Raw genomic sequence first — 51,224 nt, 5'->3', positions numbered from 1 at the left:
AAGCCTACAAGCCTACAAATAGCTTATTCCCTAAATATCAACCTTGCAAATTTATTTTGGGAGGTTGTTAATGAAATCTGAGCAACTAATACAAAATGAATTGTTTTCTCATAGCGTTCATATTCTTGATAAATATGAATGTTTTAGCTTAGGTTCAACTACGATCTCAAGCTTAATGAAGTCAAAATACATAAAAAAATTTTCAATAAGTAGAAATTTATTAAGAAAAAAACCTGATGTATTGATTATTGATAACCATAAAAATATCGTTATATATTGTGAACAAAAGCATCCTAATAAATTCAAAACAAATAAAGACATATCAAATGCAATAAATCAAGAAATTGATGTAGCTAAAGCTGTTAATGCTCTGATTTATGTAGTAAATGATGGAGATAGATTTATTTGGGTTAACCCAAATACTGGTAATCCTATATTAGATGAAGATGGGAATATCGTTGATTTACAAATAAAGCCAAAAGAAAACGCCAAACAAATAGCTAAATTAATAAATGATATTAGCCAATCTATTAGTAATGATAATGATAAGATATTAAAAAAGGAAGAGTTAGATCCAACCGATTTAGCAGTAAAGATAAATAGAATTTTAGTTAACCTAACATTTGCATCATCAAAGAAGTCACTCTATACATTTGTTGAATTATTCTTATTTAAATACTTGTCTGATATTGGTGTATTAAAAGGAGAAAACTCTTTTTCTTATATATCTAAAATGTACTCTAATGAATATAAAAGAGAGAATCCAGTTACAACTGATGCTGATGTTTTAGGAAAATATATTGATGGAGCAAGGGAGACTATGAAAACTTTGTTTCCAGAAGGTGAGGATGGGACCAGTATTATTAATGGACAAGTATTTCATGTTGAACGAGGTGATTATAATGAATACATCAGTATTGATGATACTGATAAAATATTTAAACAAGTTATTGAAGAATTTGAACGCTATGAAAAAAATAATGGGAAATTTTTAAGGATATCAAATGACTTTAAATCAAAACTATTTGAAACATTTATGAAAAATTCAAATGAAACTTCTAATATGGGGCAGTTTTTTACTCCATTAAAGATTGTTAATGAAATGGTTTCAATGGTCGATATAAAGGAAGGTATGAAAATCTGTGATCCTGCTTGTGGTGTTGGAAAGTTTCTTCTCGAAGCTGTTGAAACAAAAATACAAGATCTTTACAGTTATCATGATGGTGAACTGAAAAGTAAGATAGAACTTTATGGCTTTGATAAAATGATGTCAGATAAAGATGATTTAACTATTATTTTAGCTAAAGCCAACATGCTTATTTATTTTTCGCAACTATTTCAAGATAATAACTCATTACAAGATGTTAAAAATATTGCTAATGAATTATTGAACAAAACTTTTAATTTACATAAAACTATGTTAGGTACTTTATCAAATCTTGAAGAAAATAAATACGATCTAATATTAGCAAACCCTCCATATTTTCAGTCCAAACCAATGATGGATTCAGCTAAAGAGACTGATAAATATAAATTAAACGGAGGAGGAGTTGAAAGTTTATTTTTAGAATGGATAATGAAGTCTTTATCACATAACGGGGTCGCATCAGTTGTATTACCGGATGGAATATTCTCTAATTATATAAATCATAATCTAAAGAAATATATGTTAAATAATTTCTTTATAGAAAATATTATTTCACTACCTGTTGGTGCATTCTTTAATACACCTAAAAAAACATATATTCTTACTATAAGAAAGAAAACACATCAAGAAATAAATGAACATGCAAAACAAGATTATCCAGTTTTTACATATATAGCTAACTCTATTGGTGAAAGTCTAGATTCTTATAGGTTTGATATAGACGATAATGACTTAAAAGAAGCCGCTATAAAATATAACTTTTTTAAAAACTTTAATAAAAAAGAGCTTATTGAGCCAATTAAATCTTATATTGAAGATGATCGTAAACTAAAATTGATACCAATTGATGAGTTTGACCCTGACAAGTCTTGGATAATCGAAAATTGGTGGACAGAAGAAGAAAAAGTTGAAATTGGTTTAAAAAAAGCTAAAACTTTTGTAAGTCCTACAGAGTTTCAAGATCTATTATCAGATATGATCTCAACTCTAAAAGATTTTAAGGAAGAAATTGAATGGCTAAATTAAACTATAAAAGTATAACGCTAGAAAAACTATTTGATTGTAAAAGAGGAAATAGCAAATATACTAAAACATATTGTAATCAGCATAGTGGTGATTACGAAGTTTTCACTGGAACAACAATTGGGCATTTTGGATTTATTGATTCTTATGATTATGACTGTGAAAACTTAACATATTCAACAGATGGGGAATACGCAGGTACTTTGAAAGTATTACATGGTAAACATAATGTTGGGGGACATAGAGCAATTCTAATACCTAAAGTTGAAAATTTGGTATTAGAGTATTTTAAATATATTCTTCAACCAATATTTTTTCTCCATAAAAAGAAAGGTGATGTCCCATCATTATCGTGGAGAAATATTAAAGGATTATTAATTGAAGTTCCTATTGATGATAATGGGAACTACGATATTGAATCACAAAATCTAATTATTAGTAAATATAAGTCTATAGAGATTAAAAAGAAAGAGCTTGAAGATAGACAAAATTATATCAATAGAATTGATGTGAAAATACCTCATTCTGATAAATATAATTATATAAATGAACCCATCCATAAACTTTTTTATGTAACTAGAGGAAATAGTCTATATACAAAGAATTATTGTAAGCAAAATGCAGGGGAATACCCTATTTATTCTGCCGCAAATGATGAGCCTTTAGGGTATATGAATACTTACGACTATGATGGTCGTTATGTTTCAATATCAATAAATGGTATTGCTGGAGTTACAAAAATAATAGAGGGGTGTTTTTCTATAAATGCAGATAGAGTAATTTTAACACCTAAAACATTTGATATCGATTTAGATTACGTTGTATATATTTTAGAGCCAATATTAAGAAATCTATCAAAAGGTAGAAAAGGCATTAATAATAAAAATGAGTTTTCAAAATTAACACCACGAATGATCGATAATGTTAAGATTTCAATACCTATAGATAGTAATGGTGACTATTGTTTAGATGAAATGAGAGAGGTTTCCAAAAAGCATTTGAATATATTAGAAATAAAAAAACAATTAAATGATAAAGTTAGTGAGCTTTTATCTACTGAAATTAGTTTTTAATGTCTTGAATTTACTAAAGGACGAGAATCTACTAAATTATATAATTAGTCAAAGAATACAATTTTATTCAATCACCAATTAATACACATTAACAGGTGTGTAGCGAATGTTTAGGTGGCAGAAAATTTCATCTTGTAAATTTCCTGTTTTAACAATCGCAATTTCACTCATTTTAAATGAGCCTTCCACAAGTTCCTTGTGGGTAACGGTATTCGAGGCATAAACGCTTTGAGCCGACCTGAAATTCAGGTGGGCTATTTTTTATGTCTAGCGTTTGGCTTTGAGTACCTTGTACACACAAGGAATACTTATGGCGCAGCATTATCTGCTTTCAAGCAAATCTAAAAATTTAAATCTCAAACAAATCTTTCGTTTAAGTGAAGACGAAGCCTTGCAACTTTTAAAAGCCAACTGTCGGGAAGATCCTGATAAAATCCTCCAAAGTAGTACGTCTAAATTATAGAATAAGCCACTTAAGATAATCACTCAATGTGTTTAAAATATCAGCAATTAAACTTATCGAAAAATTTCTCTTGACAGAACTAAGACCTTTTTTGAACTGGTCACATTCAAAAACACAAAAAAATTCAAAAAACACTTGACAAAAGAAAGTGCTTGACAAATACCAGTATTTATTATACCTTTTTGCTCACAGAGAATAGTCCCTTCATTATGACTTTGTTTTTTAAGCCTAAAAAGGCTTGGAGATTTCAGAGTTTTAATGAAGGGATTTTTGTTTCTATGGCACAACATTTTCGGTTATCAGCGGCAGCACGCCAGCTATCTGTAGATAGCTTGGCGAGTTTGTCTGATACCGAGATTTTTCAGCTATTGAAACAAGCTCGTTGGGGTAATGTAGATGAAATGAATGATGTTATTTGTCCGCATTGCCATACTCGCCACCACGCCTATTTCATTTCTACTCGTAAACAATGGCAGTGCAAACATTGCCAGCATCGTTTTTCTATTACAGCAGGTACAATTTTTCAAGGTGCAAAACTTTCCTTGCGTAAAATTGTATTGGCAATTTTCTATTTTGTGACTGAAAGCAAGGGATTATCCGCTATTACGTTATCACATAAGCTCAACGTGCAATATAAAACGGCATGGGTACTGTTGCATAAATTTAGGGAAAGTTTAGAAAAAGCCAAAGATTTAACGCTGTTAAATGGTGAAGTACATATCGACGGTGCTTATGTGAATTACTACATTCGCCCTAAAAATTTCTGTCATAAACGTATTGATAGACGGAAGAAACACTATCAGCGTGTGGATAAGTCTTGTGTATTGGTATTCCGCCAACGTGCGGCGAATCAAACCGTGATGAAAGGGGCTGATAGAAGTATTGTCGCCCTAATTAAAGAGGAAAATACGCAAGATATACTTGATTTAACGCAACGCTTAGTCAAGCCGAACAGCACCATTCATGCTGACGAAAACCCTGTTTATGACAGTCTCGCCTTTCATTATGATTTATGGCGAGTAAACCATTCACTGGAATACTGCTCGATTGACGGTATCACGAATAACCTTGCCGAATCCTTTTTTGCACGGTTACGGCGCGCAATTACAGGTATCTACCACAAAATGAACAATAAATATCTGATGTTCTATGCCAATGAAATAGCGTGGCGAGAAGATAATCGCCGAAAAAGTGTAAAAGAGAAATTTGAGCAATTACTAAAATGTTGCTTAAACACCTTGCCATCACGAGATTTTACAGGGTACTGGCAAGGTAACAAAAAAGCCGAAGCATTGTTTGGCGTAGCAAGCCTGACAGCTTCAAACGATTCACACTACCTAAATGCAGCCTAATAAGGAAATTAATATGGAGATATTTCTTTTTATTTATATGTTAGGGATTAGCTTTATCTATCAGCGATTAAGACGATTGCTGATTATCCACTATATGCTTTCAGTCTTGATTATTTTGCTTGTGAGCAAAGGGTTAGAATATTTCTACCCTAGTGTGGAGAGTATTCAGTTTATTGCTGATGTAAATACCTTTTTTATATCTCTTGATGTAACGGTACTGTTTATTAGTGCTGTGTATCGCTTTAGTTATCTCAAAACGAAGGTTATTAATCAAGCCCAACTTGATTCATTGTCCTTAATGCCAACGTTCGCTCTCTTTCCTAGAATACTGTTACATCCATCAGCAAGAGATATTCACGATGATTTTTGGCAACGGTATAAAAACCTGAAATAGCCACTATTTTTACTGCAACAAAAAGGAATACAAATGACTGAAAAAAGAATCAATACAGACCTAACAAAAATGTCTTACGAGCAGTTTCAAGCGTTTATGCAAGGGATTGCTTTGCTTTATTCTAACGTGAGCTTTGAGCGTAATTACATGTCTTTATTTAGTGACTTAAGCTCAATGGCGAAACATGTTGAACGACTACCTTCGGATTTCTTTACTTTTTATGGGGCGTATGAAATTGCGGATAATCAAGTTGTGCTTGCTGTGTTTAGAATTAACCTCTCTGAATCAGAGAGCGATGAAAGTCCAAATATCTCAGATATTGAAGTGAGTTTTGCAGAAGATGAACGTAATCTACGATGCTTGGTTCGAATCAGAAAATATCTCACCCAATCGGATTTTGTAGCAAGGGCAAATGTTGCCTATCCACCAGTAATGGAAGATTTGTTATGGGGAAAAGATTCTGTCAGTAAAAAAACATCTAAAAAGACATCTTCTACTGAAATGGAAAATCCTGTTTGGGATTTCGATGACGATGTTTCTTTTTAAGTGAGTTATATTTTTCAATATCCTTTAAATCAGAAAGCCTTTAACTTATCATCAAGCTAAAGGCTTTCTTTTCAACGGTTAATTATTCAAGTTTTGGTTTTGTGCAACTGCTACATAATACCGTGTACTATAAGGCTTTAGCCCACTTTTTACCAACACTTTTGTCTACTATGCCTGGAAAATTATAAGATTAAGTGTTGAAGATGGCGGAACGGACGGGACTCGAACCCGCGACCCCCTGCGTGACAGGCAGGTATTCTAACCAGCTGAACTACCGCTCCGCAAAAAATGACTAAATTAAATGGCGGAACGGACGGGACTCGAACCCGCGACCCCCTGCGTGACAGGCAGGTATTCTAACCAGCTGAACTACCGCTCCGCATTTGTGGTGCGCATAATAATATCGTTGAGAGATCTCGTCAACCTCTTTTTATGAAATTTAGTTTAATTGATGAATTGATAAGCTAAAGAGCAAAATTTACGACAATTTCTTGCGACAAAAATGTCTTAATGGCGAATTTTTACCATTTTAGAAAGGTGGCATTTTTTGATTTTTCAGAAAGTAACTTTGCTTAAAGCAGAATCATTTGAAAATAAACAGCTAAAAAGATGAGTAAAATTATCTTTTTATCCAATTTTCAGCAATTAGCAAACATAATCAATAACAGATATTTTCACCTTTATCCGTATTCAGTGTTTTACTCAAATTTATAGTGACTTTTACTATTTATTATCAGATATGTGAAATACTGATTAGAACACTTCGTTTTCAAGCCTTTGATTTTTTTCGGTAATACTTTTCTATTACGCTGTTTTTAAATTTTACACCGATGTTTCATAAACGATATGAGCAGTTGTTTTATCATTTTTACCACTATCAATATCATTAAGTAAAAAATAAAATCTACATTTGGTCGAAACCAAAAAATCACATCCAATTTAACTGCTTCAAAATTACAATTCCAATAGCAGAACTTATAATCGCACCGATAGTTGTAATACCAACAATATTTGCGGCGGTTTTGGCATTGCCCCCCATACTACGTACCATTGGATAACTGGCAACAGCAACTGGAGTGGCACTCATTAAAAAAATTACACCTAAACTGATGTTATCTAAATTAAATAATCGTGCAAAAATTACCATTGCTAATGGAGCGAAAAAAATACGCCCAATACTGGATTGAAAAGCAATTTTTGAAGAAGTATCCATTCCTTTTAAATCCAAGCTAGCTCCAGTGCAAAGTAGTGCTAAGGGTAATGTCATTCGAGAGAGATAATCGCCAGTGCTGATTAGAGATTTAGGAATAGTGAAACCAAGTTTGCTAACGATTAAAGCCAACACAATTGAGATAACCAGTGGGTTTTTCGCAATTTGGCGTAGGATATGTACTATGTTTGTTTTTCCGTTGGTAGCGAGTGAACGGCTTAGTGTAATTACGGCTAAAATATTATATAAAATAGTAATTACAGCAGTATAAACTGAAGCCGTGGCTATGCCGGAAGATCCATAAGCATTGGCACAGAGTGATAACCCGATAATGCCACTATTACCACGGAAAACGCCTTGCACGAAAGTGCCTCGTTCACGTTTATCTTCAATATATTTAGCAGCGTAAAATTCGGATAGTAAGAAAATAATGATACATCCTAGGTAACCAACAGACACCATTTTGAGCTGTGCAGCATAATCAGTGGGATGTTGCACAATACTGAGGAAGAGCAGTGCAGGTAAGGTGATGTTGAAAACTAATTTTGATCCCTGTTGACTGAATTGTTCGTTGATCATTCCGATACGACGCAGATAGATACCTAAAAATAGCATTAAAATATTTGGTAAAGTCACGCCGATAGAAAATGATATGGATGATAGAAATCCCTCCATTTTTACCTCACTTGTCGGGTTAATATAGCAACGAGGAGTTAGCTCATTGTGAGTAAAAAAAGTGTGCTGATGAAATTGATCAGCACACGTTGCCATTATTTTATGTTTCGTGAGAAACGTTAATTGAAAGGGAATTAACCTAAAATTTCTGCCAATTTTGCGCTGACGGTGTCAACGGTTAATGTACCATCAAGACGGAAATAAGCTGTTTGGCCGGCATCCGCTTCTTTTTTATAATAATCAACTAATGGTTGAGTAGTTGAATGATACACTTTTAAACGATCTAATACGGTTTCAGGTTTATCATCAGCACGGATAATTAAATCTTCACCGGTTATATCGTCTTTACCTTCTACTTTTGGTGGATTGTAAACAATATGGTAACTGCGTCCTGACGGCTGATGTATACGACGACCGCTCATACGTTCAACGATCACTTCGTCTGGCACGTCAAATTCCAATACAAAATCAATAGTAATGCCGGCTGATTTTAAAGCATCTGCTTGTGGAATAGTGCGTGGAAAACCGTCTAATAGGAAACCTTTAGCACAATCAGGCTGTGCTACACGATCTTTAACCAATGCGATGATTAAATCATCCGGCACTAATTTACCAGCATCCATTAAGACCTTCGCCTGTTTACCTAAATCAGAGCCTGCTTTAATTGCTGCACGCAACATATCTCCGGTTGATATTTGTGGAATACCGTATTTATTCATAATAAATTGGGCTTGTGTGCCTTTGCCTGCGCCGGGTGCGCCTAAAAGAATAATTTTCATAGATACCTCTTGTTGTCAAAAATATGAATACCTTACCTGTATGTGGTAGTAAACACAAGCTAAATTAAAAATTTATTGCTCAGTTGTTGTTGCTTTGTAAGGAGCAACCCAAAGCAAGCATAACATCCCTGGAATCGCCAACACGAAACAGAGTAGATAAAAATGATAATAACCTAATTGCTCAATCAGCCAACCAGCACTTGAACCTAATAATGTACGAGGCAGTGCTGCCAAACTGGTGAATAACGCCAATTGAGTGACAGTATAAAGAGGGTTGGTTTCTCTTGCCATAAAGGCAACAAAAGCAGCAGTACCTAAGCCGATGCCAATATATTCGCCACCGACTACCAAAGCTAACGCAAGTAATTCAAAATGTCCGATTTGTTGGAATTGTCCAAAATGTGCCAACCAAGCGAATCCTAAAATAGTTATAATTTGAACTAGTCCGAACCACCATAATGCTTTATTAATGCCAAATTTTAACATTAAAATCCCACCTACAATGCTTGCGATCAACATTGGCCATAAACCGGCGTTTTTAGCGATTAAAGCAATATCCAAACTACTGTATCCCATATCAATATAAAAAGGAGTCAATAGTGCAGTTGCCATAGTGTCGCCGAGTTTATATAGACACATAAACGACAAGACTAAAATCAGCTGTTTTGCTCCTTTGCGTTGGTAAAATTCGGTAAAAGGCTCAATGACAGTCTGTTTTAACGTTTTTGGTGGTGTTGCTTTTAGTAACGGTTCTTGTGCGATAAAAAGCGTTGCTAGTAAACCGGGAAACATAAAGAATGCAGTGATGATGAAGACACTATGCCAGCTGTAATAAGCACTTAAAAAAATAGAAAGTGAAGCTGGCACCAATCCGGCAAGACGATAGGCATTAACGTGGATGGAATTGCCTAAACCTAATTCATTATCGCTTAAAATTTCACGCCGATAGGCATCTAGTACAATATCTTGTGTAGCGGAGAAGAATGCCACAATGATGGAAAGGATAGCGATTGTTTTTAAATCTTGTTGAGGGGTTAGACAAGAAAATGCCAGTAGAGTAATCAGTAACAGTAATTGAAATAGAAAAATCCAACCACGTCTCCGACCTAATAGCGGTAAAGCATATCGATCCAGCAGTGGAGACCAAAGAAATTTCCAAGTATAGGGTAAGTTAATTAAGGTGAACAAACCGATAGTCTTCAGATCAATCTGTTCACTACGTAGCCAATAGGGAATCAGGCTGACTAAAATATAGAGCGGTAAACCGGAACTAAAACCGGTAAATACGCAAATTAGCATATTACGACTAAAAATTTGCTTAGAAACGGAAGTATTTACCGGCATAAATTGTTCCTGATTACTCTTTATATCCGTTCGGATTATTTTTTTGCCAATTCCAAGTGTCACGCATCATTTGTTCCAAATCACGCTCAGTTTTCCAACCAAGTTCTTTTAATGCTAATGATGGATCAGAATAGCAAACGGCAATATCGCCTGGACGGCGGTCAGTTAGACGATATGGGATCTTAATATTATTTACCTTTTCAAAGGCGTGTACCATATCTAATACGGAATAACCGGTTCCTGTACCTAAATTATATATATGCAGACCAGCATCATTTTCGTGACGATTCAGTGCCTTAAGATGCCCGACTGCTAAATCAACCACGTGAATATAATCACGCACACCAGTGCCATCGTGGGTTGGATAGTCACTACCAAAGACGGAAAGTTGTTGTAATTTACCAATTGCCACTTGGCTGATATACGGCAAAAGATTATTTGGAATACCATTAGGATCTTCACCGATTAAACCACTTTCGTGCGCACCGACCGGATTGAAATAACGCAAGATGGTCATACTGAATTGTGGAATAGCTTTCACTACATCCATAATGATACGTTCCACCATAAATTTTGATGTGCCGTAAGGATTGGTTGTGCCTCCAACATTGCATTGTTCTGTAATAGGGATAATTTCCGGATCACCATAAACAGTGGCTGAGGAACTGAATACAAAATTGAAAACACCGGCTTGACGCATTTCATCAAGCAGCGTCAACGAGCCTTCAACATTATTACGATAATACTCAATCGGTTTGACCACGCTTTCGCCTACCGCTTTTAAGCCGGCAAAATGGATCACGGATTCAATTTTATGGTCGGCAAAAATGCGTTTTAATAAGGCACGATCCAACACATCGCCTTGATAAAATGTTACCGCTTTGCCGGTGATCTGTTTAACACGATCCAAAGATTTAGCTGAGGCGTTGGAAAGGTTATCCAACACCACCACTTCACGATTGGCATTGAGTAGTTCGACAACAGTGTGCGAGCCGATATAACCGGCACCGCCTGTAACCAAAACCGCCATTGTTACCTCCTTCGGTAAATTAATTTAATATTTTACGGTTAAGCCGAATTGTTCCAACTGAGCCTTAATTTTTTCCAATGACTCTTTTGTTGGCGGCTTAACATCTTCCAATTCATATTTTAAGCCGAGCGTTTCCCATTTATGTTTACCCAACTGGTGATAAGGGAGCAGTTCGACTTTTTCGATATTCTTCATATCTTTAATAAATTCGCCCAATAACTGCACCGAGTGTTCATCATCGGTGTAACCCGGCACGACCACATAACGAATCCAAGTTTTTTGGTTACGTTTTTGCAGATATTTAGCAAATTCCAACGTGCGTTTATTGGAAACGCCGATTAAATCCTGATGAATGCTGTCATCAAGCTGTTTTAAATCAAGCAGAACAAGGTCGGTTACATCGAGCAATTCATCGATCACCTGATCATAATGACGCACAAAACCGTTGGTATCTAAGCAAGTGTGGATACCCTCTTTTTTACAAGCACGAAACCAGTCACGAATAAATTCTGGTTGCAAAATAGATTCACCGCCGGAAGCGGTAACACCACCGCCGGAGGCATTCATAAAGTGGCGATAAGTCACCACCTCTTTCATTAACTCTTCAACGGTAATTTCCTTACCGCTATGCAAATCCCACGTGTCACGATTATGACAATATTTACAGCGCATTAAACAGCCCTGAGTGAATAAAATAAAACGAATTCCAGGGCCATCAACCGTACCGCATGACTCAAAAGAATGGATTCTTCCAACTGCTGACATTTTACCTGCCTTTATAATTATAGTATCTTCAAAAATTTTTTAATTTTAACTGAATTTGTTGTAAATGTCAGGCAGCGTTAATTACTGCTTTTTTGCGTTAAATCATCTGTTTGCATTAAATTGTATAACAATAGAAATTTTGTTCACTTACTTGGGTATAACTTTCCATTTAGTGGTTATAAATCTTACTTCTGTGGATAACTTTGTGGAAAAATTTAGATAAATTTGTGAAATGTGGTGGATGTATATTTTTTCTAATTGATTTTAAATAAAATTTTAACTATGACAGTTTTTGAGATTTTGTCTAATTTTTTATAAAATCACACATTGCTATTTCCAAAAGATTAATCTTTGGGTCATAAAAGTTTTAAAAAGCTGTTAAATTTAAAAAAATCAATACTGTTTTTTTATCCATATTGTGAGTTATTCAGAGAAACTGTGGATAAAATTGTGATTGAATGGCAGGAATTATGCGTATAATTAAATTAGCGTTGTTTTTTTAAACAGTGTGAAAAATAAATTTACTGATAAATCATTAGCTTAAAAATAATTGCCTAAAAAATAGTAAATTGGAAAACTCGAGTTTATTTTTTAATCAAATATTAAGGAGTCATCTTGAACGCCCCACTTACGGAATCACAATTAATGCAACGAGCTTATCAGCTTGCTGGCAGAACATTTGTTGATATTGCCGAGCAATTACATATTGTCGTACCACAAGATTTAAAACGAGATAAAGGTTGGGTAGGTAATTTAATAGAGTGTGCTTTGGGTGCATCTGCTGGCAGTAAGCCGGAACAGGATTTTGCCCATCTCGGTATTGAATTGAAGACTGTGCCGATTAATCGTTTTGGGGAGCCGTTAGAAACGACTTTCGTAAGTTTGGCACCGTTGATAGATAATAATGGCATTGTGTGGGAGTGTTCGCACGTGCGTTATAAATTGTCAAAAGTGTTGTGGATCCCAGTTGAGGGTGAACGAGGGATTCCATTGGCTCAGCGTCGTGTTGGACAGCCGATTTTATGGCAGCCGAGTGCAGAAGAAGAGGAGCAGTTAAAACAGGATTGGGAGGAGTTAATGGATTTAATTGTGTTAGGAGATGTAAAGAAAATCAATGCGCGTATAGGGGAGGTAATGCAGTTGCGTCCGAAAGGTAATAATAATCGAGCGATTACTAAAGCTATCGGACAACAGGGACAGATTATTGATGCGTTGCCATTAGGTTTTTATTTGCGAAAAAATTTTACTGCCAATATTTTGCGTAATTTTCAAAATAGAAGCTATTCCCTTTCACATCGTTAACTTTTATAGTATCGCCCTCTTGTCGCAGTGAAATAGGTGGCGAGAGTTTGATTAACTTTTAATTTGGAGCATTTATGTTGGAGTGGATCAGTAGCCCGGAAGCGTGGGTTGCTCTTTTTACCTTAACGGCGTTAGAAATTGTATTGGGTATTGATAACATTATTTTTATCAGTATTTTGGTGGGGCGTTTGCCTGTACATCAGCGCCAATCCGGACGAGTTTTAGGGTTAGGTTTGGCGATGGGAACACGTATTTTGTTATTGCTTTCATTAGCGTGGATTATGCGTTTAACCGAACCGCTTTTTTCCGTGATGGGGTATGCAATTTCTGGACGAGATTTGATTTTATTGATTGGTGGTTTGTTCCTATTGGTAAAAAGTACTTTGGAAATTCATCATAATATGGAAGAGAGTGCCAGTACAGAAGAAAAACCAGTGAAAACAGTGAATTTTATTGGTGTTTTAATCCAGATTGCATTGCTTGATATTGTGTTTTCACTCGATTCAGTGATTACTGCGGTGGGAATGGCTAATGATGTTGAAGTGATGATTTTAGCGATTATTTTGGCGGTTGGTGTGATGATGATTGCGGCAAAACCGATAGGAGATTTTGTAGAAGAACATCCGACATTAAAAATTTTGGCATTGTCGTTCTTAATTTTGATCGGTGTTTCTTTAATTGGCGAAGGTTTGTCGTTCCATATTCCGAAAGGTTATATTTATTTCGCTATGGGTTTTTCGGTTTGTGTTGAAATGATCAACCTAAGAATGCGTAAACATTTGAGCAAAAAGGGGTAAGGAGAAAAAAGCATACACTTGATCTGATAGTGTATGCTTTAAATCTAAATAGGTTATTTCTGATATTCAACAATCGGCGAAGTCAGCGGTTTGTCGTCAAAATAGGCTTCGGAGTGATAGCTAAGACGACCATCGACAAACCAAGAAATCACTTGCGGATAATAACGCTGTTCATACTGTTTGACTCGATTGCAGAGCGAATCTTCATCATCTGTCGCCAAAATCGGCACTTTGCACTGAAATACTACCTGCCCGCCGTCCATCTCTTCATTGACAAAATGAATACTGAAACCGTGTTCACTGTCGTGATTTTCCAATGCACGTTGATAGGTGTGTAAGCCGGGATATTTAGGCAACAGAGAAGGATGAATATTGAGAATTTTTCCTTCAAAACGTTGTGTGAAAGTGGCAGTTAAAATTTTCATATAACCGGCAAGCACAATCAGATCAACTTGATATTGTTCTAAAATATCGGCAATCGCCATATCCATTTGTTGATTATCAGCATAAGATTTACGTAAAAAAGTATGCGTCGGGATATTGGCGTTTTTAGCACGTTGCAGACCATAAACATCCGCTTTATTGCTGATTACGGTAACAATATCGGCATTAAGTCTACCGGCATTACAGGCGTTGATAATCGCCTGTAATGTTTGTCCTTCGCCTGAAATCAGAACGGCAATTCTTTTTTTATTTGATAACATTAGCGGATAATTACCTGTTTTTTGTCTTGTTCATCAAGGTGTCCAATTTGCCCGATAACCCACGCTTTTTCGCCGGTTTGAGCGAGTAGAGCAAGTGCGGTTTCAACATCTTCTTGCGGTAGTGCGATCACCATTCCGACACCACAGTTGAAAGTGCGATACATTTCGTGAGTATCGACATTACCGTTTTGTTGTAACCATTTGAAGATTGCCGGCCATTGCCAACTCTGTTCATTAATAACGGCACGAACGTGATCCGGCAAAACTCTAGGGATGTTTTCCCAGAAACCGCCACCAGTAAGATGAGCAATAGCGTGTACATCAACACGTTTAATTAATTGCAAAATAGATTTCACATAAATTTTTGTTGGAGCGAGCAGATGTTCTGCTAACGGTTTGCCCTCTAAAAGAGTTTCGGAGGCAGAAACTTTTGCCACTTCAAGAATTTTACGAATTAATGAATAACCATTAGAGTGTGGACCGGAAGAGGCTAACGCAATTAATGCGTCACCGACACGAACTTCGCTGCCGTCAATAATTTCATTTTTTTCTACCACACCGACACAGAAACCGGCAAGGTCATAATCGTTAGCGTGATACATTCCCGGCATTTCGGCAGTTTCACCGCCGATTAATGCACAACCGGATTGTTCACAACCATCGGCAATACCTTTGATCACATCACTGGCAACATCGACATCCAATTTACCGGTGGCGTAGTAATCCAGGAAGAAAAGCGGCTCAGCACCTTGAACAATTAAGTCATTGACACACATCGCAACCAAGTCGATACCGATAGAATTATGTTTGTGCAGATCAATCGCTAAACGTAATTTTGTGCCGACACCGTCTGTTCCGGACACCAAAATCGGCTCTTTATATTTGGCAGGAATAGCACACAATGCGCCAAAGCCGCCCAATCCGCCAATCACTTCAGGGCGACGAGTGCGTTTAACGTGAGGTTTGATACGATCAACTAATTCATTACCGGCATTAATATCGACACCAGCATCTTTGTAACTTAAAGTTTGTTTGTCCACTTTTGCTCCTTTGCAGGGTTTATAGATGATTTCGGGCGCAGATTGTACCACGATTACGCAATCGTTTGCGATATTGATCAAGGGGAAAACGGAGAAATATTTTGAGGTAGATTAGGTTATTGTCATATTTTTCCGTTATTCGCTGGCTATTTTCAGTGTGAAAGTATAAAATCGTGCGATTTTTTTAAATTTTAGAGGACAGCAAAATGAAGATCGTTGAAGTGAAACATCCGCTTGTAAAACATAAACTCGGCTTAATGCGAGCGGCTGATGTCAGTACTAAACAATTTCGTGAATTGGCTACAGAAGTGGGCAGCTTGTTGACTTATGAAGCAACCGCCGATTTAGAAACTGAAGTGGTAACGATTGAAGGTTGGTGCGGTCCGGTACAGGTGGATCGTATTAAAGGTAAGAAAGTGACAGTTGTGCCGATTTTACGTGCCGGTCTTGGAATGATGGAAGGCGTTTTAGAACATATTCCAAGTGCGAGAATCAGTGTTGTTGGAATGTATCGTAATGAAGAAACTTTAGAACCAGTGCCTTATTTCCAAAAATTGGCGCCGGATATGGAGGAGCGTTTGGCGATTATTGTCGATCCAATGCTGGCAACTGGTGGGTCAATGATTGCAACTATCGATTTATTGAAAAAGGCGCAATGTCCAAAAATTAAAGTGTTAGTGTTAGTCGCTGCGCCGGAAGGTATTCGTGCGTTACAGAATGCACATCCGGACGTGGAACTTTACACCGCATCCATTGATGATCATTTGAATGAAAACGGTTATATCATTCCTGGTTTAGGGGATGCCGGCGATAAGATATTCGGTACTAAGTAGTATTGAATATCTTTTTTTTAGTTAATTTATCCAGAGAGGTGAAACTATTTTATGAGTCAAGATACTCAATCTCAAATTTCTGAAAGTAAAGTGAAGCAGGCGTTTGTTGGTCTGCAAATGTTGTTTGTTGCTTTCGGTGCATTGGTGTTGGTGCCGTTGATTACTGGTTTGGACAGCAATACGGCATTGTTAACTGCCGGTGTCGGTACGTTGTTATTTCAATTATGTACCAAACGCCAAGTGCCGATTTTCTTAGCATCGTCTTTTGCCTTTATTGCACCGATTCAATACGGTATTGCCACTTGGGGCTTGCCGGTGACACTTGGCGGCTTAACCTGTGCCGGATTGGTGTATGTGGCGTTAAGCGCGTTGGTGAAAATGAAAGGTGTGGAGGCTTTGCAAAAAGTCTTTCCGCCGATTGTGGTCGGTCCGGTGATTATTATTATCGGGATGGGGCTGGCACCGGTTGCCGTGGATATGGCATTGGGTAAGAACAGTAATTACAGCTATGATCAGGCGATTTTGGTGTCAATGATCACGTTGCTGACAACCTTATGCGTGGCGGTTTTTGCTAAAGGTATTATGAAATTAATTCCGATTATGTTCGGTATTGCCGCCGGTTATATTGTTTGTGCCTTTATGGGCTTAATTAACTTGCAACCGGTTTATGATGCACCTTGGTTCAGTTTGCCAACAATTACGACTCCGGAATTTAAGTTGGAAGCGATTCTTTATTTGCTACCGATTGCGATTGCTCCGGCGGTTGAACACGTTGGCGGAATTATGGCGATCAGTTCGGTAACCGGAAAAGATTTCTTACAAAAACCGGGATTGCATCGTACCTTGCTTGGTGACGGTGTGGCAACTTCAGTGGCATCATTCTTGGGTGGACCGCCGAATACCACTTATGCAGAAGTGACCGGTGCGGTGATGTTGACGAAGAATTTCAACCCGACCATTATGACGTGGGCAGCGGTTTGGGCGATTGCCATTTCGTTTTGTGGTAAAGTCGGGGCATTTTTATCCACTATTCCAACTATCGTAATGGGCGGCATTATGATGTTGGTATTCGGTTCGATTGCTGTAGTCGGGATGAGCACCTTAATTCGTGGCAAAGTGGATGTGACTGAATCTCGAAACCTTTGTATTATTTCTGTGGTAATGACATTCGGTATCGGCGGAATGTTTGTCAATTTCGGCGAAGTGTCATTAAAAGGAATTAGCCTCTGTGCGATTGTGGCGATTTTGTTGAACTTAATTTTGCCGAAAGCACAAAAAACAGAAAATTAATCGCTAAATCATCAAAACAGGCGGTTTGAGTGCTTGCTCAAGCCGTCTTTTTTCTTTATTCTTATAACCAATTTTTTGCCGGCTATTTTAGGTATTTGTTTGCAATATCAATACATTTTACCGATTTACGAATTTGATCCTGAAACATTTGATAATTTTGATGCAGACAGCAATCAGTTGTTATGTAATTCGCTGTTTGAGAATTTTGCTCATCTGCAACAAAATTTTTTCTATATTTGGGGAGCGAAAAGCAGCGGTAAAACGCACGTGTTGAAAGCCGCTAATAATCTGTTTCTGCAACAGGAACGTAGCGCAATTTATATCCCTTTGACCAAAACCCACTATTTTTCACCGGAAATTTTAGAAGAATTGGAAGAGCTGGATTTGGTCTGTCTTGATGATTTGGGGGCGATTGCCGGCAATGATGAATGGGAAGTGGCGATTTTTGATCTGTTTAATCGCATTAAAGAAACCGGCAAAACCTTGTTATTGATGAGTGCCGATCAGCCGCCGCAACAGTTACCGATTAAATTGCCCGATTTGCGTTCCCGTTTAAGCTGGGGGGAAACTTATCAGCTGGCGGAACTTTCGGATGATAAAAAAGCCGCTGTTTTGCAACAGGCGGCTCGTAAACAAGGATTGGAATTGCCCGATGAAGTGGCAAAATTTTTGTTGAACCGTTTGGATCGTGATTTAACCTACCTTTTTTCTGTGCTTGAGAAGTTAGATAAGGCTTCGTTACAGGCACAACGCAAATTAACTATTCCGTTCGTTAAAGAGCAACTCCATTTATAAATTATTTGCCTAATTGGACATTCAATTCGCCGATTTTTACCCCTAGCAAACCTAAAGAAACTGGATCAAGTGATTCGCCTAAGAATTTAAACAGTGTTTCTAAATCATCAAACTGTTGAGAAAATTCAACTTTATCTTCTACTTTACGGCTAAAGTGAAAGCTAAGTGCGGTGTCGTTATAGTGTGCATCCAGTTGTACATAAACGGTCTCAAATAAATGATTTCTTGCCCCTTCTTCACCCGGATCGCTCTGGCGTACCACCCAGCTGTTTTGGTAGAGAGGGTAAGTTTGATTTTCTGCTGATTTACTCATTCGTGCTTCCTTATATAGCCAATAAAAAGGTGCGCATAGTATAGTTTCTCCCTTTATTCAAGTAAATAACTTGCTTATAATCTAAGGGTTTTTGATTAAGGAGTAGGGTATGTTGGCTGTATTTAAAGAGTGGTACCGACGCCGTTTTAGTGACCCGCAAGCGGCTGGACTGTTCAGTCTGTTGTTGATAGTTTGTGTCGGATTTTATTTTTTTAGCGATCTTTTCACACCGTTATTGATTGCGATTGTGTTGGCATACCTATTGGAATTACCGATTCAGTATCTGACGACAAGATTTAAATTTCCGCATTTATTGGCTTTAGCATTGGTACTGGGCGGTTTTATCGCTGCAGTGCTGTTTGTCTTTATTGTGATGATTCCGACTCTTTGGAATCAAACCGTAAACCTATTGAAAGATCTGCCGACAATGAGCAATCAGTTGCATCAATGGGTGCTTTCTTTGCCGGAAAATTATCCTGAGTATGTGGATTACGCAATGATTGATACCGTTTTTAATGGTTTACGTGAGAAAATTCTCGGTTTCGGTGAGTCGGCATTGCGTTATTCTTTAACTTCTATTGTCAGCTTGGTCACATTGGGCATCTATGCCTTTTTGGTGCCGTTGATGGTTTTCTTTTTATTGAAAGATAAAAACTATCTGATTTCCGGTGTGAGCCGTTTTCTGCCTAAAAATCGCCAATTAGTAAATCAGGTGTGGGATGAAATGAAACAGCAGATTGCCAATTATATTCGCGGCAAGGTTGTTGAAATTGTGGTGGTAACAGCGGTCAGTTATGTTACTTTCCTGATTTTCAAACTGAATTACTCTTTATTGCTGGCGGTAGCGATTGGTTTATCGGTGTTAGTGCCTTATGTCGGCGCTGTCTTGGTGACGATTCCGTTGGCGTTGGTGGCACTGTTTCAGTTCGGTTGGTCAGCAACGTTCGGTTATTTAATGCTGGTTTATACCATTACCCAAATTTTGGATGGTAATTTATTAGTACCGTTGCTGTTCTCGGAAGCGGTTAATCTGCATCCGTTGGTGATTATTGTATCGGTTATCTTTTTTGGCGGTTTGTGGGGCTTTTGGGGCGTGTTCTTTGCCATTCCGTTGGCAACGCTGGTGAAAGCCATTATCACTGCGTTGCCTCCGGTCACCGGCTCTGATTAACGTAGTGCCAGTTTGCGGCGTAATCCTCTTAAGATCAGGAATAACCAAGGCCATAAAACGCCGCTTAATACTGCACCAATAAATTCTTGCGAATCGAATACGGCGCTGTGTAAAAACAGTGCCAACAAGAAGATACTGCAACGGATTAGAAAAACGAACAAAATGACCAATAGGCTTTGTTGCCACAAAGAGAGATTGCGTAAAATCATCGAGTTAACGGCAATCAGATAGGCAAAAATGGATAAAATTAAGGTATGGATGCCCAAAATTGAGCCTAAAATCAGATCCCAAACCAAGCCGACTAAAAAGGCAATGCCGATATTGACTCTATTCGGAATTGCCATTACCCAATATAGCAAAACCAAAACCACCCACGCCGGACGGTAGCCTCTGAATTCCGCCGGCCAAGGCATAATTTCCAAGACAAAAGCGATCACGAAAGTCAAGGCGATCATCAGCCATTGAAATAACACATTTGCTTTCATAAAGATTCCTTTTATTCTTCCTCTATTTTCTCTTTAGCGGGCGTCGGCTGACGTTGTTCTAAAGGCGGATCATTCTCTTCATTGCCGCTTTTGTTTTTATCGTTATTTTGTTGAGATGAAGATAAACGCTGTTTAACCACCTCTTTAATTTGATTCGGTGAATTGTGTAAACGTTTGATGTCTTCGTTGGTCGGCCACAATAGTAACAAGTAACGTAAACGCTCCAATGAGGCGAGCGGCTTGGCGACCACTGTCGCAAAATAGTTATTGCCTTCTCGGGATACCGATTCAACAATTGCAACCGGATAGCCCTCCGGAAAACGATGCCCCAACCCGGAAGTGACTAATAAATCACCTTTTTCAATGTCGGCTGAACGGGATACATTATCTAAAACCAATTCGTCTGCACGACCGGTACCACTGGCGATAACACGAATATCGGAGCGTAATACTTGCAATGGAATGGAATGGGTTACATCCGAAATTAGCAAAATGCGACTGGTATTTTGTCCGACGGAGATAATTTGCCCGACCACCCCTTTTTCATCAATCACCGGTTGCCCGACATAAGCGCCGTCTTTTTCGCCACGATTAATCACTACCTGCTGACGATAAGGATCGGTTTCCGCCGTAAGCACTTCAGCAATTTTTTTATATTCATCGTGGCGTAGCGGTGAATTTAATAATAAACGTAGCCGCTGATTTTCTACTTTTAATTGATCAAGCAATAACAGATCGGCATTTTTTTCCAACAGTTGATCTTTTAAGACTTTGTTTTCAATTTGCAAGGTGTTGGTATCCACCAAATTATCAGAAACGCCGTCCAATAAAGAACGTGGCGTATTGGCTAAATAATAGATCCAACTCACCGCCGTTTCCAATAAACTGCGGAGCTGCAATAGATTACGTGTTTGCCCGTCGGAAAACATTAAAATAACCGATAATAGGGTTGCAAAAACTAATCGAACACCAAGAGAAGGGGATTTTGAAAAAATTGGTTTCATACTGTGAAAGCTAAAAATAGCGTAGCTTATTGCTAAGCCACGCTAAATGAATGATTTAAAAATTAATCGTCGCTGAAAATATCGCCGCCGAGTTTGTCGATCATCTCTAACGCTTCGCCACCACCGCGCGCTACGCAAGTTAATGGATCATCCGCTACAATCACCGGCACACCAGACTCTTTCGCTAACAGAATATCAATATTTTTCATTAATGCACCACCACCGGTAAGCACCATTCCACGTTCAAAAATATCGGCAGCCAATTCCGGCGGACATTGCTCAAGAGCAGTGCGTACTGCACGCACGATACCGTCAAGCGGTTGTTGAATTGCTTCCAAAACATCGTGAGTGTTTAAAGTAAAGGTTCTTGGCGCACCTTCCGCAAGATTATTACCTTGCACTTCCATTTCTAAGATTTCATCACCTTCGGCAATGTAGGCGGTGGCGAGTTCTTTCTTAATTTTTTCAGCAGTGATTTCACCGATAGATGAACCGAAAGTACGGCGGACATAATTGATAATCGAGTCATCAAACCGGTCACCACCAATACGAACAGAAGAGGAATAGACCACACCATTTAATGAAATCACGGCAACTTCGGTTGTACCGCCACCAATATCGATTACCATTGAACCTGTCGCTTCGGAAACTGGCAATTTTGCACCGATTGCTGCCGCCATTGGTTCTTCGATTAAATGCACTTCTCTAGCACCAGCTCCATAGGCGGATTCTTTGATTGCACGGCGTTCTACCTGAGTTGCACCGGCAGGAACACACACTAATACACGAGGGCTTGGACGCATAAAGTTATTACGGTGAACTTGCTTAATGAAATATTGCAACATTTTTTCAGTGACGAAGAAGTCGGCAATCACACCATCTTTCATAGGGCGAATGGCACTAATACTTTTTGGGGTTCTACCAATCATCAACTTCGCTTCGTGACCGACAGCAGCAATGCTTTTTAGCGAACCGACACGATCTTGACGAATTGCCACTACAGAGGGTTCATCAAGGACGATACCTTGCCCCTTAACATAAATAAGAGTATTAGCTGTTCCTAAATCAATAGAAAGATCATTAGAAAATAAACCACGAATTTTTTTAAACATAATTTTCCGCTTATTTGAGTAATTAAATTAGGGTTGTTTTTTTACAGTGAAAAAATTGGTGTAAATTTACCAAAAAATCAGGCTGTTTAATAGGGAGAGGATAGGATTTTTTTGATATTCTCTCCCTTCTAAAGGAGGTGTTTTGCGATACAGAGCGGTAAAAGGTAAAAAAACAGAGTGCAGATCACAAATATCATTTTTTCTAATTGATTTCTACCCCCCCCCCTAGGTAGAATGCTTATAACAAAAAGTCTTTTTATGAATTAACTTAGAAATTAAAGCTTAAGATAAGCAATAAGTTAGTCTAAAAAATGTGAGTAACTAAACTAAAATAAGGGGAAATATCTATGTTAATTAAATTAGATAGATCATTTTTTATGTATTTACCACTGATGTTGTCAATATCTTTTAATGTTTTTGCTAGGTACGAATCAAGTGACAGAGAACTTTGGGGGCAGAAAGATGGGAAAGGACGTCGTTTAACAGCTGAACTATTCGAATGTGCTCCTTGTGAGAGATTAAATATGATTGACAAAATACTTGGCATTGATTCTGCGTCCTTAGTAATTGATCCTAAGTCCGAAGAAATTTATGATCCAAGCGAGGATAGTTACTTGAAAAATACAGAATGGTACAGGAAGTTTGTCTATGGTATAGCTGATGACCAATATGACCCATATTATGACCCATATATAGAAGAAAAGAGAGAAGACTTTATAAAAAGTAACACAAGATTTGGTGTCATAGAAAAGGCGATAGAGGCGAACAAAACCGCAATTGGTGAGAATAAAACCGCAATCGGTGAGAATAAAGCCGCAATTAGTGAAAACAAAACCGCTATAACCAATAACACTAGTGCGATAGATGCGAATAAAACTGCTATAACAAATAATACTAATACGATAAATACGAATAGAATTGCTATAACCAACAATACTAATGCGATAAATGCGAATAGAACTGTAATAGAAAATCATGAAGATCGTATTCAACAACTTGAAAGCAGAAAATTAAATTTGGATAAGCAAATTAATCAATTACATCGCGATATAAAATCATTAGATGATCGTCTTGCTAGTGGGATTGCAGCTAGCAATGCAATGGCTGGTTTAGTTTCGGCGACTAAAGATGGAAAAAGTATGATTGCTGTCGGTTTAGGAACTTATCGTGATCGTAGTGCTATTGCGATAGGTATATCAAAATTGAGTAATGATGGGCGTTGGAAAGCAAAATTTAGTTTTGCAACAGGAATGAATGGTAGTAATAAAGATCTTAGTACATCAACTTCTATTGGCTATCAATTCTAATTGTTGTTGAATCTTAAATGAAAATGTTCCTTTTTTGTTTTTAGATTATTGATAAAGGTCTGGATAATGCTCCAGACCTTTTATTTTATTAAAGGGGATAATTAAGAAGCGCTTTCTTCAAAGACTGGCAACGGCTTGTGTTTACTTGCTACCAAGGTATAAATTACCGGTAATACAAATAAGGTAAACAATGTGCCGATAGCAAGACCGGATACGATGACGATACCGATACTGAAACGAGATACCGCACCGGCACCGCTTGCGTAAAGTAACGGAATCAAACCGGCGATCATTGCGGCGGTGGTCATCAGAATTGGACGTAACCGCACTTTTGCCGCATAGCTGATGGCTTCAATACGATCTTTTCCGAAAAGTAATTGTTGTTCTTTTGCTACTTCACACATCAAGATTCCGTGTTTGGTAATTAAACCAACCAAAGTAATCAATCCCACTTCTGAATAAATATTGAGCGTTGTACCGGCAATGCCGAATAACGACAGAATATTTAACATCAGCAAAGCACCACTGATTGCCAACGGTACAGAGATCATAATGACTAATGGATCACGCATTGATTCAAATTGAATTGAAAGCACTAAGAAGATAATCAATACTGCCAGTACGAAAGTAACTGCAAGCGCATTACCTTCCTGTACGAATTGACGCGCTTCGCCTTTGAAGTCATAGCTGTAATTGCTTGGCAACAAAGAAGCCCCTTCACCTTCAAACCACTCTACTGCATCCCCTACGGAGCTAGTTGGCATTGGAATTGCACTGATAACGGCGGAACTTAACTGATTGAAACGGCTTAAAGAAAGCGGTTCAGAGTTAATTTCCATTTTGATTAAGTTACCGAGCGGCACAGAGTCACCGTTTGCAGCAGTAACGAAATAGTTATTCAAATCTTCCGGATTTAAACGGTCTGCACGCGGTACTTCAGAAATGATTTTATAGGAACGTCCGTCGATACCGACACGAGTGATTGTGCCGCCGGCGAGATAACTTCCCAATAATTTACTGATCTGCTGCATACTGATACCGTAAGTACCTGCTTTTTCTTTGTCGATAGTAATGTGCATTTGCGGTGTATCGAATTTCAAATCAAGGCTGTTATAAATAAACTTACCGGATTTTCTTGCCGCATTTAACACTTGTTCTGCCACTAACGCAATTTTGTGAATATCATCCGCAGAGGTGATAACGAAACTGACCGGAGGTCCTTGTTCACCGGTTTCAATTTCCGGGAACGAGAAGCCGTTTACACTGATTTCCGGAATAGCTTTCGCTTTCTGGTTGATCTCATTTGCAATTTCAGTTTGGCTGCGGTCACGGTTGCTCCAGTTGGTCAAACTGGCGATTGCCAATGAACGGTTGGTACTCGGCACACCGGAAATCACCATAGAGAATTCCACTTCAGGCGTTTCTGAAAGGATTTTCTCATACTGTTTCATTGCATCCTGTACATAATCAATATTGGTATTAGATGGCGCTGTACCCAACGCTAAAATCGCACCTTTATCTTCATTCGGAGTTAATTCACTGGAAAGATTGCTCATCAGCACCGGCAAGCTGGCAAAAATCAATACTGCAAAGAAAATCACCAATTTACGGCTGTCCAACATCAATGCCAACATACGTTGATAGAGATCAGTTACGCTGTTCAAAGTACGTTCAACACGAATTTCCAGTTTGGTCGGATTGGTGTGAGCTTTGAGGATATTACCGCACATCATTGGTGACAGTGTTAACGCAATAATACCGGAAATAAACACCGCACCGGCAAGGGTTAAGGCGAACTCTTTAAACAGCGTTCCGGTAATTCCGCCCATCAACGCCATTGGCGAATATACTGCACAAAGCGCAATAGTCATTGAGATAACCGGAGTGGCGATTTCACGTGTACCGATAATTGCCGCACGGAATGGGGTTTCGCCCTCTTTGATATGTCGGTCGACATTTTCCAACACTACGATCGCATCATCCACCACCAGACCGATAGCGAGAATCAACGCCAGTAGCGTCATCAGGTTGATCGAGAAATCAAAGAATTGCAGCAACATAATTACCCCGATAAGTGAAATCGGAATAGTGACCACCGGAATAATCATTGCACGGAAAGAGCCTAAGAACATTGTGATCACGACAAGCACGATTACGGTTGCTTCAAAGATAGTGTGAATAACTTCGTTGATAGAGTCGTTAATCGCAATGGTTTTATCGTAAAGTACACGGCTTTCGATACTGTTAGGCAAGCTCTCTTTAATAGAGTTATAAAGTGGATAAATGTTTTTTACCACTGTCAATGGGTTAGCATCCGCCGCCGGCTCAATGCCTAAAACGACCGCATTTTCACCGTTTGCCGCTGCACGTGCGTTATCGCTCTCTTTATCCATATCGACTTTTGCAATATCGCCGAGTTTTACGATATTACCGTTTTTAGAGAATAGCACTAAGTTGCGCAACTCATCAGCGGATTTTGTCGTGGTTTCCACTTTGTTTTTATAGGTAACATAATAACTGTTGGCACTACCTGCCGCAGTCTGTACGTTATTTTGTGACAATGCTCCCATTACATCGCTGGCGGACAAGCCGAGCGCTGCCATTTTTTCAGGTTGCAGCCAAATACGCAAAGCGTAAGAAGCGCCTCCGAAAACTTCCACTTTTGCCACACCGGATACTGTAAAGAATTGTGGTTTGACAACACGTTCAATGTAGTCGGTAACCTGACTGGAATTTAATTCTTTCGAGGTGAAACCGATATACATAATACCGGAACCACCGGTAGAAGAGGTAATGGTCGGGTCTTCAATATCGGAAGGTAATTGCGAACGAACAGAGTTCACTTTTGCCAATACATCCGCCAAAGCACCGTTCGGATCGGCATTTAACTTCATTTTTACAGTAATGCGAGAAGAACCTTGCGCACTGGATGAAGACATATAGTCAATGTTATCCGCTTGCGCAACCGCCTCCTCGATTTTTGAAGTAATAAAGGCTTCGACAAGTTCTGCATCTGCTCCTGGATAAGCTGTTGTAATATTAATTACAGTAGTAACGAGTTTTGGATATTCCCGAACAGCCAGTTTTGATATTGCTTGTAGTCCCAGAATGACAATCAACAAGCTAATCGAAATGGCAAGCACCGGGCGTTTAATAAAAAGATCGGTAAATTTCATCTTTTTTCCTAATTTGCTAATACTTAAAGATTAGTTTTTGTTTCTGGTTCAGTAGCACCAATCACCGGTTTATCAACCATTCTGACATAACTACCGCCGCTGACATTTTGCAACCCACCGGTAATGATATAGGTGCCGGCTTTGAGTGCAGGGTTTGCTGCTAATTGGGCGTGAACACTGCGACGGTCTTTGGTTTGCACTGTGATTTGTTGTGCTTTATAGACATTATCTAGTGGTTGGTTACCGAGTTTCGCTTTATCTTCTTCTGTAAGCGGAACGAGGATATAAGCGGTTTCACCATACATATTGTAGCTGATAGCAACTTGAGGCACGACCACTTGATTGGTTTCGGTTTGACGTTCTACTTTAAGGTGAACGAACATACCGGAAATTAATTTGGTTTGCCCTTCAAAAGTCGCTTCCACTTCGACTAACCCGGTGGATTTGTTAATAGCCGGTTCGATCGCGGTGATTACTGCTGAGAAAGTTTCATCAGGATAAACATCGCTAACCGCTTTTACTTGCTGTTGTAGATGTAATTGACTAAGTTCGTCTTGCGAAATGCCGAAATTGACTTTCATTTTGCTACGATCTTCAACACGTACAATTTCAGTACCGGCAGTAACGTATTCACCGACATTCACTTTAATAATACCGGCTTCACCATCGAACGGCGCAACAATCTGACGACGCTGAATCGTTGCTTTTAAACCATTGACAGTAGCAACCAAGTTTTCATAAGTGGCTTTTGCATTATCCAATTCAGTTTTTGAAACGCTATTGGTTTTCATCAAGGCAAGGTAACGGTTATAAGTCAATTTAGCCGCCGGAAGTTTTGCTTCCGCCGCAACCAGATTGGCTTTTTCAACTGAGTTATCCAACTCAACCAACACTTGCCCTTTTTTCACGTGCTGACCGGATTGGATATTAACACTTGTTACTGTCCCAGTACCTTGGGAGCTTAGCATCGCACCTTGATTTGGACGCACTAATGCTGTGCTGTTAATCACTGGTATCCAGTCTTGTGGTTCGATTTTTATTGCCGTAATTGGAATAATGCTAGGTGGCATATTGTTTAAAAATTCGTTAGTTTTTACTTTTTTAATAAAATGCGCAGCAATGACTAACGCAAATATCAATAGTGTGACTAACAAAACGATTTTTACAACAAAGCGTTTTGAAAGACGAGGCTTTACAGCCTGATTTTCAGTCATTTAAATTTCTCCGTACTAAAAAATAAATCATATTTAAGAAAGAGGTAAGATAGCATTCCAGCTATGTTGAATAATCTTTTCCAGATCCTGTGCATTACTTTTCATCCGTAAATGAAGATCTTTTTCTGCCATATTGATTGCACTTTCTAAGCTCAAACTGAACAAAATATCTGGATGTAGATCGGAAATTTCACCGCTTTGTTTTCCTTTTTCGGTTAAACAATGCCAAGCATCATCCGTAATATTCAAGCACTCTTCGATAATATTGTAAAAATCTGGTAGAGCGCGATATTGATTCATTGTTAAAATGACTTGAGGATTAGCGTGCAACCAGTGCCATAAATTCCACCACATTTGACGATATTGTTGAAATAGTGGTAAATCCGGATTAATTCCTTTATTAACACAAGTTTGGAAGCGTTGGAAAAGATCAAAGGCAAGACGTTGCAATAATTCTTCTTTGCTTTTGAAATAGATATATATAGTGCCGGCAGCAATTCCTGCTTCTTTAGCGATTTTTTGCATAGAGAGTTGGTGTACGCCATATTGAGCAATCAACTTTTCTGTTGCACGAAAAATCTGCTGAAGCATTTCGTTTTCTGCTGTCATTATGAGTTTTTTCTCCTATTAAAAGGTATGAATGAACGTTCGTTCATTCTATTTTTTTTGTGATCAATGTCAAGGTTTTCGTGAAAGTTTAAATGGTATTTGTTAGAGGAGTATTAGTTTTAATACTCATTGAGTGAATAATTAAAAAATCCCACATTTTTAGCAATAAAAATGTGGGAAAAAAGGAAAGTCAATGTCGGAGGAAATTATTTTTTATCCATTGGTTCAAAATCACGTTGTGCTGCACCGGTATAAATTTGTCGAGGACGTACAATTTTGAAATTGCCTTGATTGTACATTTCTTTCCAGTGTGCAATCCAACCAACTGTACGACCTAAAGCAAACATTACGGTAAACATTGAAGTTGGAATACCAAGCGCTTTTAAGATAATACCTGAATAGAAATCAACGTTTGGATAAAGATTCTTTTCAATAAAGTACGGATCGTTAAGAGCAATACGTTCCAGCTCCATTGCTACATCAAATAATGGATTATCAATTTTCAGTTCCTGCAATACTTCGTGGCAGGTTTGACGCATTACTTTAGCACGAGGATCATAATTTTTATAAACACGATGACCAAAGCCCATTAAACGGAATGGATCATTTTTATCTTTTGCTCGGGCAATAAATTCAGGAATACGATCAACTGTACCGATTTCTTCCAACATATTAATGCAGGCTTCGTTTGCACCACCGTGAGCAGGCCCCCATAAAGAAGCAATACCAGCGGCGATACACGCAAATGGGTTTGCACCGGAAGAGGCGGCTGTACGTACGGTTGAAGTTGAAGCATTTTGTTCGTGGTCAGCGTGAAGGATAAAGATACGATCCATTGCTTTTTCAAGAACTGGGTTGACGATATATGGTTCGCAAGGTGTAGCGAACATCATATAAAGGAAATTACCCGCATAAGATAGATGATTTTGCGGGAACATAAATGGTTGACCGATAGAATATTTATAACACATTGCAGCAAGTGTCGGCATTTTTGCCAATAGGCGAATTGCTGTCAATTCACGGTTTTTAGCATCTTTAACATCGATAGAGTCGTGATAGAACGCTGCTAATGCACCACTAACACCGCACATTACCGCCATAGGGTGAGAGTCACGACGGAAACCGTTAAAGAAGCGACTTAATTGTTCGTGTACAAGAGTGTGTCTTTTTACTAATTGAGTGAATTCTTTGTATTGCTCTAAATTCGGACGTTCACCGAAAAGCAGTAAATAGGCAACTTCAAGATAATCAGCATTTTCTGCAAGTTGATCGATTGGATAGCCACGATGCAATAACACGCCTTTGTCTCCATCGATATAAGTGATGGAAGATTTACAAGTGGCGGTTGACATTAAACCCGGGTCGAATGTGAATAATTTTTGTGAAGTTAATGATTGCACATCAACCGCATCATAACCTAACTCAGCGCGATGTACATTCAAATCATATTCTCTTCCATCACTGATAGTTAGCTTTGCAGTAAGTTCTGACATAAATTCCTCCTTCTTGTCTTTTTTAGAAAAAAGTTAGCATGATATTGTGGGTTTGTTTAACTGTATGTTAATAAGTTGTTATGCAATATAACATCATTATTTTTTGCTTGCCCTCACTTTTTTTTCAAAATTAGAGCTGGATCAAAAAATTTTTGCATTTTTTTGTTTTTTTTTTGTTAAAAATGTAACAAATGTCACAGAAAAAATTTTTTTAATGCATAATAATAAGCATACTCCACTTTAGAGTGAATCATCTAGTTATTTTAATGGGTATATTAGAAATGTTTTACCCGATAAAATAACAAAGTTGTAGTTCAACTATAAGTAAAAAATGAAGGACTTATCAATGCAATCTAACAATACAATGAAAGAATGGCTTGCTTCCACAGCTTTTGGTGGTGCAAATCAATCTTATATTGAAGATCTTTATGAATCTTATTTAACTGATCCAAACAGTGTATCCGATGAGTGGCAACAGCTTTTCCAACAATGGAAAACTGACAATGACCAACCTCACGCACCAGTAAAAGATTATTTTCGTAAATTGGCTAGCGAAGGTCGCCGTAATCAGCAAACTATTATCGATCCGGAGGCGGGTGCGAAGCAGGTGCGTTTATTACAATGGATTAATGCATATCGATTTAGAGGCCATCTCAATGCTGATCTTGATCCATTAAAAATGTGGAACAGACCGGCGATTGATGAATTGGATTACCATTATCACGGTTTTTCAGATGATGAGTTGGATGAACACTTTAATATTGGACATTATGTGTACCAACGTGAAAGTATGACGTTGCGCGAAATCGATAAGGCTTTAAAAGAAACTTATTGTGGTCATATCGGGATTGAATTTATGCATATTACCGATATCGATATTCGTCGTTGGTTACAAGAAAAAATTGAATCGGTTTTAAATAAACCGTTGTTCAGCAAAGAAGAGCAGTTGACTTTCTTAAAAGAGTTAACCGCAGCAGACGGCTTGGAGCGTTATTTAGGCGCGAAATTCCCGGGTGCAAAACGTTTCTCATTAGAAGGTAGCGATGCCTTTATTCCTTTAATGAAAGAGATTATCCGTCACGCCAGCAAACAGGGTGTAAAAGATGTGGTGATGGGAATGGCTCACCGTGGGCGTTTGAATATGCTGGTGAATGTACTGGGTAAAAAACCAAGTGAGTTGTTTGATGAATTCGCTGGAAAACACTTCACTGATCGTACCGGTGATGTGAAATATCACCAAGGTTTCTCTTCTAATTTTATGACCGAACACGGTCTTGTTCACTTAGCGTTAGCATTTAACCCTTCTCACTTGGAAATTGTTAGCCCGGTTGTTATCGGTTCCGTGCGTGCAAGACAAAATCGTAGCCACGATACAGAGCGTCAAAATGTGTTGGCGGTAACCGTACACGGTGACTCAGCCGTAGCCGGACAAGGTATTGTGCAGGAAACATTAAATATGTCGGCAACGCGTGGTTATACTGTCGGCGGTACTATTCGTATCGTGATTAATAACCAAATCGGTTTTACCACTTCCAATCCGCACGATACACGTTCTACAGAATATTGTACTGATATTGCTAAGATGATTCAGGCACCGATTATCCACGTAAATGGTGATGATCCGGAAGCGGTGGCCTTTGCCGGACGCATTGCGGTGGAATACCGTGCTAAATTCAAACGTGATATTTTCATTGATTTAATCTCTTATCGTCGTCACGGACACAATGAAGCGGACGAACCTTCTGCCACTCAACCGTTGATGTATAAGAAAATTAAAGGTCATCCGACACCGCGCAAAGTGTATGCTGATTATTTAGTACAACAACAGATTATCAGCGATGAAGAAGCAACCGCTTTGGCGAACGATTATCGCGATAAATTAGACCAAGGTGAGTGTGTTGTTGCGGAATATACGCCAATCGATATGAATAAGATCGACTGGTTGCCTTACTTAAATCACAGTTGGACTTCTCCTTACGAAAGTAAATTCCCGGAAGAGCGTTTTAAAGCATTGGCACATAAGATCAGTGAATATCCGGAAGATCACGTGCTACAAAGTCGTGTTGCGAAAATTTACAATGACCGCCAAGCAATGGCGCGTGGTGAAAAACCGTTTGACTGGGGAATGGCGGAAACAATGGCATATGCCACTTTATTGGATGACGGCAATCATATCCGTTTATCCGGTGAAGATGCAGGACGCGGTACTTTCTTCCATCGTCACGCCGTGTTGCATAATCAACAAAATGGCACCACTTATACGCCGTTACAGCATATCCATAATAAACAAGGTGAGTTTGAAGTGTGGGATTCCGTATTGTCAGAAGAGTCTGTACTTGCATTTGAATACGGTTTTGCTACTACCACACCGAGAACATTAACCTTGTGGGAAGCACAATTCGGGGATTTCGCCAATGTGGCGCAAGTCGTCATTGACCAATTTATCAGCTCCGGCGAACAAAAATGGGGCAGAATGTGCGGTTTGGTAATGCTTTTACCTCATGGTTATGAAGGTCAGGGCCCTGAACACTCATCTGCACGTTTGGAACGTTATCTACAACTTTGTGCGCAAGATAATATCCAAGTTTGCGTACCGTCAACACCGGCACAGGTTTACCATATGTTAAGACGTCAATTATTGCGTAAGGTACGCCGTCCATTGATCGTGATTACACCGAAATCCTTGCTCCGTCATCCATTGGCAGTGTCTGAAATGAAAGAGTTGTATGACGGTTCATTTAAGAATGCGATTGGTGAAATTGATCCGATTGATGCAAAACAGGTGAAACGTGTGGTGCTTTGTTCCGGTAAGGTCTATTACGATCTGTTGGAAGAAAGACGTAAACGTGAAATTAAGGATGTTGCTATTGTTCGTATTGAACAGCTTTATCCATATCCACACGAAGAGATCAAAGAAATTCTATCGGCTTATCAACACGTTACTGATTTTGTTTGGTGTCAAGAAGAACCGCAAAACCAAGGTGCGTGGTATTGTAGCCAACATAATTTCTATGCTTCTATACCAGAAGGAGCAAAATTACGTTATGCAGGTCGTCCGGCATCTGCATCACCGGCAGTCGGTTATATGTCATTACATATCAAACAACAAAAAGCATTGATTGATGACGCATTAACTATTGAAACTAAAGAATCTAACTAAAGTAGAGGGTTATATAAATGAGTAATATTGAAGAAATTGTTGTTCCTGATTTACCGGAATCTGTAGCGGATGCGACCGTAGCAACTTGGCATAAAAAAGCAGGTGAATTCGTTAAACGTGATGAAGTCCTTGTTGAAATTGAAACCGATAAAGTGGTTTTGGAAGTGCCGGCACCTATTGATGGTGTGTTGGATGCTATTGTGGAAGAAGAAGGTGCAACAGTTGTCAGTAAACAATTGTTAGGTAAATTACGTGCTGTTAAAGAAGGCGAAGAAACAAATGCCAGCGTAAATAAAACTGAACCTACACCATCGGATCGTCAACAGGCAGCAATTGAACCGGAAAGCTCAAATGATGCGTTGAGTCCAGCTGTTCGCCGTTTATTGGCTGAAAATGATCTTGATCCAAGCAAGATTAAAGGTTCCGGTGTTGGCGGACGTTTAACTCGTGAAGATGTTGAAGCTTATTTAGCTTCCGCATCTAAAGCACCGGCAGCTGCAGCAGCTGAACCGGCTCCGGTATTAGCGGCACGCAGTGAAAAACGTGTTCCGATGACTCGTTTACGTAAACGTATTGCAGAACGTCTACTAGAAGCGAAAAACAGCACTGCAATGTTGACGACTTTCAATGAATTGGATATGACACCAATTAAAAAATTGCGTAAACAGTATGGCGAACAGTTCGAGAAAAAACACGGTGTTCGTTTAGGCTTTATGTCATTCTATGTTAAAGCCGTTGTTGAAGCTTTGAAACGTTATCCGGAAATCAATGCTTCTCTTGATGGCGATGATATTGTTTACCACAACTATTTCGATATCAGCATTGCCGTATCAACCCCACGTGGCTTAGTCACTCCGGTATTACGCGATTGTGATCAACTCAGTATGGCTGAAATTGAAAAACAAATTAAATCACTTGCTGAGAAAGGTCGTGACGGCAAATTAACTGTTGAAGATTTAACCGGAGGTAATTTCACCATTACTAATGGTGGTGTGTTCGGTTCATTAATGTCTACTCCGATTATTAATCCGCCACAAAGTGCAATTCTTGGTATGCACGCTATTAAAGATCGTCCGGTAGCGGTTAACGGTCAGGTGGAAATTCGCCCAATGATGTATTTGGCGCTCTCTTATGACCACCGTTTGGTAGACGGCAGAGAATCTGTTGGTTTCTTAGTTACAATCAAAGAGTTGTTAGAAGATCCGACACGTATTTTATTGGAAATCTAAACTTAATAACCATCACCTTTAATCAATGCCTACCGTAAAGGTAGGCACATACTAAATAGGAGAAATCATGAATTTACATGAATACCAAAGTAAGCAGATTTTTGCTGAATATAAATTACCAGTGAGCAGAGGTATTGCTTGTCAAACTGTTGAAGAAGGTTTGCAGGCAATGAAAACATTGGGTGGTAAAGAATGGGTGGTCAAATGTCAGGTTCACGCCGGTGGACGTGGTAAAGCCGGTGGCGTTAAATTGGTTCAGACAGAAGAGCAATTAACTGAATTTTTTAACAAATGGTTAGGTAAACGTTTAGTGACTTTCCAAACTGATGCTAATGGACAGCCGGTCAACACAATTTATGTGGAAGAAGCATCAGATCTTGAAAAAGAACTTTATGTCGGTATGGTTATCGACCGTTCATCACAATCCGTTGTCTTTATGGCTTCAACTGAGGGTGGCGTGAACATTGAAGAAGTTGCGGCAAAAACACCACATTTATTACATAAAGTATATGTTGACGCATTGATTGGCGGTATGCCTTATCAAGGTCGTGAATTGGCATTTAAACTTGGCTTAAATCCTGAACAAACCAAACAATTTACTCAAATGTTCTGCCAATTAACTAAATTATTTATTGAAAAAGATGCTTCTCTACTTGAAATCAATCCTCTTGTGATTTTGAAAAACGGTAAATTACACTGTCTTGATGCAAAAGTAGTCATTGATGGTAATGCGTTATATCGTCATCCGGATTTATTGGCAATGCGTGATTTAAGCCAAGAAGACCCTCGTGAAGCAGAAGCAGAAGAATCACAACTTAACTATGTTGCTCTTGATGGTAATATCGGTTGTATGGTGAATGGTGCAGGCTTGGCAATGGGGACAATGGATATCGTTAAATTACACGGTGGTAATCCTGCAAACTTCCTTGATGTTGGTGGTGGTGCAACCAAAGAGCGCGTTGCTACTGCCTTCAAGATTATTCTTTCCGATAAGAATGTAAAAGCGGTATTAGTCAACATTTTTGGTGGAATTGTACGTTGTGATTTAATTGCCAACGGTATTATTGATGCAGTGAAAGAAGTCGGAATTAACGTGCCAGTAGTTGTGCGTTTGGAAGGTAATAACGCTGAATTGGGACGCGAAATTCTAGCCAACAGCGGACTTAAAATTACAGCTGCCAACTCATTAACAGAAGCAGCACAGTTAGTGGTTAAAGCAGCGGAGGATAAATAATGTCTATTTTAATTGATAAAAATACAAAAGTGATTTGCCAAGGTTTTACCGGTGGTCAAGGAACATTCCATTCAGAACAAGCATTAGCTTACGGTACCCAACTTGTTGGTGGCGTTTCACCAAATAAAGGTGGTACGACTCATTTAGGGTTACCTGTATTTAATACTGTACGCGAAGCGGTTGAAGCGACTAGTGCAACAGCAAGTGTAATTTACGTACCTGCACCTGGTTGTAAAGATGCTATTTTGGAAGCGATTGATGCTGGAATTCAATTAATCGTTTGTATCACTGAGGGTATTCCAACCGAGGATATGTTGGTAGTTAAACAAAAATTAAATCAAACCGGTGTACGAATGATTGGACCAAACTGTCCGGGTGTGATTACTCCGGATGAATGTAAAATCGGTATTATGCCAGCACATATTCACAAAAAAGGTAGTATCGGCATTGTTTCACGTTCAGGTACATTAACCTATGAAGCAGTAAAACAAACTACAGATGAAGGTTATGGGCAATCAACTTGTGTTGGTATTGGCGGTGATCCTATTCCGGGTTCAAGCTTCATTGATATTCTTAAATTATTCCAAGCTGATCCTGAAACCAAAGCGATTGTAATGATCGGTGAAATTGGTGGTTCTGCGGAAGAAGAAGCTGCTGCTTATATTAAACAAAACATTACTAAACCTGTTGTTTCTTATATTGCTGGGGTTACTGCACCGAAAGGCAAACGTATGGGACACGCCGGTGCGATTATTAGTGGTGGTAAAGGCACAGCAGATGAAAAATATGCAGCTTTAGAAGCTGCTGGAGTAAGAACCGTTCGCAGCCTTGCCGATATTGGTAAAGCATTACGCGAAATTTTAGGCTAGTTTTTAGTCGTCTGTATCATAAATAGCAAAAACCGGTATTCGAGAGATTACCGGTTTTTTGTTTGTTTAAGGTGGAAAATAAGTTTTGTATTGATAGCTTAATTTTAAATTAACTTATTGATTCGGTAGCATTTTTTTCAATAGTATTTTTCTTAATAAACCACCTAATAAATGTAGCGTAAATAAGACAATGGATAAGAGATAAAGCGGAGTATTGCCAAATGCAGCAAATGGCGTTTTCCCACTGACTTTATACATTTCTGTCGTCAGTGTGGTCGCTGTGAATTGCGGTGCTTGTTTGATTACTTTACCGAATGGATCGATAAACGCCGTCACGCCGGTATTAGTACTCCGAATTAGTGGTTTCCCTAATTCTAATGCACGCATTCTTGCCATTTGGAAATGTTGCCACGGGCCTATTGAAGTGCCGAACCAAGCATCATTGGAAATGGTTAACAGAAAATCAGTATTTTGTTGCAGACTCTTTTGTACTTCACTATCAAAAATGATTTCATAACAAATTGCGTTAGTGAAATTTGCCTGTTTTATTTGTAGTGGCGGTTGTTGTAATCCACCGGCAGACATACTGGAAAAAGGAATATTAATGATATTTTCAATAAATGGCAGAGGAATATATTCACCGAAAGGCACAAGATGATGTTTTAAATATCGTGATGTATGGTTAATGTCATAAGGCTGTTGTGGTGTTAGTGCAATTAATGAATTATATAAATGCTCACTACCGGTTGCTTGATAAATTGTACCTAATAAAATAGCACTATTAGATTGTTGTGATAAGCGCGACAGCATCTCAATATACGGTGTAAGCTGATTTTCTAATAATGGCAATACAGATTCAGGCAAAATAATAATATCGCTTTTTCCTAGATGAGGCATAATTAGATTCTGATAAATATCGAGTGATTGATAAATATAATCAGGATTCCATTTGTTTTGCTGTTCAATATTTCCTTGAACTAAGGTGATTGTAAGCGGTTTCTGTTGTGTATTTTGTTTGATAAAAGTAATTTTATTACTGTAATAACTAATAACCACTAAAATAATAACTAGAAAAGTTTGTGATGTTGCTAATAATAAATGGCGATCATTTTTGTTGCTTAGGCTGTGAATAATATTGAGTCCGAGCGCAGATAACCAGACTATGACGAACGTGATTCCCTGAACACCGAAGAAAGGAGCAATGCCGGCAAAAAAAGTATCGATCTGAGTATAACCGAATTGTAACCAAGGAAAACCGGTAAATAACCAACCTCGTAGAAATTCAGTAAAAGTCCAAAGAATAGCAACAATAATAGCTTGTTGCACCGCTAATTTTCGGATGAGCCAACTAAATAATAACGGAAATAGGGATAAATATGCCGCTAAAACGACTACTAAACTATAAGCTGCGGTAATGGATAAACCGCCAAATTGATCTAAACTGATATTAATCCAATTTAAACCGAAGCTAAAATAACTCATTCCCCATAAAAAAGAGGATATTAATGCTAATTTAGTTGAAGGTGCATATTTAATAACGGCTAATAGTAAAAAAATAGAAATAAAAGCCAGCCAACTATAATTGAAAGGGGCATAAGCAAAAACACCGATAATGCCGGAAAAAACGGCAAGAATAGGATATAAATATTTTAACATTATAATAATCTCAATATCTTAATCTTATTTTGTTAAATTCAGAATAAAGAATGGCAGACTATAATGTAGTCTGCCATTTCAAGTTTAACATATTATATATTACTATTTTCCTGATTATCTTGCTGCATTTTTTCCAATTGCTCATCAGGAATGATAACACGTAATTGAATAATGCGTCGGCTATCAGCAGAAGTGACTTTGAATTCAATATTATCTAGCGTGATGCTTTCACCTCTTGTTGGTAGGTAACCGAAAGCCTGCATAATGACACCACCGATAGTGTCAACTTCTTCGCCGGTAAAATCAGTGCCGAAATATTGGTTAAAATCTTCAATATCGGTTAAAGCCTGCACTACATAGATATGTTTTGAAAGTTGGCGGATATCTTCAACGTCTTCTTCATCAAATTCATCTTCAATATCACCGACAATTTGTTCCAAAATGTCTTCAATAGTGACTAAGCCGGAAATTGAACCGAATTCATCAACAACAATCGCCATATGAAAGCGCTCGGATCGGAACTCTTTCAGCATTCTATCGACACGTTTACTTTCCGGAATGATCACTGCCGGACGCAGCACTTCGTGTACTGAAAAAGGTTGTGCATCCGGACGCAAATATTTCAATAAGTCTTTTGCCAGCAAAAGACCAATCACATTATCGCGCTCATCGGCAATCACCGGAAAACGTGAGTGAGCGGATTCAATAATCACATCAAGACATTCAGACAAACTCTGTTGTGCATTGATAAAGACAATTTGCGAACGAGGAATCATAATATCTCGTACCCGTAATTCAGAAATTTCAATTACCCCTTCAATCATTTGTCGTGTCTCTTGATTGATGACCTCATTTTGTTCTGAATCACGAATAGCTTCCACCAGTTCTTCCCTATTTTTAGGATCGGCCGGAAAAAAGTTATTTAATAAAGATTGAAAGAACCCTTTTTTGGCATTGCTTTCGTTTGAATTTGTCGAATGCTCGTCACTCATAGTGATTTATTGATTACTCCTGTGTAATAAAAACGTTGAAAAGCTATCACATTTGCTGCGCTTTGACTAGCTCACAATAACTATTTTGTGAATTCTGTCAAGGTTTTAGCAAAACGTGCCAAGCCTTCATCCAATTCAGCCTGAGAGATATTCAGCGCCGGTGCAAAACGCACGACATTCGGACCGGCAACCAACAACATTAGACCGAATTGATTGGCAAGATGACAAATATCCATTGCTTTTCCGTGATACTGTTCAACCAATTCTGCACCGATTAATAAGCCTTCGCCACGAATCTGTTTAAAAATCGGTGTTTGTTGGTTTAATTTTGCCAACTGTTGTTTGATAAATTCTCCCTTTTCCTGCACTTTTTGCAAAAAGTGCAGATTACCGATAATTTCGATAACTTTGTTACCAATGGCACAGGCTAATGGATTTCCGCCGAATGTGGTGCCGTGTACGCCCGGTTTAAAGCTGGCAGCGATTCTGTCTGTGGTCAACATTGCGCCAATCGGGAAGCCGTTTGCCAATGCTTTGGCACTGGTCAAAATATCTGGCACAACGCCGGATTGCATATAAGCGTAAAGGTATCCGGTACGACCGACACCGGTTTGTACTTCATCAAAAATCAATAGTGCTTGATATTGATCACACAATTCACGCAATCCTTGTAAAAAGGCTTTATCGGCAGGAATAACGCCACTTTCGCCTTGAATCGGCTCAAGAATGACAGCGCAAGTGTGATCGTCAATCACTGCTTTTACCGCTTCCAAATCGTTATAAGGAACGTGGATGATATCTGCCGGTTTAGGGCCGAAACCATCAGAATATTTTGCTTGGCCGCCTACGCTAACGGTAAACAGAGTACGACCGTGAAAACTCTGTTTAAAAGAAATTATCTTGCTTTTTTGATAACCAAAATGATCTACTGCATAACGACGTGCCAGTTTCAACGCTGCCTCATTGGCTTCTGCGCCGGAATTAACAAACATAACCCGTTCGGCAAATGTTTTGGCAACTAAAGATTTTGCTAAGGCGAGGGTCGGCTCGCTGGTGAACCAGTTACTGGAGTGCCATAGAGTTGAGCCTTGTTGTTGTAATACTTCAATAAGTTCATCAGGACAGTGCCCCAATGCATTAACGGCAATGCCACCTGTTAAATCAATATATTCTTTGCCTTGTTGATCCCAAACGCGACTTCCTTTCCCTTTAACCGGAATAAAATTTGCCGGAGTATAGTTCTGAACCATCACATAATTAAAATCGCTACGTCTAATTTGTTGTTGCATCATTTTCGCCTCAATCTGTTTTCTGAAAATAGAATGAACTCAGAATACGCTTAATTGAATATTTAATCAATTAAGTTGCATAATAATTCATTAATTGGTGCCGCCGACAGTAATTTTTTCGATTTTCAATGCCGGTTGACCAACGCCGACCGGTACGCTTTGTCCCTGTTTGCCGCAAACGCCGATGCCGTGATCAATCTCCAATTCATTCGCTACCATTGATACATTCTGCATTACTTCAATTCCACTGCCGATGAGGGTTGCGCCTTTAATCGGTTTGGTGATTTTCCCTTTTTCGATTAAATAGGCTTCTGAAGTGGAAAACACAAATTTGCCGGAAGTGATGTCGACTTGACCGCCACCGAAGTGTGGTGCGTAAACGCCATAATCGACAGATTGAATCAAATCATCAAATTGGTGTTCGCCCGGTAGCATATAGGTGTTGGTCATACGTGGCATCGGTAAATGGGCATAAGATTCGCGGCGGGCATTGCCGGTTGGTTTCATTCCCATTAAACGCGCATTCAATTTATCTTGCATATAACCTTGTAAAACGCCGTCTTTAATCAAAACATTGTATTGTCCCAGTACACCCTCATCATCAATCGTGAGTGAACCGCGGCGATCCGGTAAGGTGCCGTCATCAACAATGGTGCAGAGCGGAGAAGTGACTAATTCACCGATTTTGCCGCTGAACAATGATGATTTTTTACGATTAAAATCGCCTTCTAAACCGTGTCCGACTGCTTCGTGCAATAAAACTCCCGGCCAGCCGGCACCCAGTACAACCGGCATCATTCCGGCAGGCGCAGCAATAGCATTCAGATTGACCAACGCTTGACGAACGGCTTGTTTTGCAAAATAAACGGCACGTTGTTCACCTTGATAATCTTCAAAAAACCAAGTTAATGCGCGACGACCGCCCACGCCGGTGCTACCACGTTCACGGCGACCATCCTGTTCGGCTAAAACGGAAATGGATAAACGAATTAATGGACGAATATCCGCAGCCAGAGTGCCATCGGTGGCGGCAATAAGCACCTCTTCATATAAGGTGGAAAGCGTGACGGATACGCGAGTGATTCGTGGATCTTCCGCACGCGCGCTGTTATCAACCAAATGCAATAGCGCAATTTTTTGTTCGCGCGATAGCGTGTCCAAAGGGTTTATTGCGGCATAGCGTAAGATAGGATCGACAGTATTAAAACCTTTTTGAAAAATGGGAGTAACGGGAGATTTGTGATTAGCAATTCCCTTTGCTGCTAAAGCACAATTATGTAAAGCATTCAAATTGATAACGTCCGAATAGGCAAACCCGGTTTTTTCACCGCTGATTGCACGCACACCTACACCTTGATCGATATGAAACCCTCCTTCTTTGATAATACCATCTTCTAATGTCCAAACTTCATCCATTGAGGATTGAAAAAAGAGATCGGCAAAATCAATTTGTCGATTGGAAAATTGATCAAAAATCGTTGGGAGTTGTTCTATGGAAAGTCGGTTTGGCGCTAATAAAGAGTCTGTTACTTGGTCTAATATCTTCATACTGTTATTAATGTGTTATGTCAAAAAATTTCTATGAAAAAATGGTAAGCATTATATGCTGTTCATTCTATAAATAACAATGTTTATCAGATTCGTGCGTCCTTCAGGCGGAGATATAAGGCATAAACGGCGTAAGCCGTTTCAAACCTAACTAATCAGGTGTTTGTTGTTGCTCGATGTATTGGCGAATAATTGAAATTGGGGCACCACCGCAACCACCAGCAAAATAAGACGACGACCAAAGCTGATTGCCCCAAGTTTTTTGCGGATATTTGGATAGTTTTTCTTCCTAATCATTTTCTTTTTTCATAGACCAAATGTAAAATGTGGAAAACTTACATTCTAAACCTTGTCAATGCAACTACGCAAAGCCTTCAAATTCGAGATAATGCCAAACGGCAGCCAAATCCGCAGAATTAAACAGTTCTGTGGTTGCTCTCGTTTTGTATTTAATCGGGCGTTGGCTTGGCAGAATGAGCAATACGAATAAGATAACAGCTTCAAATTTAGCTACACCAAAATCGCTAACTTGCTTCCACAATGGAAAAAAGAGCTACTTTGGCTTAAAGACTGCCATTCTCAAGTGCTGCAACAGTCGTTAAAAGACTTAGAAAGTGCGTTTAAAAATTTCTTTCAACAGCGAGCAGATTTCCCAAAATTTAAGAAAAAAGGTTTAAAAGAGCGTTTTCGCTTTCCGCAAGGTTGCAAACTGGAACAACAAAATAACCGCTTGTATCTGCCAAAAATTGGCTGGGTTCGCTACCGCAACAGCCGTGAGGTTATCGGCGAAATCAAAAATGTGACGGTAAGCTACAAGTGCGGTCGCTTTTTTGTCAGTATTCAAACGGAATTTGAATATGAAATTCCAACGCACAACGGTGGTGAAATTGGCATAGATATGGGCGTGATAAGATTTGCCACACTTTCAAACGGTGAATTTTTGCGCCGTTAAATGCCTTTAAAACCGACAAAGGTAAGCTGGCAAAATTTCAACGTCAACTTAAAAACAAAGTAAAATTTAGCCAAAATTGGCAGAAATTAAAGGCGAAAATCGCCAAATTGCATCATAAAATCGCCAATTGTCGTAAAGACTTTTTGCATAAAATCTCAACGCAAATCAGCAAAAAACACGCTATGATCTATATTGAAGATTTGCAGGTATCAAATATGTCAAAGTCAGCGAAAGGCACGGTGGAAGCTCACGGTAAAAACGTGAAACAGAAATCAGGTTTAAACCGTTCGATACTCGACCAATCGTGGTTTGAGTTTCGCCGTCAGTTGAGCTACAAAACACAATGGCGAGGCGGATTTTTAGTGGCGGTTCCGCCACAAAATAGCAGCCGAACTTGCCCTTGTTGTGGTCATATCGCCAAAGAAAACCGACAAACGCAGGTACATTTTGAATGCGTAGAATGTGGCTACACAGAAAATGCGGATGTGGTTGGTGCGATGAATGTTTTAGCACGTGGGCGAGAAATCGTTCAGGTATAATGAAAATCAGGTGAGGACATCGCCGTAGCGCTTGCGAAGTGAACCGCACTGGCGGTCAGCAGCAAGAACCCACCGAGAGTAGCCGATTGTTTGAAATGGGCACTGGTAGGAATCCCCGACCTTTAGAACGGGGAGGATGTCAAACACTGGGAGCAGTATAATCTGGTAGATATTGTAATTGTAAACAGTGGTTATTGACAGTTAATAAAAATGTGGCTGTATTAGGAATTGCTAAGTCGAGAGTAAATTGGCGAAAACGTTGCATATCCTGATTACTATTTACTCGATAACCAAGAATTTTCCACGATAGTTGCGCTAACCAAATACCGTGAGTGAAAAATAGACTATTATTGGGGAAAGTATTGATATTTTGACAAAATTCATCAATTCTTTGACTAAAATCGAGGAAACTGTCACATTGTGGAGAGTATTTATATTCCGGTTTGGAAGTAAGCCAATATTGAGCGGAAAGTTGTTGTCGTTGTTCTGTTGTAATGGTTCGGATCATTTCGAAATCAAGATAGCTGAATTCGTTTAAACAGGAGAGTTGTTGCAACGGTAACTGATATTTTTGCATAAAAGGTAAAGCCGTTTGTTGAGTACGTAACAATTGGGAACAGTATAATGCAGAGGGTTGAATTTCCCACTGTTTGCAATGATTTAAAGCCTGTTGTTGACCGAGTTTGGTAATTGGAATTTCTCGATCAGGGAGCGGTATTCCGCCAACATTGGCTTGACTTTGTGCGTGGCGGAATAGATAGAATTGTTTCATCAAAAAATCTAAATAGTTGAAATCCCGCCGTTCACGGCGGTTAACTGTCTCTAATTTAGGAGGAGTCATCTCTTCCAAACCAAGGCGATTCATAGAGCAATGTTTTATTATTGGTCTATGAATTTAAGTGTAATTACATCACAACAACATCAAACTGTTCTTGTGTATAGTAAGGTTCCATTTTGATTTGCACTTTCTTCCCGATGAAGACTTCAACTTCGGCGAGTAGAGCGTGTGTCTCTTCATTAATTAAATGTTCCGCTACTGCCCGAGAGGCATAAACCAAGAATTGTTCACTTGAGTAGAGATGATGAACACGAATAATTTCACGAGCAATTTCATAACAAATGGTTTCAACACTTTTTACGTGACCGCGTCCGTGGCAGTTAGGGCATTCTTCACACAAAACGTGTTCCAAACTTTCCCGTGTTCTTTTCCGAGTCATTTCCACCAAACCTAATTGTGTAAAACCGTTAACTGTTGTTTTTACTCGATCTTTTGCTAATGCGTCGCGTAAGGACTGCAATACACGTTCTTGGTGTTCTATAATCTGCATATCAATAAAATCGATGATAATAATGCCGCCGAGATTACGTAATTGAAGTTGTTGAGCAATCGCTTGTGTTGCTTCAATGTTAGTATTAAAAATAGTTTCTTCCAGATTACGATGACCGACAAAACCACCAGTATTGATATCAATTGTAGTCATTGCTTCGGTCTGTTCAATAATGAGATAACCTCCGGATTTGAGGTTAACCCGTTTATTCAGCGCTTTTTGAATGCTGTCTTCAACATTATAAAGATCAAATAGCGGTTGAGGACCAGTATAAACTGATAGCGTATGAGTGAGATGAGGCAAGAATTCTTCAATAAATTCTTTGACTTCAAGGAATACTAATTTTGAATCAATACGGATACTATCAATTGTCATCCCAACAAAATCACGAATAATGCGTTGTGCTAATGCTGGTTCGGTATAAAGCATTGCCGGTGCGGTTGAGCGTACTTTACGTTCCAGCACTTTACGCCATAAACGCTTTAGAAAATCCTCATCCTGCTTAAGTTCTTCCAGTGAAACGTTTTCCGCAGCAGTACGGATGATGAAACCGCCTAATTCATCGCAAAATGGTGTGACTAATTCTTTTAAACGGGCACGTTCTTCTTCGCTTTCAATTCGTTGTGATACTCCAACGTGACTATTTTCCGGCATAAATACCAAATAGCGGGAGGGAAGGGTGATGTCTGTGGTTAATCTTGCACCTTTTGTTCCTAACGGATCTTTAACCACCTGAACAATAATATCTTGTCCTTCACGTACCAATTCTGCAATATCTTTAACTACAAACTGCTTTTGTTCATTTTCATCGACACATTCAGTGTGTGAAACAATATCGGAAGCGTGCAAAAAAGCCGCTTTTTCCAAACCGATATCGACAAAAGCAGATTGCATTCCTGGTAAAACTCGTGTTACCCGACCCTTATATATATTGCCAACAATTCCCCGTTTTGTTTCTCGCTCAATATGCACTTCACGCAAAATTCCCCCAGCAACTAAGGCAATCCTTGTTTCATTCGGGGTAACATTGACCAATAATTCGACCTTGTTACCATTATCCATAATTTTTCCTAAAATTTTTTCATTTGTGGACGTTAGTCTAACCAAATCAAAATTCAATTCCTAGAATATTTTAAATAATCATTACTAATCTTTGTTTCATATCATTTATAACAGGAAGTTTTCTGTTGAGGTTGAATTTACCAATATTGAAATTTTAGGGAAGACGAGCATTGATGCAATGTGTCAAAAACGGTGATGAGAACCGATATTGCCGTTTGTCGAGGAAAATGCAAATGTTGTTTAATTTGACTGTAAATGAGGATTTATTCTGTTCATAATGAAAAGGTGCGGATAGAAACCGCACCTTTTCCTTCTAGATATTAATTTAATTCCGCACGTAATTTTTTGGTCACTTCAACCATTACTTCTAATTGCTGTAAGGTTTCTGTCCAGCCACGGGTTTTTAGGCCGCAGTCCGGGTTCACCCATAAACGCTCTTTTGGTACCACTTTCAAAGCCTTGCGTAACAGATGTTCAATTTCCTCTGGTTTTGGTACGCGTGGGCTGTGAATATCGTACACGCCTGGACCGATGTCGTTTGGATATTTGAAATCAGCGAATGCGTTTAACAATTCCATATCCGAACGTGAAGTTTCAATGGTGATCACGTCCGCATCAAGTGCTGCAATGGCTGGCAAGATGTCGTTAAATTCAGAATAACACATATGGGTGTGAATTTGCGTGTCATCTTGCACGCCCATTGAACTTAAACGGAACGCTTCGCCTGCCCATTGTAGATACGCGTCCCAGTCTGCACGTTTGAGCGGTAAGCCTTCGCGGATCGCTGGTTCGTCAATTTGAATGACTTTGATACCCGCTTTTTCCAAGTCTAACACTTCATCAGACAATGCCACGCCGATTTGTTTACACACGGTTGCACGCGGAATATCGTTACGCACGAAAGACCATTGTAAAATCGTAACAGGGCCCGTAAGCATTCCTTTCATCACTTTGTTGGTGAGGCTTTGGGCATATTGCGACCAGCGTACTGTCATTGGTTCAGGGCGTACTACATCACCGTAAATAATTGGTGGCTTCACACAACGTGAACCGTAGCTTTGTACCCAGCCGAATTTGGTGAAGGCAAAACCGTCTAATAATTCCCCGAAGTATTCCACCATATCGTTACGTTCCGCTTCACCGTGAACGAGGACATCAAGGTCGAGTTTTTCTTGCTCACGTACTACCAACTCGATTTCTTTTTTCATCGCCGCTTCGTAATCTTCAAGGCTTAGCGTACCTTTTTTGAATTGGGCGCGAGCTTGGCGGATTTCACTGGTTTGTGGGAATGAGCCGATAGTTGTTGTTGGTAATAACGGTAAATTTAACCACGCATTTTGTTTGGCGATACGCTCAGCAAATGGCGATTTGCGTTGATCCGCACCTTCTGGCAAGTTAGCTAAACGTGCAGCCACTTCAGGGCGATGAATTTCTTTGCTGTTCGCACGCGAATCAGCCGCTGCTTGGCTTGCATCAAGCTCTGCTTGCACGGCAGCACGCCCTTGTTCAAGTGCGGTCTTAATGACGGACAATTCTTGCACTTTTTGAAGCGTGAACGCCAACCAGTTGTAAAGCTCAGGTTTGTTCTCTTTGAGTTGCACTTCTACGGAAAGATCATAAGGGGTATGCAATAAAGAGCAACTTGGTGCAATCCATAAACGCTCGCCCAATTTGGCTTTTAAGGGTTCAAGCACATCTAGCACTTGATTGAGGTTGGCACGCCATACGTTACGCCCATCAATCACACCTGCGGAAAGCACCTTGTCATAATCAGTAAAGGTAGCCAGTTGCTCAGGCGCACGCACTAAGTCAATGTGCAAACCATCCACAGGTAAGGCTTTGAGCAATTCCGCGTGTTGTGCCACCGAGCCAAAATAAGTCGCAAGTAATAATTTTGCGTTTACTTTTTCGCTTAATGTGGCATACACCGCTTTGTAAGCCTCAACCCACTCAGGGGCTAAATCCACCGCTAAAGCTGGCTCATCAATTTGAATCCACTCGACGCCCTCAGCCGCCAATGCGTTTAAGATTTCCACATAAACAGGCACGAGTTTGTTTAATAAATCAAAGCGGTTAAAGGCTTCTCCTTTTTCTTTCCCTAAATGTAAGAACGTTAATGGCCCAACAATGGTTGGTTTAACGTTCAAACCGAGTGCTTTGGCTTCGCGAATTTGTTGCACATAATGGGCGGGATTGGCTTTAAATTCGGTATTTTTGTGAAATTCTGGCACAAGGTAGTGATAGTTGGTGTCGAACCATTTTGTCATCTCAATGGCGAATTGATCTTTATTCCCACGCGCCAGTTGGAAATATTGGTCAAGGGTTAAGTTTTGGCTGTCAAAACCAAAACGTGCAGGAATTGCCCCTGTTGCCACTTGTAGATCTAAAATATGATCGTAGAAGGTGAAATCAGCCACTGCGACATAATCTGCCTTCGCCGCCGCTTGGTGCTGCCAATTTTTTTCTCTTAATAATTTTGCAACGGTTAATAAATCCTGTTCAGATAATTCTTGACGCCAATAACGCTCTTGAGCAAATTTGAGTTCACGTTTTGCTCCAATACGAGGAAAACCTAAAAGGTGAAATGTTGTCATAATGCATCTCCTTATATTTTTATATTAAACTGAATTAAATAGACGTCTAAACGTCTTTATGTAATGCAGAATAACGAAAAATTTTGTATGATGAAAGCTCATAATTTTCATATTTAAGATGAATTAAATTAATAAAGATGAAACCTACTTTTTTAGAATTACGACATTTAAAAACATTATTAGCATTAAAGGAGACTGGTAGCGTGTCTTCAGCTGCAAAACGTATTTATCTAACGCAATCAGCGCTTTCCCATCAATTAAAACTGATGGAAGAGCAGTTCGGTTTACCCTTGTTTGAACGGAAAACTTCACCGATCCGTTTTACTGCTGCTGGGGAGCGTTTGATTAAGCTGGCGAATGAGATTTTCCCCAAAGTGGTGGAGGCTGAGCGAGATTTGTCACGGGTGAAGCAGGGAGAAGCGGGGGAGCTGCGAATTGCGGTGGAATGCCATACTTGTTTTGATTGGTTGATGCCCGCAATGGATAGTTTTCGACAGAATTGGCCCTTAGTGGAGCTGGATATTGTATCGGGCTTTCATACGGACACGGTGGGGCTGTTGCTGAGCCATCGGGCGGATTGGGCAGTGGTATCGGAAATCGAAGAAAACAGCGAAGTGATCCATCGTCCTTTGTTTGCTTATGAAATGGTAGGGATCTGTGCGAGAGATCACGAACTGGCAACTAAAGAGGTCTGGCAGGCACAAGATTTTGTTGATCAAACATTGATTACCTATCCGGTGCCGGATGATATGTTGGATTTGTTGCGTAAGGTGCTGAAACCAGCAGGAATAAATCCGATCAGGCGGACTACGGAGTTAACTATTGCAATGATACAATTGGTCGCCAGTAAACGAGGAATTGCTGCATTGCCTTATTGGGCTGTATTGCCTTATTTAGAAAAAGGATATGTCGTGGCGAGAAAAATTACTGAACAGGGTTTATATAGTAATTTATATGCGGCAATTCGTACGGAAGATAGAAATGTTGCTTATATTGATGATTTTTATGAAACAGTGAAAAATCAATGTTTTGCAACTTTGCCTGGCTTGGTTGTTTTGGATTGAGGAAGAAAAATGTCTTTACAATTTAATGGGATAGCTCTTTTTTTAGTCGTTTTAATTGCTTTGGGTGTTATTGGACATAATAGTTCAGTAACAGTGGCGGCATCGGTACTATTACTAATGCAACAAACACCGTTAGCAAAACATATTGTTTGGCTTGATAAATACGGTTTAACAATAGGGATTATTATCTTAACTATCGGTGTATTAAGCCCATTAGTATCAGGAAAAATCAGTTTACCGGAGTTAAAACAATTATTGCACTGGAAAATGTTTTTAGCTATTACTGTAGGTATTTTGGTTGCTTGGTTGGGTGGTAGAGGTGTTTCTTTGATGAGTGCCTATCCGACATTAGTAACAGGGTTATTGATTGGCACGATTTTAGGTGTTGCTTTTTTAGGTGGAGTGCCTGTTGGTCCACTAATTGCTGCCGGAATTTTGTCGTTAATTATAGGGAAATCATAAAAATAGGTGCAATATTGGATAAGAAAAATACAATTTAGCTAAAATTGTTGAAAATAGCACCGAAAGAACATTTTCGTAAATTTTATGCTTGCAACCGTCGTAAACATCCGTATAATGCACCTCGTTCACTGATGCCTGGGTGGCGAAATTGGTAGACGCAGTTGATTCAAAATCAACCGCCTTCGGGTGTGCCGGTTCGAGTCCGGCCCTAGGCACCACTAAAAAGATTTCAAAAAAAGACCGCCGATAAAAAGGCGGTTTTTTATTTCCTAAAATCTTCATAATATCAACAACTTACGCCAAAAATTAACAAGAAAACATTTCTAAGAATACTGTACAAATATACAGTAAATTGCTATTATTTTGCGGTCTTGATGATCTAAAATGATCTCATTTATTATCTATTTGCACCCAAATTGCACCCAAAAATAGAGAAAGAAATAATGGCTACATTAACAAAACGGAACAACGGTTGGCGAGTACAAATAAGACGAAAAGGCATCTCGCGTTCAGCTCAATTTCGCACAAAAGCAGAAGCACAGGCGTGGGCTTTAGAAATGGAAAGTAAAATTTTCAATGGCGACCTAAACCACATACTAAACATTACATTTTCGGATCTTATTGATAAATACATCAAAGAAATATCTATCACAAAACGAAGCTATAAAAATGAAGTTATACGCCTAACAAGGCTGAGCAATAGAAAAATCGGACAAATTAACTTACGTGATTTAGATGAATATCATTTTCAGCAATGGAAAGAAGAGCGCCAAAAAGAAGTGATCTGCACCCCAAAAGTT

General features: G+C 39.0%; 41 protein-coding genes, 3 tRNA genes and 3 pseudogenes. 22 read left to right on the top strand and 25 right to left on the bottom strand.

The genetic code is table 11. The features are described 5' to 3' along the window. Positions 1-70: 70 nt before the first annotated feature. The 6 genes from JP36_RS09580 (at position 71) to JP36_RS09560 (ending at position 5,998) form a co-directional block, all read left to right on the top strand. Positions 71-2,173 carry an HsdM family class I SAM-dependent methyltransferase gene (locus tag JP36_RS09580; RefSeq protein WP_039174178.1) on the top strand — a complete coding sequence of 701 codons (2,103 nt, stop codon included), beginning with the start codon at positions 71-73 and terminating at the stop codon, positions 2,171-2,173. Further along, positions 2,161-3,243 (top strand): restriction endonuclease subunit S, encoded by a 1,083-nt coding sequence (locus JP36_RS11410; RefSeq protein ID WP_081964374.1) that lies wholly within the window; start codon positions 2,161-2,163, stop codon positions 3,241-3,243. The genes JP36_RS09580 and JP36_RS11410 overlap by 13 nt, the downstream gene beginning before the upstream one ends. A 310-nt stretch (positions 3,244-3,553) precedes the next feature. Then, a complete protein-coding gene (locus JP36_RS11560) occupies positions 3,554-3,706 on the top strand; it encodes a hypothetical protein (RefSeq protein WP_234702187.1) in 153 nt (50 codons plus the stop codon). Between the two features lie 278 nt (positions 3,707-3,984). Further along, positions 3,985-5,058, top strand: a complete 1,074-nt coding sequence (locus JP36_RS09570; protein ID WP_039174177.1) for an IS1595 family transposase — start codon at positions 3,985-3,987, stop codon at positions 5,056-5,058. 13 nt (positions 5,059-5,071) lie between these two features. Continuing rightward, positions 5,072-5,452 carry a hypothetical protein gene (locus JP36_RS09565; protein WP_039174175.1) on the top strand — a complete coding sequence of 127 codons (381 nt, stop codon included), beginning with the start codon at positions 5,072-5,074 and terminating at the stop codon, positions 5,450-5,452. 33 nt (positions 5,453-5,485) lie between these two features. Continuing rightward, positions 5,486-5,998: a hypothetical protein gene (locus JP36_RS09560; protein ID WP_052119488.1), complete on the top strand. Its 513-nt coding sequence runs from the start codon at positions 5,486-5,488 to the stop codon at positions 5,996-5,998. A gap of 204 nt (positions 5,999-6,202) precedes the next feature. Here the strand turns inward: JP36_RS09560 and JP36_RS09555 are convergent. The 7 genes from JP36_RS09555 to pflA form a co-directional block, all read right to left on the bottom strand. Next, a tRNA-Asp gene (locus tag JP36_RS09555) sits at positions 6,203-6,279 on the bottom strand. A gap of 21 nt (positions 6,280-6,300) precedes the next feature. After that, positions 6,301-6,377: transfer RNA gene (locus tag JP36_RS09550), tRNA-Asp, on the bottom strand. A 549-nt stretch (positions 6,378-6,926) separates the two neighbouring features. Continuing rightward, complete coding sequence (locus JP36_RS09545) at positions 6,927-7,979, bottom strand: AEC family transporter (protein ID WP_234702186.1); 1,053 nt, start codon at positions 7,977-7,979, stop codon at positions 6,927-6,929. A 38-nt stretch (positions 7,980-8,017) separates the two neighbouring features. Further along, positions 8,018-8,662 carry an adenylate kinase gene (gene adk / locus JP36_RS09540; RefSeq protein WP_039174173.1) on the bottom strand — a complete coding sequence of 215 codons (645 nt, stop codon included), beginning with the start codon at positions 8,660-8,662 and terminating at the stop codon, positions 8,018-8,020. 72 nt (positions 8,663-8,734) lie between these two features. Continuing rightward, a complete protein-coding gene (locus JP36_RS09535; protein WP_039174172.1) occupies positions 8,735-10,006 on the bottom strand; it encodes an AmpG family muropeptide MFS transporter in 1,272 nt (423 codons plus the stop codon). Positions 10,007-10,019: 13 nt separating this feature from the next. Then, the gene (gene galE / locus JP36_RS09530) at positions 10,020-11,036 is read right to left on the bottom strand and encodes a UDP-glucose 4-epimerase GalE (protein ID WP_039135495.1); all 1,017 of its coding nucleotides are present in this window, start codon (positions 11,034-11,036) and stop codon (positions 10,020-10,022) included. Positions 11,037-11,060: 24 nt separating this feature from the next. Further along, positions 11,061-11,801 carry a pyruvate formate lyase 1-activating protein gene (pflA, locus tag JP36_RS09525; protein ID WP_039135492.1) on the bottom strand — a complete coding sequence of 247 codons (741 nt, stop codon included), beginning with the start codon at positions 11,799-11,801 and terminating at the stop codon, positions 11,061-11,063. 615 nt (positions 11,802-12,416) lie between these two features. On the opposite strand from pflA, the gene mutH reads away from it, so the two are divergent. Both mutH and JP36_RS09515 read left to right on the top strand, forming a co-directional pair. Beyond that, positions 12,417-13,103, top strand: a complete 687-nt coding sequence (gene mutH / locus JP36_RS09520; protein ID WP_039135489.1) for a DNA mismatch repair endonuclease MutH — start codon at positions 12,417-12,419, stop codon at positions 13,101-13,103. 74 nt (positions 13,104-13,177) lie between these two features. Beyond that, positions 13,178-13,900, top strand: coding sequence for a TerC family protein (locus tag JP36_RS09515; RefSeq protein ID WP_021460797.1), 723 nt, complete (start codon positions 13,178-13,180; stop codon positions 13,898-13,900). A gap of 53 nt (positions 13,901-13,953) precedes the next feature. Here the strand turns inward: JP36_RS09515 and purN are convergent, their stop codons facing one another. Both purN and purM read right to left on the bottom strand, forming a co-directional pair. Beyond that, positions 13,954-14,604, bottom strand: a complete 651-nt coding sequence (gene purN / locus JP36_RS09510; protein ID WP_039174170.1) for a phosphoribosylglycinamide formyltransferase — start codon at positions 14,602-14,604, stop codon at positions 13,954-13,956. After that, positions 14,604-15,644, bottom strand: a complete 1,041-nt coding sequence (purM, locus tag JP36_RS09505; RefSeq protein WP_039174168.1) for a phosphoribosylformylglycinamidine cyclo-ligase — start codon at positions 15,642-15,644, stop codon at positions 14,604-14,606. Before purM ends, purN begins: the two co-directional genes overlap by 1 nt. A gap of 206 nt (positions 15,645-15,850) precedes the next feature. Here purM and upp point away from each other — a divergent pair, with 206 nt between their 5' ends. The 3 genes from upp (at position 15,851) to hda (ending at position 18,562) form a co-directional block, all read left to right on the top strand. Continuing rightward, positions 15,851-16,477 carry a uracil phosphoribosyltransferase gene (gene upp, locus JP36_RS09500; protein WP_013745231.1) on the top strand — a complete coding sequence of 209 codons (627 nt, stop codon included), beginning with the start codon at positions 15,851-15,853 and terminating at the stop codon, positions 16,475-16,477. Between the two features lie 51 nt (positions 16,478-16,528). After that, positions 16,529-17,767: a nucleobase:cation symporter-2 family protein gene (locus tag JP36_RS09495; protein ID WP_039138717.1), complete on the top strand. Its 1,239-nt coding sequence runs from the start codon at positions 16,529-16,531 to the stop codon at positions 17,765-17,767. Between the two features lie 93 nt (positions 17,768-17,860). Beyond that, complete coding sequence (gene hda / locus JP36_RS09490; RefSeq protein WP_196247511.1) at positions 17,861-18,562, top strand: DnaA inactivator Hda; 702 nt, start codon at positions 17,861-17,863, stop codon at positions 18,560-18,562. Position 18,563: 1 nt separating this feature from the next. Here hda and JP36_RS09485 read toward each other — a convergent pair whose 3' ends face one another. Beyond that, positions 18,564-18,875 carry a DUF5377 family protein gene (locus JP36_RS09485; protein ID WP_039174166.1) on the bottom strand — a complete coding sequence of 104 codons (312 nt, stop codon included), beginning with the start codon at positions 18,873-18,875 and terminating at the stop codon, positions 18,564-18,566. A 109-nt stretch (positions 18,876-18,984) separates the two neighbouring features. Between JP36_RS09485 and JP36_RS09480 the strand changes: the two genes are divergently transcribed. After that, positions 18,985-20,046 carry an AI-2E family transporter gene (locus tag JP36_RS09480; protein ID WP_013745227.1) on the top strand — a complete coding sequence of 354 codons (1,062 nt, stop codon included), beginning with the start codon at positions 18,985-18,987 and terminating at the stop codon, positions 20,044-20,046. On the opposite strand, the gene mreD is transcribed toward JP36_RS09480, so the two are convergent. The 3 genes from mreD to JP36_RS09465 all read right to left on the bottom strand — a co-directional run bounded on the left by mreD (position 20,043) and on the right by JP36_RS09465 (position 22,650). Then, a complete protein-coding gene (gene mreD, locus JP36_RS09475) occupies positions 20,043-20,531 on the bottom strand; it encodes a rod shape-determining protein MreD (protein ID WP_013745226.1) in 489 nt (162 codons plus the stop codon). The two genes, JP36_RS09480 and mreD, sit on opposite strands and share 4 nt — an antisense overlap. A gap of 11 nt (positions 20,532-20,542) precedes the next feature. Continuing rightward, positions 20,543-21,535: a rod shape-determining protein MreC gene (gene mreC, locus JP36_RS09470; protein ID WP_039174165.1), complete on the bottom strand. Its 993-nt coding sequence runs from the start codon at positions 21,533-21,535 to the stop codon at positions 20,543-20,545. 62 nt (positions 21,536-21,597) lie between these two features. Then, positions 21,598-22,650 carry a rod shape-determining protein gene (locus JP36_RS09465; protein WP_039087557.1) on the bottom strand — a complete coding sequence of 351 codons (1,053 nt, stop codon included), beginning with the start codon at positions 22,648-22,650 and terminating at the stop codon, positions 21,598-21,600. A gap of 344 nt (positions 22,651-22,994) precedes the next feature. Between JP36_RS09465 and JP36_RS09460 the strand changes: the two genes are divergently transcribed. Next, on the top strand, positions 22,995-23,954 hold the full coding sequence (locus JP36_RS09460) for a YadA family autotransporter adhesin (RefSeq protein ID WP_039174163.1): 960 nt from the start codon (positions 22,995-22,997) through the stop codon (positions 23,952-23,954). A 101-nt stretch (positions 23,955-24,055) separates the two neighbouring features. Here the strand turns inward: JP36_RS09460 and JP36_RS09455 are convergent, their stop codons facing one another. The 4 genes from JP36_RS09455 to JP36_RS09440 form a co-directional block, all read right to left on the bottom strand. Beyond that, positions 24,056-27,130 carry an efflux RND transporter permease subunit gene (locus tag JP36_RS09455; RefSeq protein WP_039174157.1) on the bottom strand — a complete coding sequence of 1,025 codons (3,075 nt, stop codon included), beginning with the start codon at positions 27,128-27,130 and terminating at the stop codon, positions 24,056-24,058. Between the two features lie 23 nt (positions 27,131-27,153). After that, entirely contained in the window at positions 27,154-28,344 is a 1,191-nt protein-coding gene (locus tag JP36_RS09450) for an efflux RND transporter periplasmic adaptor subunit (RefSeq protein ID WP_039174155.1), read from the bottom strand. 33 nt (positions 28,345-28,377) lie between these two features. Beyond that, on the bottom strand, positions 28,378-28,953 hold the full coding sequence (locus tag JP36_RS09445; RefSeq protein WP_039089696.1) for a TetR/AcrR family transcriptional regulator: 576 nt from the start codon (positions 28,951-28,953) through the stop codon (positions 28,378-28,380). A 206-nt stretch (positions 28,954-29,159) separates the two neighbouring features. Continuing rightward, positions 29,160-30,446 carry a citrate synthase gene (locus JP36_RS09440; protein ID WP_039174154.1) on the bottom strand — a complete coding sequence of 429 codons (1,287 nt, stop codon included), beginning with the start codon at positions 30,444-30,446 and terminating at the stop codon, positions 29,160-29,162. A gap of 346 nt (positions 30,447-30,792) precedes the next feature. Between JP36_RS09440 and sucA the strand changes: the two genes are divergently transcribed. The 4 genes from sucA to sucD all read left to right on the top strand — a co-directional run bounded on the left by sucA (position 30,793) and on the right by sucD (position 36,938). Further along, positions 30,793-33,606, top strand: coding sequence for a 2-oxoglutarate dehydrogenase E1 component (sucA, locus tag JP36_RS09435; protein ID WP_039174153.1), 2,814 nt, complete (start codon positions 30,793-30,795; stop codon positions 33,604-33,606). Between the two features lie 17 nt (positions 33,607-33,623). Beyond that, positions 33,624-34,835: a 2-oxoglutarate dehydrogenase complex dihydrolipoyllysine-residue succinyltransferase gene (gene odhB / locus JP36_RS09430; protein WP_021460806.1), complete on the top strand. Its 1,212-nt coding sequence runs from the start codon at positions 33,624-33,626 to the stop codon at positions 34,833-34,835. Positions 34,836-34,902: 67 nt separating this feature from the next. Then, positions 34,903-36,069: an ADP-forming succinate--CoA ligase subunit beta gene (gene sucC / locus JP36_RS09425; protein WP_013745217.1), complete on the top strand. Its 1,167-nt coding sequence runs from the start codon at positions 34,903-34,905 to the stop codon at positions 36,067-36,069. Next, positions 36,069-36,938 (top strand): succinate--CoA ligase subunit alpha, encoded by an 870-nt coding sequence (sucD, locus tag JP36_RS09420; RefSeq protein ID WP_039174151.1) that lies wholly within the window; start codon positions 36,069-36,071, stop codon positions 36,936-36,938. Before sucC ends, sucD begins: the two co-directional genes overlap by 1 nt. 114 nt (positions 36,939-37,052) lie before the next feature. Here the strand turns inward: sucD and lnt are convergent, their stop codons facing one another. From lnt to JP36_RS11820, 5 genes and pseudogenes are all read right to left on the bottom strand, one after another. Beyond that, complete coding sequence (gene lnt, locus JP36_RS09415; protein WP_039174150.1) at positions 37,053-38,594, bottom strand: apolipoprotein N-acyltransferase; 1,542 nt, start codon at positions 38,592-38,594, stop codon at positions 37,053-37,055. Positions 38,595-38,686: 92 nt separating this feature from the next. After that, positions 38,687-39,586: a CNNM family magnesium/cobalt transport protein CorC gene (corC, locus tag JP36_RS09410; RefSeq protein WP_039174149.1), complete on the bottom strand. Its 900-nt coding sequence runs from the start codon at positions 39,584-39,586 to the stop codon at positions 38,687-38,689. Positions 39,587-39,666: 80 nt separating this feature from the next. Then, positions 39,667-40,875 carry an aspartate aminotransferase family protein gene (locus JP36_RS09405; protein WP_013745213.1) on the bottom strand — a complete coding sequence of 403 codons (1,209 nt, stop codon included), beginning with the start codon at positions 40,873-40,875 and terminating at the stop codon, positions 39,667-39,669. A gap of 90 nt (positions 40,876-40,965) precedes the next feature. Next, positions 40,966-42,423: a metalloprotease TldD gene (tldD, locus tag JP36_RS09400; protein ID WP_081964373.1), complete on the bottom strand. Its 1,458-nt coding sequence runs from the start codon at positions 42,421-42,423 to the stop codon at positions 40,966-40,968. 151 nt (positions 42,424-42,574) lie between these two features. Then, positions 42,575-42,711 (bottom strand): annotated as a pseudogene (locus JP36_RS11820) (transposase); the annotation flags it as partial. 67 nt (positions 42,712-42,778) lie between these two features. Between JP36_RS11820 and JP36_RS11920 the strand changes: the two are divergent. After that, positions 42,779-43,914 (top strand): annotated as a pseudogene (locus tag JP36_RS11920) (RNA-guided endonuclease InsQ/TnpB family protein). Between the two features lie 139 nt (positions 43,915-44,053). Here JP36_RS11920 and JP36_RS09390 read toward each other — a convergent pair. The 3 genes from JP36_RS09390 to metE all read right to left on the bottom strand — a co-directional run bounded on the left by JP36_RS09390 (position 44,054) and on the right by metE (position 48,898). Then, positions 44,054-44,779: a histidine phosphatase family protein gene (locus JP36_RS09390; RefSeq protein WP_234702185.1), complete on the bottom strand. Its 726-nt coding sequence runs from the start codon at positions 44,777-44,779 to the stop codon at positions 44,054-44,056. 40 nt (positions 44,780-44,819) lie between these two features. Continuing rightward, entirely contained in the window at positions 44,820-46,304 is a 1,485-nt protein-coding gene (gene rng, locus JP36_RS09385) for a ribonuclease G (protein ID WP_013745210.1), read from the bottom strand. Between the two features lie 320 nt (positions 46,305-46,624). Then, positions 46,625-48,898 (bottom strand): 5-methyltetrahydropteroyltriglutamate--homocysteine S-methyltransferase, encoded by a 2,274-nt coding sequence (gene metE, locus JP36_RS09380; RefSeq protein ID WP_039174147.1) that lies wholly within the window; start codon positions 48,896-48,898, stop codon positions 46,625-46,627. Positions 48,899-49,035: 137 nt separating this feature from the next. Here metE and JP36_RS09375 point away from each other — a divergent pair, with 137 nt between their 5' ends. The 4 genes and pseudogenes from JP36_RS09375 to JP36_RS09360 all read left to right on the top strand — a co-directional run. After that, complete coding sequence (locus tag JP36_RS09375) at positions 49,036-49,962, top strand: LysR family transcriptional regulator (protein ID WP_039174145.1); 927 nt, start codon at positions 49,036-49,038, stop codon at positions 49,960-49,962. Positions 49,963-49,971: 9 nt separating this feature from the next. Beyond that, positions 49,972-50,424: a DUF441 domain-containing protein gene (locus tag JP36_RS09370; protein ID WP_039142049.1), complete on the top strand. Its 453-nt coding sequence runs from the start codon at positions 49,972-49,974 to the stop codon at positions 50,422-50,424. Between the two features lie 133 nt (positions 50,425-50,557). Then, positions 50,558-50,642: transfer RNA gene (locus JP36_RS09365), tRNA-Leu, on the top strand. 225 nt (positions 50,643-50,867) lie between these two features. Further along, positions 50,868-51,224, top strand: a pseudogene (locus tag JP36_RS09360) (site-specific integrase); the annotation flags it as partial.

The organism is Gallibacterium genomosp. 1, from assembly GCF_000771875.1.
Taxonomy (GTDB): domain Bacteria; phylum Pseudomonadota; class Gammaproteobacteria; order Enterobacterales; family Pasteurellaceae; genus Gallibacterium.
This window is presented reverse-complemented; position numbering and strand designations above follow the sequence as displayed.

Bases quoted from the DNA above. Each gene is read 5' to 3' on its own strand.
- JP36_RS09580 (WP_039174178.1), top strand. From the start codon at position 71: ATGAAATCTGAGCAACTAATACAAAATGAATTGTTTTCTCATAGCGTT.
- JP36_RS11410 (WP_081964374.1), top strand. From the start codon at position 2,161: ATGGCTAAATTAAACTATAAAAGTATAACGCTAGAAAAACTATTTGAT.
- JP36_RS11560 (WP_234702187.1), top strand. From the start codon at position 3,554: ATGGCGCAGCATTATCTGCTTTCAAGCAAATCTAAAAATTTAAATCTC.
- JP36_RS09570 (WP_039174177.1), top strand. From the start codon at position 3,985: ATGGCACAACATTTTCGGTTATCAGCGGCAGCACGCCAGCTATCTGTA.
- JP36_RS09565 (WP_039174175.1), top strand. From the start codon at position 5,072: ATGGAGATATTTCTTTTTATTTATATGTTAGGGATTAGCTTTATCTAT.
- JP36_RS09560 (WP_052119488.1), top strand. From the start codon at position 5,486: ATGACTGAAAAAAGAATCAATACAGACCTAACAAAAATGTCTTACGAG.
- JP36_RS09545 (WP_234702186.1), bottom strand. From the start codon at position 7,979: ATGGCAACGTGTGCTGATCAATTTCATCAGCACACTTTTTTTACTCAC.
- adk (WP_039174173.1), bottom strand. From the start codon at position 8,662: ATGAAAATTATTCTTTTAGGCGCACCCGGCGCAGGCAAAGGCACACAA.
- JP36_RS09535 (WP_039174172.1), bottom strand. From the start codon at position 10,006: ATGCCGGTAAATACTTCCGTTTCTAAGCAAATTTTTAGTCGTAATATG.
- galE (WP_039135495.1), bottom strand. From the start codon at position 11,036: ATGGCGGTTTTGGTTACAGGCGGTGCCGGTTATATCGGCTCGCACACT.
- pflA (WP_039135492.1), bottom strand. From the start codon at position 11,801: ATGTCAGCAGTTGGAAGAATCCATTCTTTTGAGTCATGCGGTACGGTT.
- JP36_RS09515 (WP_021460797.1), top strand. From the start codon at position 13,178: ATGTTGGAGTGGATCAGTAGCCCGGAAGCGTGGGTTGCTCTTTTTACC.
- purN (WP_039174170.1), bottom strand. From the start codon at position 14,604: ATGTTATCAAATAAAAAAAGAATTGCCGTTCTGATTTCAGGCGAAGGA.
- upp (WP_013745231.1), top strand. From the start codon at position 15,851: ATGAAGATCGTTGAAGTGAAACATCCGCTTGTAAAACATAAACTCGGC.
- JP36_RS09495 (WP_039138717.1), top strand. From the start codon at position 16,529: ATGAGTCAAGATACTCAATCTCAAATTTCTGAAAGTAAAGTGAAGCAG.
- JP36_RS09485 (WP_039174166.1), bottom strand. From the start codon at position 18,875: ATGAGTAAATCAGCAGAAAATCAAACTTACCCTCTCTACCAAAACAGC.
- JP36_RS09480 (WP_013745227.1), top strand. From the start codon at position 18,985: ATGTTGGCTGTATTTAAAGAGTGGTACCGACGCCGTTTTAGTGACCCG.
- mreD (WP_013745226.1), bottom strand. From the start codon at position 20,531: ATGAAAGCAAATGTGTTATTTCAATGGCTGATGATCGCCTTGACTTTC.
- mreC (WP_039174165.1), bottom strand. From the start codon at position 21,535: ATGAAACCAATTTTTTCAAAATCCCCTTCTCTTGGTGTTCGATTAGTT.
- JP36_RS09460 (WP_039174163.1), top strand. From the start codon at position 22,995: ATGTTAATTAAATTAGATAGATCATTTTTTATGTATTTACCACTGATG.
- JP36_RS09455 (WP_039174157.1), bottom strand. From the start codon at position 27,130: ATGAAATTTACCGATCTTTTTATTAAACGCCCGGTGCTTGCCATTTCG.
- JP36_RS09450 (WP_039174155.1), bottom strand. From the start codon at position 28,344: ATGACTGAAAATCAGGCTGTAAAGCCTCGTCTTTCAAAACGCTTTGTT.
- JP36_RS09445 (WP_039089696.1), bottom strand. From the start codon at position 28,953: ATGACAGCAGAAAACGAAATGCTTCAGCAGATTTTTCGTGCAACAGAA.
- JP36_RS09440 (WP_039174154.1), bottom strand. From the start codon at position 30,446: ATGTCAGAACTTACTGCAAAGCTAACTATCAGTGATGGAAGAGAATAT.
- sucA (WP_039174153.1), top strand. From the start codon at position 30,793: ATGCAATCTAACAATACAATGAAAGAATGGCTTGCTTCCACAGCTTTT.
- odhB (WP_021460806.1), top strand. From the start codon at position 33,624: ATGAGTAATATTGAAGAAATTGTTGTTCCTGATTTACCGGAATCTGTA.
- sucC (WP_013745217.1), top strand. From the start codon at position 34,903: ATGAATTTACATGAATACCAAAGTAAGCAGATTTTTGCTGAATATAAA.
- sucD (WP_039174151.1), top strand. From the start codon at position 36,069: ATGTCTATTTTAATTGATAAAAATACAAAAGTGATTTGCCAAGGTTTT.
- lnt (WP_039174150.1), bottom strand. From the start codon at position 38,594: ATGTTAAAATATTTATATCCTATTCTTGCCGTTTTTTCCGGCATTATC.
- corC (WP_039174149.1), bottom strand. From the start codon at position 39,586: ATGAGTGACGAGCATTCGACAAATTCAAACGAAAGCAATGCCAAAAAA.
- JP36_RS09405 (WP_013745213.1), bottom strand. From the start codon at position 40,875: ATGCAACAACAAATTAGACGTAGCGATTTTAATTATGTGATGGTTCAG.
- tldD (WP_081964373.1), bottom strand. From the start codon at position 42,423: ATGAAGATATTAGACCAAGTAACAGACTCTTTATTAGCGCCAAACCGA.
- JP36_RS09390 (WP_234702185.1), bottom strand. From the start codon at position 44,779: ATGAATCGCCTTGGTTTGGAAGAGATGACTCCTCCTAAATTAGAGACA.
- rng (WP_013745210.1), bottom strand. From the start codon at position 46,304: ATGGATAATGGTAACAAGGTCGAATTATTGGTCAATGTTACCCCGAAT.
- metE (WP_039174147.1), bottom strand. From the start codon at position 48,898: ATGACAACATTTCACCTTTTAGGTTTTCCTCGTATTGGAGCAAAACGT.
- JP36_RS09375 (WP_039174145.1), top strand. From the start codon at position 49,036: ATGAAACCTACTTTTTTAGAATTACGACATTTAAAAACATTATTAGCA.
- JP36_RS09370 (WP_039142049.1), top strand. From the start codon at position 49,972: ATGTCTTTACAATTTAATGGGATAGCTCTTTTTTTAGTCGTTTTAATT.